Annotated in this window: 52 protein-coding genes and 2 pseudogenes; 42 read left to right on the plus strand and 12 right to left on the minus strand. The window is 71.2% G+C overall.

Going from position 1 to position 56,472, the window contains the following annotated elements:
* Positions 1-62: 62 nt before the first annotated feature.
* The 16 genes and pseudogenes from ACFWYW_RS50645 to ACFWYW_RS50720 all read left to right on the plus strand — a co-directional run bounded on the left by ACFWYW_RS50645 (position 63) and on the right by ACFWYW_RS50720 (position 17,159).
* Entirely contained in the window at positions 63-479 is a 417-nt protein-coding gene (locus tag ACFWYW_RS50645) for a MarR family winged helix-turn-helix transcriptional regulator (protein ID WP_379622470.1), read from the plus strand.
* A gap of 18 nt (positions 480-497) precedes the next feature.
* Positions 498-1,697: an MFS transporter gene (locus ACFWYW_RS50650; protein ID WP_379622472.1), complete on the plus strand. Its 1,200-nt coding sequence runs from the start codon at positions 498-500 to the stop codon at positions 1,695-1,697.
* Positions 1,698-1,702: 5 nt separating this feature from the next.
* Positions 1,703-2,497, plus strand: a complete 795-nt coding sequence (locus tag ACFWYW_RS50655; protein ID WP_379622474.1) for an endonuclease/exonuclease/phosphatase family protein — start codon at positions 1,703-1,705, stop codon at positions 2,495-2,497.
* Between the two features lie 30 nt (positions 2,498-2,527).
* Complete coding sequence (gene pdxT, locus ACFWYW_RS50660; RefSeq protein ID WP_379622505.1) at positions 2,528-3,139, plus strand: pyridoxal 5'-phosphate synthase glutaminase subunit PdxT; 612 nt, start codon at positions 2,528-2,530, stop codon at positions 3,137-3,139.
* A 3-nt stretch (positions 3,140-3,142) separates the two neighbouring features.
* Positions 3,143-3,895, plus strand: coding sequence for a YebC/PmpR family DNA-binding transcriptional regulator (locus ACFWYW_RS50665; RefSeq protein WP_184961861.1), 753 nt, complete (start codon positions 3,143-3,145; stop codon positions 3,893-3,895).
* Positions 3,896-3,937: 42 nt separating this feature from the next.
* A complete protein-coding gene (locus tag ACFWYW_RS50670) occupies positions 3,938-5,032 on the plus strand; it encodes an epoxide hydrolase family protein (RefSeq protein WP_379622477.1) in 1,095 nt (364 codons plus the stop codon).
* Between the two features lie 11 nt (positions 5,033-5,043).
* On the plus strand, positions 5,044-6,603 hold the full coding sequence (locus ACFWYW_RS50675; protein ID WP_379622479.1) for a hypothetical protein: 1,560 nt from the start codon (positions 5,044-5,046) through the stop codon (positions 6,601-6,603).
* A 9-nt stretch (positions 6,604-6,612) separates the two neighbouring features.
* Positions 6,613-7,764, plus strand: coding sequence for an enhanced intracellular survival protein Eis (gene eis, locus ACFWYW_RS50680; protein WP_379622481.1), 1,152 nt, complete (start codon positions 6,613-6,615; stop codon positions 7,762-7,764).
* A gap of 290 nt (positions 7,765-8,054) precedes the next feature.
* Positions 8,055-8,549 (plus strand): annotated as a pseudogene (gene ruvC, locus ACFWYW_RS50685) (crossover junction endodeoxyribonuclease RuvC); the annotation flags it as partial.
* A 599-nt stretch (positions 8,550-9,148) separates the two neighbouring features.
* Positions 9,149-9,769: a Holliday junction branch migration protein RuvA gene (gene ruvA / locus ACFWYW_RS50690; RefSeq protein ID WP_379622483.1), complete on the plus strand. Its 621-nt coding sequence runs from the start codon at positions 9,149-9,151 to the stop codon at positions 9,767-9,769.
* Complete coding sequence (gene ruvB, locus ACFWYW_RS50695; RefSeq protein ID WP_379622485.1) at positions 9,766-10,839, plus strand: Holliday junction branch migration DNA helicase RuvB; 1,074 nt, start codon at positions 9,766-9,768, stop codon at positions 10,837-10,839. Before ruvA ends, ruvB begins: the two co-directional genes overlap by 4 nt.
* Before the next feature lie 253 nt (positions 10,840-11,092).
* A complete protein-coding gene (gene yajC, locus ACFWYW_RS50700) occupies positions 11,093-11,455 on the plus strand; it encodes a preprotein translocase subunit YajC (RefSeq protein ID WP_379622487.1) in 363 nt (120 codons plus the stop codon).
* Positions 11,456-11,500: 45 nt separating this feature from the next.
* Positions 11,501-13,270 (plus strand): protein translocase subunit SecD, encoded by a 1,770-nt coding sequence (gene secD, locus ACFWYW_RS50705; RefSeq protein ID WP_379622489.1) that lies wholly within the window; start codon positions 11,501-11,503, stop codon positions 13,268-13,270.
* 1 nt (position 13,271) lies between these two features.
* Positions 13,272-14,273 carry a protein translocase subunit SecF gene (secF, locus tag ACFWYW_RS50710; protein WP_379622491.1) on the plus strand — a complete coding sequence of 334 codons (1,002 nt, stop codon included), beginning with the start codon at positions 13,272-13,274 and terminating at the stop codon, positions 14,271-14,273.
* Positions 14,274-14,344: 71 nt separating this feature from the next.
* Positions 14,345-14,842, plus strand: a complete 498-nt coding sequence (locus tag ACFWYW_RS50715; protein ID WP_379622493.1) for an adenine phosphoribosyltransferase — start codon at positions 14,345-14,347, stop codon at positions 14,840-14,842.
* Positions 14,843-14,966: 124 nt separating this feature from the next.
* Entirely contained in the window at positions 14,967-17,159 is a 2,193-nt protein-coding gene (locus ACFWYW_RS50720) for a RelA/SpoT family protein (protein ID WP_379622495.1), read from the plus strand.
* A 175-nt stretch (positions 17,160-17,334) separates the two neighbouring features.
* Here the strand turns inward: ACFWYW_RS50720 and dinB are convergent, their stop codons facing one another.
* The 5 genes from dinB to ACFWYW_RS50745 all read right to left on the minus strand — a co-directional run bounded on the left by dinB (position 17,335) and on the right by ACFWYW_RS50745 (position 22,656).
* A complete protein-coding gene (gene dinB, locus ACFWYW_RS50725) occupies positions 17,335-18,516 on the minus strand; it encodes a DNA polymerase IV (protein ID WP_379622497.1) in 1,182 nt (393 codons plus the stop codon).
* 33 nt (positions 18,517-18,549) lie between these two features.
* Positions 18,550-18,960, minus strand: coding sequence for a cupin domain-containing protein (locus ACFWYW_RS50730; protein ID WP_379622499.1), 411 nt, complete (start codon positions 18,958-18,960; stop codon positions 18,550-18,552).
* A 21-nt stretch (positions 18,961-18,981) separates the two neighbouring features.
* The gene (locus ACFWYW_RS50735; RefSeq protein WP_379641327.1) at positions 18,982-20,358 is read right to left on the minus strand and encodes a glycoside hydrolase family 28 protein; all 1,377 of its coding nucleotides are present in this window, start codon (positions 20,356-20,358) and stop codon (positions 18,982-18,984) included.
* 129 nt (positions 20,359-20,487) lie between these two features.
* The gene (locus ACFWYW_RS50740) at positions 20,488-21,717 is read right to left on the minus strand and encodes a DUF349 domain-containing protein (RefSeq protein ID WP_379624685.1); all 1,230 of its coding nucleotides are present in this window, start codon (positions 21,715-21,717) and stop codon (positions 20,488-20,490) included.
* A 60-nt stretch (positions 21,718-21,777) separates the two neighbouring features.
* A complete protein-coding gene (locus ACFWYW_RS50745) occupies positions 21,778-22,656 on the minus strand; it encodes a peptidylprolyl isomerase (RefSeq protein ID WP_379624687.1) in 879 nt (292 codons plus the stop codon).
* 139 nt (positions 22,657-22,795) lie between these two features.
* On the opposite strand from ACFWYW_RS50745, the gene ACFWYW_RS50750 reads away from it, so the two are divergent.
* From ACFWYW_RS50750 to ACFWYW_RS50765, 4 genes are read left to right on the plus strand one after another with little or no spacing between them, the layout of a single operon-like run.
* Positions 22,796-23,476, plus strand: coding sequence for an MBL fold metallo-hydrolase (locus ACFWYW_RS50750; RefSeq protein ID WP_379624689.1), 681 nt, complete (start codon positions 22,796-22,798; stop codon positions 23,474-23,476).
* The gene (hisS, locus tag ACFWYW_RS50755; protein WP_379624691.1) at positions 23,476-24,732 is read left to right on the plus strand and encodes a histidine--tRNA ligase; all 1,257 of its coding nucleotides are present in this window, start codon (positions 23,476-23,478) and stop codon (positions 24,730-24,732) included. Before ACFWYW_RS50750 ends, hisS begins: the two co-directional genes overlap by 1 nt.
* Positions 24,729-26,459: an aspartate--tRNA ligase gene (gene aspS / locus ACFWYW_RS50760; RefSeq protein WP_379624693.1), complete on the plus strand. Its 1,731-nt coding sequence runs from the start codon at positions 24,729-24,731 to the stop codon at positions 26,457-26,459. Before hisS ends, aspS begins: the two co-directional genes overlap by 4 nt.
* Before the next feature lie 19 nt (positions 26,460-26,478).
* A complete protein-coding gene (locus ACFWYW_RS50765; RefSeq protein ID WP_379624695.1) occupies positions 26,479-29,256 on the plus strand; it encodes a DEAD/DEAH box helicase family protein in 2,778 nt (925 codons plus the stop codon).
* 152 nt (positions 29,257-29,408) lie between these two features.
* Here ACFWYW_RS50765 and ACFWYW_RS50770 read toward each other — a convergent pair whose 3' ends face one another.
* From ACFWYW_RS50770 to ACFWYW_RS50780, 3 genes are all read right to left on the minus strand, one after another.
* Positions 29,409-30,605 (minus strand): cytochrome P450, encoded by a 1,197-nt coding sequence (locus ACFWYW_RS50770; RefSeq protein WP_379624697.1) that lies wholly within the window; start codon positions 30,603-30,605, stop codon positions 29,409-29,411.
* A gap of 10 nt (positions 30,606-30,615) precedes the next feature.
* On the minus strand, positions 30,616-31,812 hold the full coding sequence (locus ACFWYW_RS50775; protein WP_379624699.1) for a cytochrome P450: 1,197 nt from the start codon (positions 31,810-31,812) through the stop codon (positions 30,616-30,618).
* 77 nt (positions 31,813-31,889) lie between these two features.
* A complete protein-coding gene (locus tag ACFWYW_RS50780) occupies positions 31,890-32,789 on the minus strand; it encodes a peptidylprolyl isomerase (protein ID WP_379636420.1) in 900 nt (299 codons plus the stop codon).
* 146 nt (positions 32,790-32,935) lie between these two features.
* Between ACFWYW_RS50780 and ACFWYW_RS50785 the strand changes: the two genes are divergently transcribed.
* From ACFWYW_RS50785 to ACFWYW_RS50845, 13 genes are all read left to right on the plus strand, one after another.
* Positions 32,936-33,385, plus strand: coding sequence for a DUF2231 domain-containing protein (locus ACFWYW_RS50785; protein ID WP_379624703.1), 450 nt, complete (start codon positions 32,936-32,938; stop codon positions 33,383-33,385).
* 69 nt (positions 33,386-33,454) lie between these two features.
* Positions 33,455-34,696, plus strand: a complete 1,242-nt coding sequence (locus ACFWYW_RS50790) for a replication-associated recombination protein A (protein ID WP_379624747.1) — start codon at positions 33,455-33,457, stop codon at positions 34,694-34,696.
* Between the two features lie 5 nt (positions 34,697-34,701).
* Positions 34,702-35,088 (plus strand): VOC family protein, encoded by a 387-nt coding sequence (locus ACFWYW_RS50795; protein ID WP_379624705.1) that lies wholly within the window; start codon positions 34,702-34,704, stop codon positions 35,086-35,088.
* An 82-nt stretch (positions 35,089-35,170) separates the two neighbouring features.
* Complete coding sequence (locus ACFWYW_RS50800; RefSeq protein WP_379624708.1) at positions 35,171-36,046, plus strand: hypothetical protein; 876 nt, start codon at positions 35,171-35,173, stop codon at positions 36,044-36,046.
* On the plus strand, positions 36,043-37,260 hold the full coding sequence (locus tag ACFWYW_RS50805; RefSeq protein ID WP_379624710.1) for a methyltransferase family protein: 1,218 nt from the start codon (positions 36,043-36,045) through the stop codon (positions 37,258-37,260). The genes ACFWYW_RS50800 and ACFWYW_RS50805 overlap by 4 nt, the downstream gene beginning before the upstream one ends.
* Before the next feature lie 99 nt (positions 37,261-37,359).
* Positions 37,360-37,503, plus strand: coding sequence for a hypothetical protein (locus ACFWYW_RS50810; RefSeq protein ID WP_379624712.1), 144 nt, complete (start codon positions 37,360-37,362; stop codon positions 37,501-37,503).
* A gap of 62 nt (positions 37,504-37,565) precedes the next feature.
* Complete coding sequence (locus ACFWYW_RS50815) at positions 37,566-37,952, plus strand: DUF948 domain-containing protein (RefSeq protein WP_379624714.1); 387 nt, start codon at positions 37,566-37,568, stop codon at positions 37,950-37,952.
* A complete protein-coding gene (locus tag ACFWYW_RS50820; RefSeq protein WP_379636430.1) occupies positions 37,949-38,179 on the plus strand; it encodes a hypothetical protein in 231 nt (76 codons plus the stop codon). Before ACFWYW_RS50815 ends, ACFWYW_RS50820 begins: the two co-directional genes overlap by 4 nt.
* 18 nt (positions 38,180-38,197) lie before the next feature.
* A complete protein-coding gene (gene alaS, locus ACFWYW_RS50825) occupies positions 38,198-40,870 on the plus strand; it encodes an alanine--tRNA ligase (RefSeq protein WP_379624718.1) in 2,673 nt (890 codons plus the stop codon).
* Position 40,871: 1 nt separating this feature from the next.
* Complete coding sequence (ruvX, locus tag ACFWYW_RS50830; RefSeq protein ID WP_379624720.1) at positions 40,872-41,354, plus strand: Holliday junction resolvase RuvX; 483 nt, start codon at positions 40,872-40,874, stop codon at positions 41,352-41,354.
* Positions 41,355-41,551: 197 nt separating this feature from the next.
* Positions 41,552-42,850 carry an endolytic transglycosylase MltG gene (gene mltG, locus ACFWYW_RS50835; protein WP_379624722.1) on the plus strand — a complete coding sequence of 433 codons (1,299 nt, stop codon included), beginning with the start codon at positions 41,552-41,554 and terminating at the stop codon, positions 42,848-42,850.
* A 211-nt stretch (positions 42,851-43,061) separates the two neighbouring features.
* Positions 43,062-44,210 (plus strand): endolytic transglycosylase MltG, encoded by a 1,149-nt coding sequence (mltG, locus tag ACFWYW_RS50840; RefSeq protein ID WP_379624724.1) that lies wholly within the window; start codon positions 43,062-43,064, stop codon positions 44,208-44,210.
* A 323-nt stretch (positions 44,211-44,533) separates the two neighbouring features.
* A complete protein-coding gene (locus tag ACFWYW_RS50845; protein ID WP_379624726.1) occupies positions 44,534-45,367 on the plus strand; it encodes a shikimate dehydrogenase in 834 nt (277 codons plus the stop codon).
* Here the strand turns inward: ACFWYW_RS50845 and ACFWYW_RS50850 are convergent.
* Both ACFWYW_RS50850 and ACFWYW_RS50855 read right to left on the minus strand, forming a co-directional pair.
* On the minus strand, positions 45,342-45,695 hold the full coding sequence (locus ACFWYW_RS50850) for a type II toxin-antitoxin system VapC family toxin (protein ID WP_379624728.1): 354 nt from the start codon (positions 45,693-45,695) through the stop codon (positions 45,342-45,344). The genes ACFWYW_RS50845 and ACFWYW_RS50850 overlap by 26 nt on opposite strands.
* A gap of 58 nt (positions 45,696-45,753) precedes the next feature.
* Complete coding sequence (locus ACFWYW_RS50855) at positions 45,754-46,011, minus strand: type II toxin-antitoxin system Phd/YefM family antitoxin (RefSeq protein WP_184961806.1); 258 nt, start codon at positions 46,009-46,011, stop codon at positions 45,754-45,756.
* Between the two features lie 363 nt (positions 46,012-46,374).
* Here ACFWYW_RS50855 and infC point away from each other — a divergent pair.
* The 7 genes and pseudogenes from infC to ACFWYW_RS50890 form a co-directional block, all read left to right on the plus strand.
* Positions 46,375-46,887, plus strand: a pseudogene (gene infC, locus ACFWYW_RS50860) (translation initiation factor IF-3); the annotation flags it as partial.
* A gap of 243 nt (positions 46,888-47,130) precedes the next feature.
* Positions 47,131-47,325 carry a 50S ribosomal protein L35 gene (gene rpmI / locus ACFWYW_RS50865; protein ID WP_379624731.1) on the plus strand — a complete coding sequence of 65 codons (195 nt, stop codon included), beginning with the start codon at positions 47,131-47,133 and terminating at the stop codon, positions 47,323-47,325.
* Between the two features lie 24 nt (positions 47,326-47,349).
* Positions 47,350-47,733 (plus strand): 50S ribosomal protein L20, encoded by a 384-nt coding sequence (rplT, locus tag ACFWYW_RS50870; protein ID WP_184961802.1) that lies wholly within the window; start codon positions 47,350-47,352, stop codon positions 47,731-47,733.
* Between the two features lie 43 nt (positions 47,734-47,776).
* Positions 47,777-48,589, plus strand: coding sequence for a TrmH family RNA methyltransferase (locus ACFWYW_RS50875; RefSeq protein ID WP_379624733.1), 813 nt, complete (start codon positions 47,777-47,779; stop codon positions 48,587-48,589).
* Positions 48,590-48,638: 49 nt separating this feature from the next.
* Entirely contained in the window at positions 48,639-49,721 is a 1,083-nt protein-coding gene (locus ACFWYW_RS50880; RefSeq protein ID WP_379624735.1) for an ATP-binding protein, read from the plus strand.
* 123 nt (positions 49,722-49,844) lie between these two features.
* Positions 49,845-50,885 (plus strand): phenylalanine--tRNA ligase subunit alpha, encoded by a 1,041-nt coding sequence (gene pheS, locus ACFWYW_RS50885; RefSeq protein ID WP_379624749.1) that lies wholly within the window; start codon positions 49,845-49,847, stop codon positions 50,883-50,885.
* On the plus strand, positions 50,885-53,434 hold the full coding sequence (locus tag ACFWYW_RS50890; protein ID WP_379624737.1) for a phenylalanine--tRNA ligase subunit beta: 2,550 nt from the start codon (positions 50,885-50,887) through the stop codon (positions 53,432-53,434). Before pheS ends, ACFWYW_RS50890 begins: the two co-directional genes overlap by 1 nt.
* Positions 53,435-53,470: 36 nt before the next feature.
* Here ACFWYW_RS50890 and ACFWYW_RS50895 read toward each other — a convergent pair whose 3' ends face one another.
* Entirely contained in the window at positions 53,471-54,055 is a 585-nt protein-coding gene (locus ACFWYW_RS50895) for a Uma2 family endonuclease (RefSeq protein ID WP_379624751.1), read from the minus strand.
* A 61-nt stretch (positions 54,056-54,116) separates the two neighbouring features.
* Between ACFWYW_RS50895 and ACFWYW_RS50900 the strand changes: the two genes are divergently transcribed.
* Together ACFWYW_RS50900 and ACFWYW_RS50905 are read left to right on the plus strand one after the other, a co-directional pair.
* Positions 54,117-54,344, plus strand: a complete 228-nt coding sequence (locus tag ACFWYW_RS50900; protein ID WP_379624739.1) for a hypothetical protein — start codon at positions 54,117-54,119, stop codon at positions 54,342-54,344.
* Between the two features lie 18 nt (positions 54,345-54,362).
* Positions 54,363-55,103 (plus strand): metallophosphoesterase family protein, encoded by a 741-nt coding sequence (locus tag ACFWYW_RS50905; protein ID WP_379624741.1) that lies wholly within the window; start codon positions 54,363-54,365, stop codon positions 55,101-55,103.
* Between the two features lie 12 nt (positions 55,104-55,115).
* On the opposite strand, the gene ACFWYW_RS50910 is transcribed toward ACFWYW_RS50905, so the two are convergent.
* Entirely contained in the window at positions 55,116-56,393 is a 1,278-nt protein-coding gene (locus tag ACFWYW_RS50910) for an MFS transporter (RefSeq protein ID WP_379624743.1), read from the minus strand.
* Between the last annotated feature and the right edge of the window lie 79 nt (positions 56,394-56,472).

A 56,472-nucleotide genomic window follows, 5' to 3' on the forward strand; every position in this document is an offset into this window, starting at 1 on the left:
GACCGGGGCGGCCGGCCTCCTTCGGTTGGATACTTAGCTCAACTAAGTTAGTCTGGCTAAGCATGAGGGACGATCCTGACGCGCTGGCCGAGCAGATGTCCGTGGTGCTGCGCCACCTGGTTCTGCTGCTGCGCCGTACCGTCGCCGGCCAGCCCGTCACCAGCCAGCAGTACGCCGTCCTCGGCTCGCTCAAGCACGGGCCGCGCCGGATGACCGAGCTGGCCGAGGAGCACGCCGTCCAGCTGCCGACCATGACGGTCCAGATCAACCGGCTCGAAGAGGCGGGCCTGGTGGCCAGGGGCAGCGACCCGGCCGACGCCAGGGTCAGGACGGTCGAGCTGACCGGCGAGGGCCGTACGCGGCTGCTGGCCGTACAGCGTGCCAGGATCGCGCACCTCGCCCACGAACTGGCCGCGCTCACGCCGGACGAGCGCGCCGCCCTCGCGGCGGCGCTCCCGGTGCTGGCCAAGCTCGGCTGAGACGCACGAAGGAGTGCCATGTCATCCGGTGGCGGCATACTGCGCCAGCCGATGTCCGTCTGGGCCACCGCGTTCGCCGCGGTCGTCGCCTTCATGGGCATCGGGCTCGTCGATCCGATCCTGCCCTCCATCGCCCAGGGGCTGAACGCCGGCCCCAGCCAGGTGTCCCTGCTGTTCACCAGCTACTTCCTGGTCACCGCCGTGGCGATGCTGGTCACCGGCTGGGTCTCCAGCCGGATCGGCGGCAAGAAGACGCTGATGGCCGGCCTCGCGCTGGTCGTCGTGTTCGCCGCGCTGGCCGGGACGTCCGGCAGCGTGGGCGAGCTGATCGGCTTCCGCGCCGGATGGGGCCTGGGCAACGCGCTGTTCGTCGCCACCGCGCTCGCGGTCATCGTGGGCGCGGCCAGCGGCGGCGCCGAGGCCGCGATCATCCTCTACGAGGCGGCGCTCGGCCTCGGCATCTCGCTCGGCCCGCTGGCCGGCGCGCTGCTCGGCGACTGGAACTGGCGGGCGCCGTTCTTCGGCACCGCCACGCTGATGGCCGTGGGATTCGTGCTCATCGCCACGCTCCTGAAGAACACGCCCAGGCCCGAGGCCGGAACCCGGCTCAGCGCCCCCATCCGCGCCCTGGCCCACGGCGGGCTGTCCACCACGGCCTTCACCGCCCTGTTCTACAACTTCGCCTTCTTCACCGTGCTGGCGTTCACGCCGTTCATCCTGCACATGACGGCCTACGGCATCGGCGCCGTCTTCTTCGGCTGGGGCGTGTGCGTGGCGCTGGCCTCAGTGTTCGGGGCGCCGCCGCTGCAGCGCAGGCTCGGCTCGGTCAACGTGCTGCACCTGGCGCTGGCCCTGCTCGCGCTGTGCCAGATCGGCATCGCGCTGTCCGGCCACGCGGGCATCATCGTGTTCACGATCCTGTCGGGCATCCCGATCGGGCTCTGCAACACCGTCTTCACCGAGTCGGCCATGGAGGTCTCCGACGCGCCCCGGCCGGTCGCCTCCGCCGGCTACAACTTCGTGCGCTGGATGGGCGGCGCGCTGGCCCCGTTCCTGGCCACCAAGATGGGGGAGGAGCTCGGGATCGCGGTGCCGTACCTCGTCGGCGCGGCCTGCTGCGTCATCGCCATGGCCATCCTGTACGGCCGGCGCCACCACCTTCTCGCCCTGCGGCGCGTCGACACCGACCACGCCCTGGAGGACGCCGTGGTTGCATAGCAGGCATGATCGGACACGCCCTTGTGGCGGCGGGGCTGGCGGTCGGCCCCGCCGTCGCGTTACGCCCGGAAATATCGGTCATGACGTGGAACGTCTGCGCGGGCACGAACGCCTCCTGCTCCCTGTACCGCCGCACCGCCCCCGAGATCGCCCGCGCCGTCGGCACGCAGGCCGGGCGCGGCACCGACGTGCTGTTCCTGCAGGAGTTCTGCACGGGCGCGGACGCGGCCCTGGAAGGCTGGCTCGAGAACGCCACCGGCCGCGCCTGGACCGTGCGCTCGTGGGGACTGGTGTCGCAGCACGGCACGCCGTACGCCTGCCATCCCGACCTGCTCGGCCGCCCGCGCGGAACCCAGAGCGTCACCATCGCCGTCGCCGGCCGGGCCACCTTCGAGACCCACGCCCTGAGCTCGCCGCCCTGGTCGGTGAAACGGGCCGCGCTCTGCGCCGACCTGCCGCGGCAGCGGGTGCGAGCCTGCACCAGCCACCTGTCCGTGGGACTGCCCTACGACGATCGCGGGCCGGGCGCGCCGTACCGGACGAAACAGGTGCGCGAGTTCTTCGCGCTCACCGCGCCGGGCCGCACGCCCGTCTTCGGCGGCGACCTCAACCTGCGGCCGGGCAGCCGCGCGCTCGCCCCCGTCTACGCCCGCTACCAGGAGTGCGACCCGCGGCGGCGGCCGACCATGCGGGCCAAGAAGCTCGACTACCTGTTCACCACGCGGGTACTCGGCTGCCGCGTGGACACCCGCACCACCGTCTCCGACCACCAGCCGCTCCATCTCCGTGCCGCCCTGTAGGAAGACGGCGGGCCCTCGTGGTGTTGAATGATGCGAACTCCAGACCATGACGGAAGGACCAGCGTGCCCACGATCGGTGTACTCGCCCTCCAGGGAGACGTGCGCGAACACGTCGCGATGCTGGAGGCGGCCGGCGCCGGCGCGACCCCCGTGCGCCGCCCCGCGGAGCTTGAGGCGGTCGACGGGCTCGTGATCCCCGGCGGGGAGTCCACCACGATGTGGAAGCTGGCCGAGATCTTCGAGATGCTCGAACCCCTGCGCCTGCGGATCAAGGACGGCCTGCCCGCCTACGGCTCCTGCGCCGGCATGATCATGCTGGCCGACCGGATCGAGGACGGCGTCGACGGCCAGCAGACCATCGGCGGTCTCGACATGGTCGTGCGGCGCAACGCCTTCGGCCGCCAGGTCGACTCCTTCGAGGCCGACCTGACCTTCGCCGGCGGCCCCGTGCACGCCGTGTTCATCCGCGCGCCATGGGTGGAATCGGTGGGTTCGGAGGTCGAAGTGCTGGCTACCGCGCCGCCTGGGGATAGGATCGTCGCGGTCCGCCAAGGGCCTCTGCTCGCGACATCGTTCCATCCCGAGCTGACCGGGGACACTCGCGTGCACGAATACTTCGTAAACATGGTGAGGGAGCTCTAGGTAATGTCCGGCCACTCCAAATGGGCGACGACGAAGCACAAGAAGGCCGCGCTCGACGCCAAGCGCGGCAAGCTTTTCGCGAAGCTCATCAAGAACATCGAGGTGGCGGCACGGACCGGTGGCCCTGACCCGGACGCCAACCCCACCCTCTTCGACGCCATCTTCAAGGCGAAGAAGAACTCGGTGCCCAACGACAACATCGAGCGGGCCCGCAAGCGCGGCGGCGGCCTGGAGGCCGGGGGCGCCGACTGGCAGACCATCATGTACGAGGGCTACGCGCCCGGCGGCGTCGCGGTGCTCATCGAGTGCCTCACCGACAACCGCAACCGCGCCGCCTCCGAGGTACGCGTCGCGCTGACCCGCAACGGCGGCTCGCTGGCCGACCCCGGCTCGGTGTCGTACATGTTCAACCGCAAGGGCGTCGTGCTCGTCCCCAAGAACGGTCTCGACGAGGACGACGTGCTGACCGCGGTCCTGGACGCGGGCGCCGAGGAGGTCAACGACCTGGGCGAGTCCTTCGAGGTCGTCTCCGAGGCCGGCGACCTGGTCCCGGTGCGCAAGGCGCTGCAGGAGGCGGGCATCGACTACGACTCGGCCGAGTCCGGGTTCCTGCCGACCATGAGCGTGCAGCTCGACGAGGACGGCGCGCGCAAGGTCTTCCGCCTCATCGACGCGCTGGAGGACAGCGACGACGTGCAGAACGTCTTCGCCAACTTCGACGTCTCCGACGAGATCATGGAGAAGCTCGACGCCTAACGCGGAACGAACCTTTCCGCATTGCCTCGTAGCGTGGAAGGCATGATCAAGCCTTTCACCATCGACGTCCCGCAGGCCGACCTCGACGACCTCCGCGAGCGCCTGGCCCGCACCCGCTGGCCCGCTCGGCTCCCCGGAGCCGAGTGGAGCCGCGGCGTGCCCGTCGCCTACCTGCGTGAGCTCGCCGGCCACTGGGCCGACGGCTACGACTGGCGTGCGTGGGAGGCGAAGATGAACGCGTTCCCGCAGTTCACCACCGAGATCGACGGCCAGCCGATCCACTTCTTCCACGTGCGCTCCGCCGACCCCGGCGCGCTGCCGCTGATCCTCACCCACAGCTGGCCGAACTCCGTCGCCGAGTTCACCGAGCTGCTGGGGCCGCTGTCGGAGCACTTCCACGTGGTCGCGCCCTCGCTGCCCGGGTTCGGCTTCTCGCCGTTCCCCGAGCCCGCCGACGAGCGGCCGTGGAGCGTCGAGCGCGTGGCGCGTACCTGGGCCGAGCTGATGAGCCGCCTGGGGTACGAGCGCTACGGCGCCCACGGCAACGACGCGGGCGCGCTGGTCTCCCCGCAACTGGCCGCCCTCTTCCCCGAGCACGTCGTCGGCGTGCACATCACCGGCGGGCTCGGCCTGCCCACCGAGCCGGAGGACCAGGAGGGCGTGGACGCCTGGGTCCTCGACATGCTCAGCGGCGCCGCGGGCAGCGGGTACGCCCCCTACCTGGCCGCCCGGCCCCAGACGCTCTCCTACGGCTTCAGCGACTCGCCGGTCGCCCAGCTCGCGTACCTGGTCGAGCGCTTCAAGGAGTTCGACGGCTGGGACCAGGCGGGCTCCACCGACCCCGTCGAGCGCGACCTCATCCTCACCAACGCCAGCCTCTACTGGCTGACCGGCACCGGCGGCTCGTCGTCGTGGACGTACTACGAGGGCGCGGCCGGACTGCCGATCGACCAGGACGCCGTCCCCACCGGCGTCTCCCACGGCGGACCCGAGACCTTCCGCCGCATCGCCGAGCGCAAGAACACGATCGTCCACTGGAACGATCTCGACCACCCCAGCCACATGCTCGCCATGGCCGCGCCCGGCCCGCTGGCGGCCGACATCCGGGACTTCTTCGGAGGACTCGCCCCTCGCTAGGGTGGTGGGCCATGATCCCGGCCCCGCCCGCTCCACGCCCGCCCGCCGCGCTCGGCTGGTTGCTCCTGGCGCCCGCGGCGTTCGCGGCGCTCGCCTGCCTGGTCGTGCCCAGCGTGCACACCGCCGTGATGAGCACACGATCGGTGCGCCTGCTGGCGCGGCGGGACGAGCCCGTCGGCCTCGCCAACTACGCCACCGTGCTCGGGGACGAGGGGTTCTGGCGGGCGCTGGCGTTCTCGCTGCTCGTGACCCTGGTGCCGCTCCTGGTGGCCGTGGTCGTGGCGCCCCTGCTGGCGCTCGCGCTCGACCGCGGCGGCAGCGTGGCCCGGCGCGGTGGGAGGGTCGTGCTCTCGCTGGCGGTCATCACGTTCTCCCCGGTCGCGGTGGTCGCCGCCTGGACGCGCGGCCTGCGTCCCGACGCCACGGGCCTGGCCACGCTGGTCCGCGGGGTGGCGGGGGAGGGGGCCGCCGTGACGTTCCCGCTCGTCGTGGCGGCGATGACGTTCGGCGTGGTGTGCGCGCTGGCCACGCTGGCCTTCCTGCCCGCTTTGCGCGGCGGCACCGTGACGCCCGCGATGTTCGCCGTGGCCGCCCTGGTCGTGCTCACCCTGCTCGCCGTGGGGCTGCAGGCGTTCACCTTCAGCTCGGCGCTGTCACGGGGCGGGTCCAGGGGTACGCGGACGCTGGGCGCGTACATGCTGTTCGAGGGGCTGGCCGCGGGGCGGCTGGGCCCGGCAGCGGCGGCGGCGACGCTGACCGGCCTGCTGCTCGGCGGGCTCGGCATCGTCGCGGTGCTCCTGGTGGTGCTGGGCGGGATGCGCCTGCACCTGTCGCCACGGACGACCGGGAACGGGCAGCCCCTCATCGGCGTGCTCGCCCTGGTCGTGGTGAGCGCCGTCGGGCTGGTGCTCGCCTGGCCGTGGATCACCGCGCTGTTCGGCGCGGAGGAGACGCCGCCCGTGACGTTCGGCACCTATGTGCGGACGTGGCTGCCCGCCCTCGCCGGCGCGCTGGTGTCCGTGGCCGTCGCCTACGCGGCCGCGCTCGGCATCGGCGGACTGCGGCCGCTGGGGCGCCACAGCGAGTGGCTGCTGCTGCCGTTCGCGCCGTGGGCGCTGGCGGGGGCCGGTCCGTTCAGCCTGGCCACCTGGACCTACGTCCGCGACCTCGGCCTGATGGACACGATCATCGCCCTCGTGCCGCCCATGCTCGTCAGCGTGCCCGCCCTCGTCGTGCTCACGCTGCTCTGCCGCGGCCTGGCCGAACGCGCCCGTACCGGATTCCTGCGCGGCGTCGTGCTGCCCTCGCTGCCCATGGCCGGCATCCTCACCGGCGGCGTCACGCTCGTGAACGCCCAGGACGGCCTGTGGCCGCTCATGGTCTCCCAGCGGCCGTCCAGCGGCCCCGCCACGATGCTGCTGAGCCAGAGCCTCAACTCCTACCGCGGCGCCACCGTCGACGTCGGCGTGACGACGCCGCTGCCCGTCATGCTGCTCGCCCTCGCCGCCGTGGTCGCCGCTCAGCTCCTCTACCTCGACCGGCTGGCGATCACGATGGGGAGGACCGCGTAGGTTTGTCCGGTGGACACACGTGAGCTGACCCTGGACGACCTCGACGCCGTGCTCGACATCCGCAAACGCTCCTTCGGCGTACTGTCGCCCGGCGAGCGCGAGCAGTGGCTCAAGGCCATGCCGCCGGTCATGGCCGCGGGCCGCTATCTGGGCGTCTTCGACGGCGAACGCCTGTCGGCGGCAGGCCGCATCCGCTCCTTCACCCAGTGGTGGCACGGACGGCCGCAGCCGATGGCCGGCGTCGCCGGCGTCACCGTCAACCCCGAGGACCGGGGCCGCGGCGTGGGCACCCTCCTCATGACCGCGCTGATCTCCCGCGCCGCCGAGCTGGGCGAAGCCGTCTCCGCCCTGTACCCGGCCACCACCCCCATCTACCGCTCGCTCGGCTACGAGCACGCCGGCGCCCAGAACCTCATCACACTCCCCACCGAGTCGCTGCGCCGCATCCGCCACTCCGGCCAGGTGGAGCTGCGCCGCATGGGCCCCGGCGACGCCCCCGAACTCCTGTCCGTCATCGGCCGCGCCCACGCCGCCGCCCGCGCCAGCGGCCCCATCACCTGGGACGAACGCACCTGGCGCGTATGGCTGGCCGAGGAGGACGACTTCCTCTACCTCGCCGACGACGGCTACGCCATCTACCGCTGGTCGGACGGCGGCATCGAGGTCGACGCCGTGGTCGCCGGGTCCGCGGAGACCAGCAGGGCGCTGTGGTCCCTCATCGGCAGTTCCTCCTCCATCGCCGCCCACGTCACCGCTGCCGTCGCCCCCGACGACCCGGTGTTGTGGCTGGTGGGCGAGCGCGCCAAGGAGACGGTCAAGCAGGTCCGCTGGATGCACCGCCTCATCGACCTGCCTCTCGCCGTGTCCCGCCGCGGCTACCCGGCCGCGGTGTCCGCCTCCGCCGTCGTCGAGGTCACCGACGCCCAGCGCCCGGACAACGCGGGCGCGTGGCGCCTCGACGTCTCCTCAGGATCCGGTACGGCTACCGCCACCACCTCCGCCGCCGGCCCCCACCTGACGGCCAACGGCATGGCCGCCCTGTACGCCGGTGTGCCCACTGCCACTCTCCGCCGCTCCGGGCTGATGACCGGGCCGGACACCTCGGACGACGCCCTGGACGCGGTGTTCGCGGCTCGGCCGTACATGCTGGACTACTTCTAACCCCTCCCCAAGCACGACCCGCACCCCCGTGGTTCCCCACGCTCCCAGGCTTCTCCGCACTCTCCCCGGATCTCGGACCCGGATGCCGCCCAGGGTTCCCACGGGCCGGATGCGTGCCCCGGCGCCTACCTCCGAGACACCGCGTCACGTCCCTCCGGAGGCCCTGAGACGCCGGTACTTCCTGGGCCGGGTCCCCAGGGTGGAAGGGGGCGTGTTCGCGGTGCGCGGGCGGGGGAACACGGGTAGAGTTCCGTGCCGAACAGGTGTTCGGCGGTTGAGGGGGCGTGCGGGTGCGGGTGATGGGCGTCGATCCCGGGTTGACCAGATGCGGCCTCGGGGCCGTCGAGGGACGGCCGGGCACCGCGCTCTCCCTGGTGGCGGTGGGCGTGGTGCGCACCTCACCCGACGACGACCTGGGCACCCGCCTGGTGGGGATCGAGGAGGGCATCGAGCGGTGGCTCGACGACGTCCGCCCCGACGCCGTGGCCGTGGAGCGCGTCTTCAGCCAGCACAACGTCCGCACCGTGATGGGCACCGCCCAGGCGGCGGGCATCGCCGTCCTGTGCGCCGCCCGCCGTGGCCTGCCGGTGGCGCTGCACACTCCGTCCGAGGTCAAGGCCGCCATCACCGGCAGCGGCACCGCCGACAAGAAGCAGATCGGCGCGATGGTCACCCGCCTGCTGCGGCTGTCCGAGATGCCCAAGCCCGCCGACGCCGCCGACGCCCTCGCCCTGGCCATCTGCCACGTCTGGCGCGGCGGCAACCAGCAGCGCCTCGCCCAGGCCGTCGCCCGAGCCCAATCCCAACGCCGTACCCCCCACCCCCGCACCTCCATCCCCCGGCAACCCAACCGCACCCCCTCCCCCCAACCCCTTCCCAGCCCACCCAACCCTCCTGCCCCACCCACCGACACCCGCTCCGCCCCGCCTGCCCCGCCCACCGGGGCACCCGCCACCTCGGCCGGTTCGGCAGCCGCCTCCCGCAGGTCACGTGACACCGCCGCCGGTCCCTCGCGCAGTTCCGCCGGAACGCCTGGTCCCCCCGATGGGCCCAGCGGCTCCACCGGGACACCCGCCACCTCGGGTGCCGTCGACAGCGGGACGCCCGCAAACTCGGGTGCCGCCGGCAGCGGGAGCCCCACAAGCTCGGCCGCCGTGCCCGCCGCTGCCGGTGCCCTCGGCCGGACTTCGCGCGGCACGGCAGCGCCCCGGCGACCTGGCCAGGCTCTAGGCTCGGCTTCCGGACAGCCGCCACACCCGGGCACCGGTCAGGGCCTGGGCTCCGAGGCGGGGTCCGGCGCTGGATCGGGCTCCGGTGCGAGTGGCGGTCCCCGAGCAGACGAGGCCGGTGCTGCCGGCCGTACCACCGGAAAGGGTGTGGGGTTGTGATCGCGTCCGTGGCGGGGAAGGTGGCGGCGCTCGCCCCAGACGGCGCTGTCGTCGAGGTCGGCGGGGTGGGGATTCTGGTGCACTGCACTCCCGGCACCCTGGCAGGGCTGCGGGTCGGGGAGGCGGCCAGGCTGGCGACCTCGCTGGTGGTGCGGGAGGAGTCGCTGACCCTGTTCGGGTTCGGGAGCGAGGACGAGCGGACCGTGTTCGAGATGCTCCAGACGGCCAGCGGCGTCGGGCCGAAGCTGGCGCTGGCGATGCTGGCCGTGCACACGCCCAACGCGCTGCGCGTGGCGGTCGCGAGCGCGGACCTCAAGGCGCTGACCCAGGTGCCGGGCATCGGGCAGAAGGGCGCCCAGCGCATCGTGCTGGAGCTCAAGGACCGCCTCGGCACCCCCGAGGAGGCCGTCAACGCCGCGATCGGCGGCAACGCGGGCAGGCCCGCCTGGCGTGAGCAGGTCCACTCCGGCCTGGTCGGGCTCGGCTACTCCAGCAAGGACGCCGATGAGGCGATCGCCGTCGTGGCGCCCGAGGCCGACGTCGCGCTGGCCGAGGGACGGCAGCCGCAGGTGGCCGCGCTGCTCAAGGCGGCGCTGAGGGCGTTGAGCGTGCGATGAGCGACTGGGACGACCTGGGCGACCTGGGCGATCTGGAGCGCGAGCTGGTCGCGCCGGAGGCCGGCGGTGACGAGCAGCAGATCGAGGCGGCGCTGCGGCCCAAGCGGCTGGCCGAGTTCATCGGCCAGGGGCGGGTGCGCGAGCAGCTCTCGCTGGTGCTCGAAAGCGCGCTCAGACGGCAACGCCCGCCGGACCACGTGCTGATGAGCGGCTCGCCGGGCCTCGGCAAGACCACGCTGGCGATGATCATCGCAGCGGAGCTGGGCGCGCCGCTGCGCATCACCTCAGGCCCCGCGCTCGAACGCGCCGGCGACCTCGCGGCGATCCTGTCGACGCTGGCCGAGGGCGAGGTGCTGTTCATCGACGAGATCCACCGGATGGCCCGCCCCGCCGAGGAGATGCTCTACCTCGCGATGGAGGACTTCCGGGTCGACATCGTCGTCGGCAAGGGCCCGGGGGCGACCGCGATCCCGCTGGACATCGCGACGTTCACGCTGGTCGGCGCCACGACCAGGGCCGGACTGCTGCCCGCGCCGCTGCGCGACCGCTTCGGCTTCACCGCCCACATGGACTTCTACGAGGTCGCCGAGCTCGAACAGGTGCTGGCCCGCTCCTCCCGCCTGCTCGGCGTGCACCTGCCGGACGACGCCGCGCACGAGATCGCCCGCCGTTCGCGCGGCACGCCCCGCATCGCCAACCGGCTGCTGCGCCGGGTGCGCGACTTCGCCGAGGTGCGCGCCGACGGCGTCGTCACCCGCGACCTGGCCGCCGCCGCGCTCAACCTCTACGAGGTCGACGCGTGGGGGCTCGACCGGCTCGACCGGGCGGTGCTCGGGGTACTGCTGCGCAAGTTCGGCGGCGGCCCGGTCGGGCTGTCCACGCTGGCCGTGGCGGTGGGGGAGGAACCGGAGACGGTCGAGGTGGTGGCGGAGCCGTTCCTGGTGCGCCAGGGTCTGCTGGCCCGCACCCCGCGCGGCCGCGTCGCGACCGCCGCGGCCTGGACCCATCTGGGCCTGACCCCGCCGCCGGACGCGTTCGGCGCCCCGCTGTTCGGCCCCGCGGACCTATGACACGGAACGGCACGCGCCCCGCCAAACCCACGGGGTCACAGAACGGTTGCAACCATTGCAAATTGGGAACTTCCCCGCGCGCCGAATCGCTGCCTCGTTGCCGCGTTTCGCAACAACCGCCTACACTCCGTGGCTTGGCTGGCTGTGTAGGCTGACGGGCTGAGCGGCGCGGCCCGAACGCAACGCACGGAATTTCCGGCGCGAGGCCGGTGTCAACTTCTTGTACGACAATGGAAGGTCGCCCCTTATGGACATGGGATCACTCGGAAGCATCCTGCCGCTGGTACTTCTGGTGGTGGTGTTCTATTTCCTGCTCATCCGCCCGCAGCGCAAGCGGCAGCAGGAAGCCGTCAAAATGCAGAACTCGCTCACCCCCGGTACGCGAGTGATGACCACGACGGGGCTGTTCGCCACCGTGGTGACGGTCGACAATGAGGACGTGATCCTTGAGGTGGCGCCCGGAATCGAGACCCGTTGGGTCAAGGCGGCCATCGGCCGCGTCGTGACCCCGGGTGACGCCCCCGTCGAGGACGAGCCCGTCGCCGACGACGAGGTCAAGACCGAGGACGTCAAGGACGAAACGAAGAACGGCGACTCGAGCACGAAGCAGTCCTGACTAGGCTGCGACAGACTCCTCTACTCCGAAAGAAACTGACGACCCGTGGCCCGACCGACCAGCCGCCACAGCAATCCGGGGCGCACGCTCCTGATTCTCCTGGCGCTCATCCTCGCCCTGGGCGGGACGATGCTCCTGCAGAAGGCGTTCACGCCCAAGCTGGGCCTCGACCTCGCCGGCGGAACGACGGTGACCCTGTCACCCGTCACGCTCAGCGGCGCGGCTCCCTCCCAGGAGTCGCTCGACCGTGCCGTCAGCATCATCCGTGACCGGGTGAACGGCACAGGCATCTCCGACGCGGAGGTCGCCAAGTCCGGCGACAACATCATCATCTCCGTTCCCGGCAAGGGCCAGGAGGAGGTCATCAAGCTGGTCGGCACCACGGCGGAGCTGCGCTTCCGCCAGGTGCTCGCGGTCGAGGCCGCCGCCCCGGAGCAGCTCAGCACCGAGGCGCCCAAGCCGAGCACCAGCCCGAGCGGCACCGCGAAGCCGAGTGGCTCGCCGTCGGCCAAGGAGCCGAGCGCGAAGCCGTCGGCCAACGCCCCGCAGGAGACCCCCAAGGCCTCGCCGACCGGCAAGGCCCTGTCCTCGGCGCTGACCTCGCCCACGACGCCGACCCCCTCGGCCAAGGACGACAAGAAGAAGGACCAGAAGGCCACCCCGACCCCGTCGGGCTCGCCCTCCGCCCAGCCTTCGCAGCCGCAGCAGGAACAGCAGCCGCAGATCGACACGAGCGGCGTCGACCCGGCCGTGCTGAAGCAGTACCAGGCGCTCAACTGCACCGACCCCAAGACCCGCGGCCAGGGCGTGCAGGACGACCCGAAGAAGCAGTTCGCGGCCTGCTCCGACGACGGCTCCGCCAAGTACATCCTGGACGTGGCCAAGGTCGTCGGCACCGACATCGACACCGCGTCCTCGGGCGTGCGGCCGGGCAGCACCGACTGGGTCGTCCAGCTCGACTTCAAGAGCGCCGGAGCCACGGAGTGGAGCAAGCTCACCTCCGTCGCGTTCAACTCGCAGGCCCCGCGCAACCAGGTGGCGGTCGTCCTCGACGGCCTGGTCATCACCGCGCCGGTCATCCAGGGCCCGATCCCCGGCGGCCGCGCCGAGATCACCGGCGGCTTCAACCAGAAGACCTCGACCGACCTGGCCGACCAGCTCAAGTACGGCGCGCTGCCGCTGAAGTTCAACCGCAGCTCGGTGGAGACGATCTCCTCGACGCTCGGCTCCGACCAGCTCAGGGGCGGTCTGATCGCCGGTGGCATCGGCCTGGCCCTCGTGGTCCTCTACTGCCTGTTCTACTACCGGGGCCTCGGTCTGGTCGCGGTGCTGAGCCTGGTGATCGCCACGGTGCTGACGTACGAGTCGGTGGTGGTCCTCGGCGCCAACGGAGGCTTCGCCCTCTCGCTGCCGCACATCATCGGCTTGGTGGTATCAATCGGTATTACCGCCGACTCCTTCATCGTGTACTTCGAACGTATTCGTGATGAGATGAAGGAAGGTCGGCGGACGCTTCGCGCGGCCGTCGAGGTGGCCTGGGTCCGTGCCCGGCGCACGATCCTGATCGCCGACGCCGTGATGTTCATCGCCGCGGTCGTGCTGTACTTCCTGGCCGTGGGCGGTGTGGCCGGGTTCGCCTTCGCGATGGGCCTGACCACACTCATCGACGTCGTCGTGGTGTTCCTGTTCACGAAGCCGTTCATCGCCCTGCTGGCGAAGCTGAAGTTCTTCTCCAAGGGGCACCCGCTGTCCGGTCTCGATGCCGAGCGCATGGCTTCCGAGCCCGCCCGCACCAACACCCCGCAGGAGGCCTGACATGGGACTCGGGCGTCGCCTCTACCGTGGCGAGATCGATGTCGACTTCGTCGGCAAGCAGAAGCTCTGGTACTCGCTGTCGGGCCTTCTGCTGGTGTTCTCGATCGCCGGTCTGATCTTCAGCGCGGTGAACACGGGCAGCCCCCTCAACCTGGGCGTTGAGTTCAAGGGCGGGTCGGTCTTCTCCTTCAAGGCCCCCGCGGCCAGCATCGACGAGGTCCGCTCGACCTTCACCGACGAGGGCGTGCACCAGGCGATCGTGCAGACGGCCGGCGACCGGTGGCGCGTGACCACCGAGACGCTGCCCGAAACCAAGGTGACCCAGGTGCAGAACGCCGTCGTCGCCGACTACAAGATCCCGGTCTCGCAGGTGGACATCCAGTCCATCGGCGCCTCCTGGGGCGGCGAGGTGTCGCAGAAGGCCCTGATCGGCCTGGGCGTCTTCATGCTGGCGATCATCCTTTATCTCAGCATGGCGTTCGAGCCGAAGATGGCGCTGGCCGCCATCGTGGCGCTGGTGCACGACCTGGTCATCACCGCGGGCGTCTACGCCTGGTCGGGCTTCGAGGTCACGCCGGCGACCGTCCTGGGCTTCCTGACGATCCTCGGATATTCGCTGTACGACGCGGTCGTCGTCTTCGACATGATCAAGGAAGTCACGGCCAAGCTGGGCACCACGTCGAAGAAGACCTACACCCAGGCGGCCAACGACGCGCTGAACCACACGCTGATCCGATCGCTGAACACCTCACTGGTGGCCATCCTCCCGGTGGCGGCGATCCTGTTCATCGGCACCACGCTGCTCGGCGCCGGCACGCTGAAGGACCTGGCGCTGGCCCTGTTCGTCGGCATGGTCGTCGGCACGTACTCCTCGCTGTGCGTCGCCACACCGCTGCTGGTGACGCTCAAGGAGCGCGAGCCGAAGTACCAGGCGATCGCCAGGAGGCTGGCCTCCACCGGCGGCGGCAAGGGCGCCAAGAAGGCGGCCGCGGCCAAGGGCTGACGGATTTCCGGCATGGCCCCCGCTCCGCTTCGACGGGGCGGGGGCTTCGCTTGTCCCACAGGAGGGGATTCATGAACGAGCTGATCAGGGACGTGCCCGACTATCCCAAGCCGGGTGTGCTGTTCAAGGACATCACGCCGCTGCTGGGCGACGCCGACGGGTTCGCGGCCATGGTGGACGAGATCGCCGGGCTGTTCGAGGCCGACAAGATCGTCGGCATCGAGGCGCGGGGCTTCATTCTGGCGGCGCCGGTGGCGTACAAAGCTCATGCCGGGTTCGTGCCAGTCAGAAAGAAGGGCAAACTGCCCGCCGAAACCCTGGAAGAGTCCTACGATCTGGAGTACGGCTCGGCCACCATCGAGGTGCACCGGGACGCCTTCGCGCCGGGTGACCGGGTGCTGATCGTGGACGACGTGCTGGCCACGGGCGGCACCGCCGCGGCCACGGTGGAGCTGGTGCGGCGCGCCGGGGCCGACGTCGTGGGCGTGGCCGTACTGATGGAGCTTGCCTTTCTCGAGGGGCGTGCGCGCCTGCCGGGAGTAGAGGTACGCGCCCTGCTGACCGTCTGAGTTCGCCACCTGGATACACTGGGGGGCCTGGACTCACACGTAAGGAGTCTGTGTGCCCCGTGATGTGGTCGTGCCCGACGTAACCGAGTCTTCGACGCGTCGGCGGCGGTTTGGGGGTGGGGCCATGAACCCGGTGCTGGAACCCTTGTTCCGGACGGTCAGGGCTACCCATCCCAAGGCTGACCTGCGCCTGATCGAGCGTGCCTACGACGTGGCCGCGTACCATCACCGCGATCAGAAGCGAAAGAGCGGCGACCCCTACATCACGCACCCGCTCGCCGTGGCCACGATCCTGGCCGAGCTCGGCACCGACGACGAGACCCTGTGCGCCGCGCTCCTCCACGACACCGTCGAGGACACCGCCTACGGCCTGGAGGAGTTGCGCGGCGACTTCGGCGACACGATCGGCTCGCTGGTCGACGGCGTCACCAAGCTGGACAAGGTCAAGTTCGGGGACGCCGCGCAGGCCGAGACCGTGCGCAAGATGGTCGTGGCCATGTCGCGCGACATCCGCGTGCTGATCATCAAGCTGGCCGACCGCCTCCACAACATGCGCACGATGCGCTACCTGCCCGAGCACAAGCGGCAGCAGAAGTCCCGCGAGACGCTGGAGATCTTCGCGCCGCTCGCCCACCGCCTGGGCATGAACACGATCAAGTGGGAGCTGGAAGACCTCGCCTTCGCGATGCTCTACCCCAAGCGCTACGACGAGATCGCGCGCATGGTGTCGGAGCGCGCGCCGCGCCGCGACCTGTTCCTGCAGGAGGTCATCGAGAAGGTCTCCGGCGACCTGCGCGAGGCCAAGATCCGCGCGGTGGTCAAGGGCCGGCCCAAGCACTACTACTCCGTCTACCAGAAGATGATCGCCAGGGATGTCGCCTTCGACGACATCTACGACCTGGTGGGCATCCGCGTGCTCGTCGACAGCGTGCGCGACTGCTATGCGGCCCTCGGAACGATCCACGCGCGATGGAACCCGGTGCCCGGCCGGTTCAAGGACTACATCGCGATGCCCAAGTTCAACATGTACCAGTCGCTGCACACCACGGTGATCGGTCCCGAGGGCAAGCCCGTCGAGCTGCAGATCCGCACCCACGCCATGCACCATCGCGCCGAGTACGGCGTGGCCGCCCACTGGAAGTACAAGGAGGAGGTCGGCGCCGCCGCCCCGCCCGGCAAGGTCAAGCCGGGCAGCGACATGGCCTGGCTGCGCCAGCTCCTCGACTGGCAGAAGGAGACCTCCGACCCGGGCGAGTTCCTGGAGTCGCTCCGCTTCGACCTGTCGGTCTCCGAGGTCTACGTCTTCACTCCGCGCGGTCAGGTCGTGGCGCTGCCCGAGGGCGCGACGCCGGTCGACTTCGCCTACGCCGTCCACACCGAGGTCGGCCACCGATGTATCGGCGCCCGAGTCAACGGCCGCCTCGTGCCGCTGGAGTCGCGGCTGGGCAACGGCGACACCGTCGAGATCTTCACCTCGAAGTCGCCCGACGCCGGCCCATCGCGCGACTGGCTGAAGTTCGTCAAGTCCGGCCGTGCCCGCAACAAGATCCGGCAGTGGTTCTCCAAGGAGCGCCGCGAGACCGCGATCGAGGCCGGCAAGGAGGCCATCGGCCGTGCCATGCGCAAGCAGGGCCTGCCGCTGCAGCGCCTGATGTCCGGCGAGGCGCTGCTGGCGCTGTCGCGCGACCTGCGCTACCCCGACGTCTCCGCCCTCTACGCCGCCGTCGGCGAGGGCCACATCGCCGCCCAGTCGGTCGTGCAGAAGCTCGTGGCCTCCATCGGCGGCGTCGAGAGCGCCGAGGAGGACATCGCCGAGACCTCGCTGCCCACCCGCCTCAAGGGCCGCCCGCGCGGCGGCGGTGGGGCCGGTGTGGTCGTGGCGGGCGACGCCGACGTGTGGGTACGCCTGTCCAAATGCTGCACCCCCGTGCCGGGAGACGAGATCGTCGGCTTCGTCACCCGCGGCCACGGCGTCTCGGTGCACCGGGCCGACTGCACCAACGTCCAGCAGCTGAAGGAGCAGCCGGACCGGCTCGTCGAGGTCAGCTGGTCGCCCAGCGAGGACTCGGTCTTCCTGGTGGCCATCCAGGTGGAGGCGCTCGATCGGCCCCGCCTGCTGTCCGACGTCACCCGCACCCTGTCCGACCAGCACGTCAACATCCTGTCCGCGTCCGTGACCACGTCGCGCGACCGGGTGGCGATCAGCAAGTTCACCTTCGAGATGGGCGACCCCAAACACCTGGGGCACGTGCTGAAGGCGGTCCGCAGCATCCAGGGCGTCTTCGACGTCTACCGCGTCAGCGGCGCCGGCAGCTGACCTCTCTTCTGGTACGGCTACCGCACGTGTGATCCCGAGGCACCGTCACCCACGCACGCTTCGGTGGAGCGGCGCCTGAGCCCTTGGGCAGGGCTCGGCGCGCCTGCGGGTTTCCATGGCCGTTCTGGGGATGTTCAGGCCGCTTCGGTGGGCAAGGGGAGCGGGGCCGTACCTCCTAGTCGGGCAGGAGGGGGACGGCGGGGTCGTCGTCGCGGCCGAGGAGGACGGCGCGCGTCACGGCGGCGGAGCCGAAGCGCAGGCGGAGCGAGTCGACCGTCGTGTCCAGGGCGCGCGGCTCGTCGAAGGGCAGGGCGAGCTGCAGGGCGGCGGAGTCGCTGAGGTTGGTGAGCGCGAAGCCCACCAGCGTGGTGCCGCGCTCGTCGATCAGGGGCGCGGCGGCGGCCAGGAGGCGGCGGGCGGTCGCCAGCAGGGGCGCGGTCTCGTCGGTGGCCTGCGGGACGGTGTGGGAGCGGGTGACCCGGGTGAAGTCCTCGAAGCGCAGCCGCAGGACCACCGTGCGGGCGCTGCGGCCCGCGGCGCGCAGGCGGCGCGCGACGCGGTCGATCAGGCCGACGGTGATGGCGTCGAGCTCGCCGCGGGTACGCCGGGTGTGGCCCAGGGCGCGCTGGGCGCCGATGGAGCGCCGCCGGCGGCCCGTCCGCACGGGGCGCGGGTCGTGGTTGAGCGCGAGGGCGAGCAGGTGGCGTCCGGCGGCGGGGCCGAGGCGGGCGGTCAGCGTGGACTCGCGCAGGGCGGCCACCTCGCCCACGGTGGTGATGCCCAGGGCGTGGAGCTTGCGGGCGGTGACGGGGCCCACGCCCCACAGGCGCTCGACCGGCAGCGGGTGGAGGAAGTCCAGCTCTCCGTCCGGCGGGACGACGAGCAGGCCGTCGGGTTTGGCGACGCCGCTGGCCACCTTGGCCAGGAACTTGGTGCGGGCCACCCCGACGGTGATGGGCAGGCCCACCTGCTCGCGTACGTCGCGGCGGAGCTTGGCGGCGATGCGGTCCGGCGGCCCGGAGATCTCGCGCAGGCCGCCGACGTCGAGGAAGGCCTCGTCGATGGACAGGCCCTCGACCAGGGGCGTGGTGCGCTCGAAGACGTCGAAGACGGCCTTGCTGGCCGCGGAGTAGGCGGACATGCGGGGCTCGACCACGATCGCGCCCGGGCACAGGCGGCGGGCCTGGCCGCCGCTCATCGCGGTGCGGACCCCGCAGGCCTTGGCCTCGTAGCTGGCCGCCAGGACCACGCCGCCGCCGACGATGACCGGCCGGCCACGCAGGCGCGGGTCGTCACGCTGCTCGACCGAGGCGTAGAAGGCGTCGAGGTCGGCGTGGAGGATCGTCGCTTCGCTCACGAACACATGTTCGCATGGAAGGTAAGATCAGGGCTACCGCAGGCCGGGCAGGTTGACGACGATGGCCTCCTGGGTGCTGCGGGCGATGACCACCACGGCCTCCCGCGAGGGGTCGGGGTTCTCCTCGCGGTGCGGCACGAACGGCGGCACGTAGATGTAGTCACCGGCCTTGGCCTCGATGCGCACCTCCTCCCCGCCGTCGGGGTCGAGGAAGACGAAGCACGGGGTGCCGCTGACGACGTAGATGGCGGTCTCGGACTCGCCGTGGTGGTGGTCGGCCGAGGCCGTGGACGGGGCGACGTGCGTCTGCCCCATCCACAGGCGGCTGGAGCCCACGGAGGCGCCGCTGACGGCGGCCAGGCGGCGCATGCCCCCGCTCTGCGCGGTGTCGGCCGTCAGCAGGCCGGGGACGATGTGGTGGAGCTTGCGGTGGAAGGCGTCCATGGCGGCCACCTTCTCACGCGCTCAGACCTCGACACCGTTGACGAAGACCTTGCGCAGCCGCAGGCCGTCGGTGAACGCGATCTTGTCGGGCCCGGTGATCCCGGTGAAGCGGCACCTGTCCAGGCGCACGTCCGTGAGGTGGTCGGTTTCGAGGCCGACGAGGTTGAGCACGGCGTCGGCGCCGTCGATGCGGGTGTCGCGCATGGTGATGTTCCGCACCGACACCGGCAGGGTTCCCTGATCGGTGCTCGCGTAGTTCATGTTGACGAAGATGATCTCCCGGTCCACCCCGGAGCCGGTGAAGCCGCGGACGTGGACGCCGTCGACGTACGCGCCGCGCTTCTTGCTGGCCTTGATGTAGACGGGGTACTTGACCGGGTGGTTGCCGGGGAAGGCGGGGGAGTTGACGACACAGCGCTCGGCGAAGACGTGGCGCACGCCGCCGGACATCTCGCTGCCGACGGTGATGCCGCCCCAGCGTCCGGAGAACAGGCAGTCCTGGACGACGATGTTCTCGCTGGGCACGCCGACCCGGCGGCCGTCGGCGTCGCGGCCGGACTTGACGGCCACGCAGTCGTCGTTGGTGTTGAAGCGGCAGTCGTGGATGTGCACGTAGGAGGAGGCTTCGGGGTCGCAGCCGTCGGTGTTGTAGAGCGTGCTGACGACGGTGATGCGGCGGATGGTGATATTTCGTGAAAGGACCGGGTTCACCGTCCACATCGCCGGCTCCAGGATCGTCACATCCGAGACCAGGATGTTCTCGCACTGGACGAACTGGATCATCGCCGGGCGTAAGTAGTGCCCGGCGCCGAAGACCCGTTGCTCCACCGGCACGCCGTCGTCGCCCATCTTCCGCAGGGCGCGCTGGTCCGCGCCCTGCGGGCCGCCGCCGGCGTACCAGCTCTCCCAGGGGCCCTGGCGGGCCTGGCCGTCCAGGGTGCCCTTGCCCGTGATGGCGACGTCGCGCTGGCCGCGGGCGTAGATGAAGGGGGAGTAGTTGTAGCACTCGGTCCCCTCCCAGCGGGTGAAGACCACCGGCAGGTAGGCGTTCGGATCGGTGCTGAAGGCGATCGTGGCGCCCTCCGAGACGTGCAGCTCGACGCCGCTGCGCAGGTGGACGGCCCCGGTCAGGAACCGTCCCGGGGGTACGAGCACGCGCCCGCCGCCCGCGCGGTGGCACGCGGCGATGGCCCGGCGGAAGGCGGCGGTGCAGTCGGTGACGCCGTCGCCGGCGGCGCCGAAGGCGGTGATGTCCCACTTCCTGGCGGGGAAGCGGGGTGGTCTGATCCTGCGGAGAATGTGAGGTACTCGGTGCCATGGGTCCGATGAATCGGCATGTGCCGTACCCGGAATCATGCTGACAGCGCCGAGAAGCAAGACGGAACGTCGTGAAGGCATCAGTCCTCCACCAGAAGGGGTCGGATGTCTGGAGCCTAAATCACATTCGCTTCGCGAGGAAGTTAATTCGGCGGGAGCGCACGAGAACGCCGGCCGGAAGTGACCGGCCGACGTTCGTCGTGCCGACGCTCAGCTGAACTCGGCGAGCGTGCGCTCGGCCTCCTCCAGCCAGGAACGGCGGGCCGTCAGGGCCTCCTCGGCCTCCTTGACGTCCTTGGCCCGGCCGGCGGCCTCGGCCTTGGCCAGGCGCTTCTCCAACTGCTCGATGGAGGTGCGGAGCTGGTCGACGGTGCTCTGGGCACGGGCGCGGGCCTCGGGGTTGGAGCGCTTCCACTCCGCGTCCTCGGCTTTACGCACGGCCTCGTCGATCTTGCGCAGCCCGCCCTCCAGCCGGTCGCGCTGCTCGCGCGGCACGGGACCGACGGCCTCCCAGCGCTCCAGCATGTGGCGCAGCGCGCCCCGGGCGGCCCGCGCGTCGGTGACCGGGAGGATCTTCTCGGCCTCGACGAGCAGCACCTCCTTGGCCTCCGCGTTGGCCGCGAGCGACGCGTCCCGCTCGGCGAAGACGGCGGAGCGGGCCTGGAAGAACACGTCCTGCGCGGCCTTGAAGCGGGCCCACAGCTCGTCCTCGGCGTCGCGGGAGGCCCGTCCGGCCGACTTCCAGCGCTGCATCAGCTCGCGGTAGACCGAGGCGGTGGGGCCCCAGTCGGTGGACTCCGCCAGTGCCTCCGCCTCGGCGACGATGCGCTCCTTCTCGGCGCGCACGCCTTCGCGCTGCTCGTCGAGCCCGGCGAAGTAGGTCTTGCGGCGCTTGGCGAAGGCCGTGCGGGCGGCGGACAGCCGCTTCCACAGGCCGGCCTCGGTGGCGCGGTCGATGCGGTCGGCGGCCTTCCACTCCTCGACGAGCTGGCGAAGCCGCTCGCCGCCGGACTTCCAGTGGGTGGTCTCCTCGGCGATGCGCTCGGCCTCGGCGACGATGCGCTCCTTGACCGCCTTGGCCTCGACGCGCGCGTGCTCACGGGCGGCCTTGACCTCCTCGCGGCGGTGCGCGACCAGCTCCGACAGCCCGTCGAGGCGGGCGGTCAGCGCGGCCAGGTCGCCGATGGCGTGGGCGTCGGCGACGGCCTCGCGCAGCTTGACGATGCTGGCCTCGGCCTGGGCCGGCGCCAGGTCGGTGCCCTTGAGCCGCTGCTCCAGCAGCTGCACCTGCCCGGCCAGCTCGTCGTACTTGCGATGGAAGTAGGCCAGCGCTTCCTCGGGTTCACCGGCCTGCCAGGAGCCGACGGCCCGCTCTCCCTCAGCCGTACGCACGTAGACGGTGCCGTCGTCGTCTACCCGGCCCCACGGGTCGGTGCTCACCGTGTCCTCCCGCACTTTCCATCAGACCCTTCGGGACTACCCGTCCCTAGTTGTATTACGTCAGCTCTTGCCAGAGATTGTCACGTCTTTGAGTTGGAGGGTTTCCTTGGGCGCTCCCGTTCCGTCCGGACCCGGCGTGATAACGCCCGCCTTGTTCACCTTGTCGAGAATGTCGAGCCCCTTGGTGATCGTACCGACTGGCGTGTAATCCGGGGTGAGTCCGATGTCGCCGTATACCAGGAAGAACTGGCTTCCGGTGGACCCGGGCGCGCTCGTCTTGGCCATGGCCATCACACCGCGCTTGTAGGCGGCGCCCTTGAGGTTCTCCTCGGCCATCACGTAGCCGGGGCCGCCCATGCCGTCGGTCTGGCTCTTGCCGTCGGCCTTGGCCGTCGGGTCGCCGCACTGCAACATCGGGAACTTCTCGTTGCCCAGCCGGTGGCACTTGCTGCCGTCGTAGTAGTTCTTCTTCGCCAGGAACTCCAGCGAGTTGACGGTGCACGGCGCGGCGGCGTTGTTCAGCTCCACCTGGATGTCGCCCTGGTTCGTGGCGAACGTCAGTGTCTTGGTCGCAGGCTTCACGCTCGCCTTGGCCGGAGGCATGCCGACATCCTTCACGTTCCCATTCTTGTCGACCACATAGCCGCACTTGCCGGTCTTCGGGTCGAACGGCGCGGCCGCCGCGACCTGACTCGGCGAGGTGCTCGGCTGGGCCGAGTCCGAAGCCGCCGGCGTGGGCGAGGCCGCCGCCTCCGTGCCTGGCTCCCCGTTGAACAGGGCCACGGCGGCGACGATGCCGCCGACCACTACGACGACGCCTATGCTGGAGCCGATGATCGCAGTGCGCTTGTTACGCTGCTCGCGCTCGATGCGGCGCTGCATCTGCCGCTCGTAGTGCTCACGAGCCAGCTGCTTCTGCCGGTCCTTCCCCGTGGCCACCGCTTTGCCTCCCATAGTCAATCAACTGAGGTGGGCGAATCGTATCGGCCAATGGGTAATGGTTCGCAGCCCGGCGACCCGCACCGGTACCCTTCGGTTACATTCCCATTGGCTTTTTCAACGAGATCAGCTGAGGCAGATGCTCATCGCAGGGTTCCCCGCAGGGGCCTTCCAGACCAACTGTTACGTCGTCGCGCCCGCCGCCGGCGAGGAATGTGTGATCGTCGACCCTGGTCAGGACGCCGTGGAGGGCGTAGACGAGTTGCTGCGCGAGCACCGGCTGAAGCCGGTCGCGGTCGTGCTGACCCACGGGCACCTCGACCACGTCTGGTCCGTGGCCCCGGTGTGCGGCGCGCGTGACATTCCCGCGTGGATCCACCCGGAAGACCGCGATCTGCTGAGCGATCCCGCCAAGGGCTGGTCCGAGACCTCCGCGCAGTTGTTCGGCGGCATCACGCTGAGCGAGCCGGACGACGTGAAGGAGCTGTCCGACGGCGCCGTGCTGAAGCTGGCCGGACTGGAGCTCGTCGTGGACCACACCCCCGGCCATACCAGGGGGTCGGTGAGCTTCCGGCTGCCCGAGGACGAGATCATGTTCTCCGGTGACCTGCTGTTCGCCGGCTCCATCGGCCGCACCGACCTGCCGGGCGGCGACTATCCGACGATCCTGCGCAGCCTGGCCGCCAAGTGCCTGCCGCTGCCTGATGAGACGATCGTCCTGCCGGGCCACGGACCACAGACCACGATCGGCCGCGAGCGCGCCACCAATCCTTACCTCAAGGAAGCAGCGCCGCACGCCGGTCCCACCCGAGGGATCTAATGAGCTTCCAAGCACCAAAGGGCGTCAAGGAGTACGTTCCTCCGCAGGCCTCGACCTTCTACGCCATCCGCCAGGCGTTCGCCGAGACCGCCAGGCGCGCCGGCTACTCCTACCTGGAGACCGCGGTCTTCGAGGACACTCAACTGTTCGCCCGCGGCGTCGGCGAGTCCACCGACGTCGTCAGCAAGGAGATGTACACCTTCACCGACCGCGGCGGCCGCTCGCTCACGCTGCGCCCCGAGTTCACCGCCGGAGTGCTGCGCGCGGTCCTGGAGTACGGCCTGCACCGCGGGCAACTTCCGGTCAAGGTCTGGACCGGCGGCCCGGTCTTCCGCGCCGAGGCGCCGCAGGAGGGCCGCTACCGGCAGTTCTACCAGCTCGACCTGGAGGCCGTCGGCAGCGAGGACCCGGCCGTCGACGCCGAGACCATCGCGCTGGCCTGGCAGTGGTACACCGCGCTCGGCCTGACCCAGGTGCGCCTGCTGCTCAACTCGCTGGGCTGCGCCGAGTGCCGTCCGCTCTACCGCACCCGTCTGCAGGACTTCCTGCGCGGCCTCGACCTCGACGAGGCCACCCGCGCCCGGATCGAGATCAACCCGCTGCGCGTGCTCGACGACAAGCGGCCCGAGGTGCGCGAGCAGCTTGAGGACGCGCCGCTCATCGGCGACCACCTGTGCGCCGGCTGCAAGGCCTACCACGACCGCGTCAAGCAGCACCTGGCCGACCTGGACATCCCGTGGCAGGACGACCCCAGGATGGTGCGCGGCCTCGACTACTACACCCGCACCACCTTCGAGTTCGAGCACCCGCTGCTGGGCGCGCAGTCCGGCATCGGCGGCGGCGGCCGCTACGACGGCCTGTCGGAGGCCATCGGCGGGCCGCGGCTGCCCGGCATCGGCTTCGGGCTCGGCCTGGACCGCACCGTCATCGCCCTCGGCCGCGAGGGCATCGAGCTCGCCACCCCGCCGCGCTGCGAGGTGTACGGTGTGGCGCTGGGTGACGAGGCCGCCCGGACCATGTTCAAGCTCCTCGGCGACCTGCGCGCGGCGGGCGTCGCCGCCGACATGTCCTTCGGCGGCAAGGGGCTCAAGGGTGCGATGAAGGGCGCGGACCGCTCCGGCGCCCGCTTCGCGCTGATCCTGGGCGAGCGTGACCTGGCGGCGCGAGCCGTACAACTGAAAGACCTGACCACCGCTGAGCAGACCGAGGTGCCGCTGGCCCAGGTCGTGGACGTTCTGAAGGGGAAAGTGCAGTGATCCGCACGCATAAGGCCGGGGAGCTCCGCAAGGAGCACGCCGGGCAGCAGGTGACGCTCGCAGGATGGGTGGCCCGGCGCCGCGACCACGGCGGCGTGGTCTTCATCGACCTGCGCGACGCCTCCGGCTCGGCCCAGGTGGTCTTCCGCGAGGAGGACCACGCCCACGACCTGCGCGCCGAGTACTGCGTGAAGGTGGTCGGCGAGGTACGCGTGCGGCCCGAGGGCAACGCCAACCCCGAGCTGCCCACCGGCGACATCGAGGTCGTCGCCACCCAGGTCGAGGTGCTCAGCGAGTCGGCGCCGCTGCCCTTCCCCATCGAGGGCAACACCGGGGTGTCGGAGGAGGCGCGGCTGAAGTACCGCTACCTCGACATCCGCCGCCAGCAGGTCGGCAACGCCATGCGGGTGCGCTCCAAGGCCACCTTCCTGGCCAACCAGGTCATGGACGAGCTCGGCTTCGTCTACGTCGAGACGCCCACGCTCACCCGCTCCACCCCCGAGGGCGCCCGCGACTTCCTGGTGCCGGTGCGCCTGCAGCCGTCCAACTGGTACGCGCTCCCGCAGTCGCCCCAGCTGTTCAAGCAGCTCCTGCAGGTGGCCGGCCTCGAGCGCTACTACCAGCTGGCCAAGTGCTACCGCGACGAGGACCTGCGGGCCGACCGGCAGCCGGAGTTCACCCAGATCGACATCGAGATGTCCTTCGTCGACCAGGAGGACGTCATCGCCGTCGGCGAGGCGCTGATCGGCCGCGTGTGGAAGGAGATCCTCGGCTACGAGATCCCCGCCCCGCTGCCGCGGATGACCTACGCCGACGCGATGGCCCGCTACGGCTCCGACAAGCCCGACCTGCGCTTCGGCCAGGAGCTGGTCGACGTCACCGCGTACTTCGCCGACACCACGTTCCGCGTCTTCCAGGCCGACTACGTGGGCGCGGTCGTCATGCCGGGCGGCGCCTCCCAGACCCGCAAGGAGCTCGACGGCTGGCAGGACTGGGCCAAGTCGCGCGGCGCCAGGGGCCTGGCCTACGTGCTGGTCCAGGAGGACGGCACGCTCGGCGGCCCGGTGGCCAAGAACCTCTCGCAGCAGGAGCAGGACGGGCTCGCGGCCTTCGTCAAGGCGGCCCCCGGCGACGCGATCTTCTTCGCCGCCGGAGCCCGCAACTCCTCGCGCGACCTGCTCGGCGCCGCCCGCCTGGAGATCGGCCGCCGCTGCGACCTCATCGACCAGTCGCAGTGGGCCTTCCTCTGGGTCGTCGACGCCCCCATGTTCGAGGAGGACGGCGAGGGCGGCTGGACCGCGGTCCACCACCCCTTCACCGGCCCCAAGCCGGAGTACGCCGCCGACTTCCAGGACAAGCCGGGCGAAGCCCTGGCCTACGCCTACGACATGGTCTGCAACGGCATGGAGATCGGCGGCGGCTCGATCCGTATCCACCGGGCCGAGATGCAGCAGCGCGTCTTCGACGTGCTCGGCATCTCCAAGGAGGAGGCCGAGAGCAAGTTCGGCTTCCTGCTCGACGCCTTCCAGTACGGCCCGCCCCCGCACGGCGGCATCGCCTACGGCTGGGACCGCATCTGCATGCTGCTGTCCGGCGCCGAGTCGATCCGCGACGTGATCGCCTTCCCCAAGACGGCCTCCGGCTTCGACCCGCTCACCGGCGCCCCGACCGCCATCACGGCCGAGCAGCGCAAGGAAGCCGGCGTCGACGCCAAGCCCAAGGAGTAGCCGCGAGCGTGAGGTCCGCGTGAGATATGCCGATCTCGCCGCACCCAAGCCGCTGCGCCGCCACCAGCGACAGGCCCTGAACGAGCTGGAGGCGGCGTTCGCGGCCGGGCGGCGCCGGGCCTGGGTCGTGTTACCGCCCGGCACCGGCAAGACGCTCACGGGCCTGGAGGCGGCCAGAAGGCTGGGCGACCCGATCGTCGCCTTCGGCCCCAACACCGCCATCCAGGGCCAGTGGCTGGCCGAGTGGCGCGCCTTCGGCGAGAAGGCCCGCGCCGGCACCTCGCGCCTGCTCGGCGAGGACGTCACCGTCCTGACCTATCAGGCGCTGGCCAGTTTCGACCCCGACGCCGAGATCGACGAGGAGGGCGGCAGCCGGCCCTCCCACCTCGACCGGCTGCGCCCGGCGGGCCGCGAGCTGGTGGACCGCCTGGCCGCGCTCGGCCGGGTGACGCTGCTGCTCGACGAGTGCCACCACCTGCTGGACACCTGGGGCGAGCTGCTGGCCGAGGTCCTGCGGCGGCTGCCGGAGGCCGCCGTGATCGGGCTGACCGCGACCCCGCCCGACCGGCTCACGCCGGCGCAGGCCGAGCTGGTCGAGGAGCTGTTCGGGCCGGTGGTGCGCGGTCCGTCGATCCCGGCCGTGGTCCGCGAGGGCCACCTGGCCCCGTACGCGGAGCTGGCGTGGCTGACCTGCCCGACCGCGCACGAGCAGGCGTGGCTGGCCGCCGAGGCCGAGCGCTTCGCCGAGCTCACCACCGACCTGTTCGACCCCGGCTTCGCCACCGTGGGCTTCCTGCAGTGGCTCGACACCCGCCTCGTCCACCGCGGCGACGACGCGATGACCTGGCAGCGGCTCGAACGCCGCGAGCCCGCGCTGGCCGCCGCCGCGCTGCGCCTGCACCACGCCGGGCTGCTGCCCCTGCCGGAAGGCGCCCGCGTCCGTGAGGAACACCGCCACCGGCCCACGGCCGACGACTGGGTCTGCCTGCTCGACGACTACGTGCGCCGCTGCCTGCGGCGGAGCGGCGAGCCCGCGGACGCGGCGGCCGTCGAGGCGATCCGGCTGGCGCTGCCGTCGATCGGCTACCAGCTGACCGCGCGTGGCGTGCGGGCCGGCCGTACCCCGGTCGACCGGGTGGTGGCGCGCAGCGAGGCCAAGACGGTGGCGGTGGCGGAGATCCTGGCCGCCGAGCACGCCGCGCTGGGGGAGCGGATCCGCGCTCTGGTGCTGTGCGACCACGAGCGGGCCACCGCCACGCTGCCCGCGCGCCTGTCGGGCGTGCTGGACGAGCAGGCCGGGTCGGCCAGGCTGGTGCTGGAGACGCTGGCCGGCGACCCGCGTACCGCGCGGCTGCACCCCATGCTCGTCACCGGCCGCACGGTCGCCGCCCCGGCCGCGACGGCCGCGGCCTTCGCCGCGTTCTGCGCGGGTACGGCCCGCCTGGACCCGATCCCGCCCGGCGCGCAGGGCGTGGTCGAGGTGACCGGTTCCTGGAACAGCCGCGCCTGGGTCGCCCTCGCCACCCGCTTCCTGGAGTCCGGCGGCTGCTCGATCCTGGTCGGCACCCGGGCGATGCTCGGCGAGGGCTGGGACGCCAAGGGCGTCAACACGGTCGTCGACCTCACCGAGGCCACGACGGCCGGCGCGGTCGTGCAGATGCGCGGGCGCGGGCTGCGCGCCGACCCGTCGTGGCCGGAGAAGGTGGCCAACACCTGGTCCGTGGTGTGCGTCAGCGCCGAGCACCCCAAGGGGTCGGCCGACTGGGAGCGGTTCGTCCGCAAGCACGAGGGCTACTTCGGGCTGACCGACTCCGGGACGATCGCCGCCGGGGTCGCGCACGTGCATCCCGAGCTGTCGCCCTACGCGCCGCCTCCGGTGTCCGGCTTCGACCGGTTCAACGTGTCGATGCTGGAGCGGGCGGCCGACCGGGCCAGGGTGCGGGAGCTGTGGCGGGTCGGCTCGCCGTACGAGGACCTGCCGGTGCACAGCCTGCGCGTCGAGCCCGCCCGCGCCGCCGCCCGCCCGGCGGTGAGCCGTCCCGAGCCGCCGCGCGCGGTGCCCGCCGAACGCGGCATCAGCCCCCGCCCCCGTCTCGATCGCCGCCCGCACCTGCTCGCGGGCGCCGCCGGGTGGGTGGCGGGCACCGCCGCCTGGCTCGCCGCGGGGTTGGCCGAGGTGCCAGCCGTCATGGTCGCCGACGCGCTCCCGCTGGCGCTACCCGGCGGGCTGCCGCTCGGCGCCGCCACTTTCCTCCTGGTACGCCGCGCCCGCCGCGCCACCGCGGGACAGGCGGCGTTGCGCGAGGTGGCGGGGCAGTTCGACCTGCCCGCGATCGCCTGTGCCGTGGCCGACGCCCTGCACGCGGCCGGGCAGCTGCCCGAGGGCGCGCGGGGGGTGCACGTGGAACCGGACGGCGCCGGCGCCTACTGGATCGAGCTGCGCGGTGTCCCGGAGGACGCCTCGCGGCGCTTCAGCCTCGCGCTGGACGAGGTGCTGACCGCGCCGGTCGCGCCGCGCTACCTGGTGCCCCGGTACCTGGTCGAGCCGGGACGCCGGCAGGGGCGGGCGCTCATGGCGGGCCGCCCGGAGCCGAACGCGGTCGTCCACCACGCGGTGCCCGAGGTCCTCGGCGAACGCAGGAAGGACGCGCAGGCGTTCGCGAAGGCGTGGAACCGCTGGGTCAGCCTCGGCGAGCCGGTCTACACCCGCTCACCGGAAGGGGCGGGACTCCTGGCCGCGCAGGCGGGCGGCTCGCCGCTGGACGTCGCCACCGCCCTGCGCGTCACCTGGCGCTGAGCACGGTCTCCTGGGCACAGCCCGGCGATGGGCACGATCCGGCGCTGGGCACTGTCCGGCGGAGAGCACTGCCCGGCGCTGGGCACGATCCGGCGGTGAGCACGGCCCCGCCCGCCGCGGTTCCGATCGGCGGGCGGTAGCCGTACCGGCGATCAGAAGCGGACGGGAAGGCGTGACAGGCCCCGCACCACCGAGCCAGGCGGCCGCCACGCCAGCTCCTCCTGCGCGCAGTCCAGCGCGAGGCCGGGCAGGCGGGCCAGCAGCGTGCCGATGGCGATCCGCCCCTCCAGGCGGGCCAGCGGCGCGCCCAGGCAGAAGTGGATGCCGTGGCCGAAGGCGAGGTGGCGGTTGTCGCGGCGGGTGATGTCGAGCTCCCGCGGCGCGGAGACGGCGGCGGGGTCGCGGCCCGCGGCGCCCAGCGAGATGTGCACCATCGCGCCGCGCGGCACCGCCACCCCGGCGATCTCCATGTCCTCGGCGGCGAAGCGGGGAGTGGAGCGCTCGACCGGCCCGTCGAAGCGCAGGAACTCCTCGATCGCGTCCGGCAGCAGCTCGGGCTCGCCGCGCAGCAGCGCGAGCTGGTCGGGGTTGCGCAGCAGGGCCAGCATGCCGTTGCCGATGAGGTTGACCGTCGTCTCGTGCCCGGCGATCAGCAGCAGCGTGAGCGTGGACAGCAGCTCGCGCTCGTCCAGGTCGCCGCCGTTGGCCAGGGCGCTGACCAGGTCCTCGCGCGGATCGGCGCGCCGCTCGGCGACCAGGCGCGCGAAGTAGGCGTGCGTGTCGCGGGCCGCCTGCTGCCGCACCTTGGTGCCCTCGGGGTCGAAGCTGGGGTTGACCAGCCGCCCCGACCACTCGCGAAACAGCTCGCGGTCCTCGGCGGGCACGCCGAGCAGCTCGCAGATGACGATGATCGGCAGCGGGAAGGCGAACTCGCCGATCAGCTCCGCGCTGCCGTTCATCTCCATGGCGTCGATGAGCTCGTCGGTGATCTCCTGTACGCGCGGGCGCAGGGCCTCGACCCGCCGCGGCGTGAAGTCCTTGGCGACCACGCGGCGCAGGCGGGTGTGCTCGGGCGGGTCGACCTGGAGCATGTTCGACTGGAACAGCAGGTCGTTGGTGTCGGCGAGCTTGCGGAAGTAGTCGCCGAAGACCGTGATGTCCTTCGACAGTCTGGGGTCGTTGAGCGCGGCGCGCCCGACTTCGTGGTCGATGATCAGGAAGGCGTCCATCCCGGGCGGGAAGTCGATCGGATGGACGGGACCTCCGGCGCGCAGGCCGTCGTAGGCGGTGTAGGGGTCGCGGCTGAAGTCGGGAGCGAAAAGGAACTCGAACGGTAGTTTCTCCGGCACGGAGATCACCCTAGAACGCCACGGGCAGCGCGGAAAGCGAGCGCAGGATCGAGCCGCTCAGCCGCCACGAGAGCTCGTCCTCGCGGCAGCCGAGCCGCAGGTCCGGCAGGCGCTCCAGCAGCATGGCGAAGGCGACCTGTGCCTCCAGGCGCGCCAGCGGCGCGCCCAGGCAGAAGTGGATGCCGTGGCCGAAGGAGACGTGCCGGGTGTCCTGGCGGGCCACGTCGAGCCCGTCGGGGTGCGCGTTGGCGTGCGGGTCGCGGCCGGCGGCGCCGATGGAGACGTGGACGAAGGCGCCCTTGCCGACCGGCGTTCCGGCGATCTCCAGGTCTTCGAGGGCGATTCTGAACGTGCCGCGTTCCACTGGCGCGTCGAAGCGCAGGAACTCCTCGACGGCGTTCGGCACCAGCTCGGGACGGCTCTTGAGCAGCGCGAACTGCTCCGGGTCGAGCAGCAGGGCCAGGGTGCCGTTGCCGATGAGGTTGACGGTCGTCTCGTGCCCGGCGATCAACAGGAGCGCCAGCGTGGACAGCAGCTCCTTGTCGTCGAGCTCGGGGCTGGTCACCAGCACGCTGACCAGGTCGTCGCCGGGGTCGGCGCGGCGCGCGGCGATCAGGTCGGCGAAGTAGGCGCGCAGCGACTCGGTGGCCCGCGCCCGCCTGGCCTGCTGCTCCTCGTCGATCGCGGGATCGACCAGCGCGCCCGACCATTCGCGGAACAGCTCGCGGTCCTCGACCGGCACGCCCATCAGCTCGCAGATGACGACGATCGGCAACGGGAAGGCGAAGTCGGAGATGAGCTCGGCCCGGCCCCGTCCCTCGATCCCGTCGAGGAGCTCGCCGGTGATCTGCTCGATCCTGGGCCGCAGCAGCTCGATGCGGCGCGGGGTGAAGGCCCGCTGAACGACCTTGCGCAGCCGCGTGTGGTCGGGAGGGTCCGACATGAGCATGTTGTCGGCGAGGATCGGATCGCTGACGCGGACCGCGTCGCGAAACCACTCGGGGCCGCTGTCGATGTCCTTGGACAGCCGCGGGTCGGCCAGCGCCGCCCGGCCGTGCTCGTAGTCGACCACCACGTACGCCTCGGCGCCCGGCGGGAAGTCGACCCGGTGGATCGGGCCCTTGGCGCGCAGCTCCGCGTACATCGGGTACGGGTTCGCGCTGAACTCGGGCGAGAAGAAGAACTCGAAAGGCAGGTTTTCCGGCATGCGGCCACTCCTTTGGGTCCAGATCCACTCTGGCTCCGCGGAAGCGGCCGATCAGCCGCTTGTGACGGGAATCACCATCACTTGGTGGACATCTTGACATCCTTGATGATGAAGGGGTTCTTCGGTGCCGTTGAGCCGCCGTCACCCGTGATGTCGTCCGGGTTGACGATGAAGCCCTCCTTGGACGCCTGGTCGATGATCTCGAGGCCGCTGGTCACCGTGCCCAGGATCGAGTAGGCCGGGTCGAGCTGCGTGTTCTCGTCCGACATCGAGATGGCGAACTGGCTGGAGTTCTGCCCCTGGGCGTCGGTGGGCTGGGTCAGGAAGACCACGCCGCGGGTGTACGGCATGGCCCCGGCGGCCTCGTCACCGTAGACGTAGCCCGCGGTGCCCTGGCCGTCGGTGGGGTTCTTGCCGTCGGCCTTGGCCAGCGCGTCACCGCACTGCAGCAGGAACAGGCCCGAGTTCTCCGGCACCACCAGGCGGTGGCACTTGGTGTCGTCGTAGAAGTTCTTCTTGGCCAGGAACGCCATGGAGTTGACCGTGCACGGGGTGAACTTCGGGTCCACCTGGATCACGATGTCGCCGCGGTTCGTGACCACGGTCATCGTCTTGATCTTCAGGGAGTCGCCCGGCTTCTTGGGCGGGAACCCGACGAACTTCTTCGGGACGTCCTGCGTGTCCTTGGTGTACGTGCAGCTGATCGGGCCGGTCTTCGGCGTCATCGACGGCTCGGGCTCCGAGGAGGCGCTGGACGAAGGGGACGGCGAGGACGTCGCCGCGACCTTCTTGGCGTCGTCATCGCCGCCGCCGAGGAGGGTGGTGGCGGCGATGACGCCGCCGGCGACCAGGACCAGGGCCACACCGCCGCCGATGAGGGTGTTACGCCTGCCCTTGGCGTTTTCCCCAGCAGCACGCCGCGCCTGCCGCTCCTTGTGCTCTCGCGCCAGCTCGCTCTGGCGGTCGTCGCCGCTCACGGATATGTCCTCCATCTTTGCCGACACATGACCAAACAACTTCGCGAATGCTACCGGCCTCCCTTATGTGGTGTACGTAAGTGGCGGAAGGGACGGGAACCAGGTCCTTGTCTCATACGTAGTTGAAATGAGAACGGAGTGCTGCCATGTTCAACGAGATCCTCGGGCTCCCCGCCCACCCCCTGATCATCCATTTCGCCGTGGTGCTGACACCGCTGCTCGTGGCCGTTTCCGTGGTCTACGTCGCGGTCTCGCGCTGGCGGCCCCAGCTGGCCTGGGCGGTGGTGGCCCTGTCGGTGCTGGCGCCCGGCGCGGCCTTCGCGGCCAGGCAGAGCGGCTTGGCGCTGAAGGAGGCCCGGTTCGCCACCGCCGACGGCGAGCTGGGTCAGCGCATCGCCACCCACGAGAGCTTCGCCACCCCGCTGCTGCTGTCCACGCTGGCCCTCGGCGCCCTGTCGTTGCTGCTGGTCTTCGCCGCCCGCAACAAGACCGTGGGGCTGGTCCTTTCCGCGCTCACGGTCGTGGCGGCGCTCGTGGCCGCGTACTACGTGTTCCGCGCCGGTGACTCGGGAGCGAGAGCGGTGTGGACCCTGTAGTCTCGATTTGTGGATAGCCTGTTCGATTCGGCGGCTGAGGAGGCCACTCCGCAGCCGCTCGCCGTGCGGATGCGACCCCGCGCCCTCGACGAGGTGATCGGCCAGCGGCACCTGCTCGGCCCCGGCACGCCGCTGCGGCGGCTGGTGGAGAGCGAAGCGCCGATGTCGCTGTTCCTCTGGGGGCCGCCCGGCACGGGTAAGACCACGCTGGCGTACGTGGTCTCCAACGTCACCAAGCGCCGCTTCGTCGAGATCTCCGCCGTCTCGGCGGGCGTCAAGGACGTGCGCGCCGCCATCGACAACGCCCGGCGCGAGCTCGGCATGACCGGCCGCCAGACCGTGCTGTTCGTCGACGAGGTCCACCGCTTCAACAAGGCCCAGCAGGACGCCCTGCTGCCCGCCGTCGAGAACCGCTGGGTCACCTTCATCGGCGCCACCACCGAGAACCCGTATTTCTCCGTCATCTCCCCGCTGCTGTCGCGCTCGCTGCTGCTGACCCTGGAGTCGCTGTCCGACGACGACGTCCGCGCCGTCCTGGAGCGCGCCGTCGCCGAGGAGCGCGGCCTGGGCGGCCGCGCGAGCCTGGACCCGCAGGCCCTCGACCATCTCGTACGGCTGGCGGGCGGCGACGCCCGGCGCTCCCTGACCTATCTGGAGGCGGCCGCGCTCCTGGCCGACGACATCACCGTCGAGGTGGTCGAGAAGGCCGTCGACAAGGCGGCCGTCCGCTACGACCGCCAGGGCGACCAGCACTACGACGTCATCAGCGCCTTCATCAAGTCGATGCGCGGCTCCGACGCCGACGCCGCGCTCCACTACCTGGCCCGCATGATCGAGGCCGGTGAGGACCCCCGCTTCATCGCCCGGCGCATCGTCATCTTCGCCTCCGAGGACGTCGGCATGGCCGACCCCACCTGCCTGCAGACCGCGGTGGCCGTGGCCCAGGCCGTCCAGCTCATCGGCCTGCCGGAGGGCCAGATCAACCTGGCGCACGCGGTCATCCACTGCGCCATGGCCCCCAAGTCCAACGCCGTGGTGAAGGCCATCGGCGCCGCGGCGACCGACGTGCGCAAGGGCCTCATCGGCCAGGTGCCCGGCCACCTGCGCGACGCCCACTACCAGGGCGCGGCCAAGCTCGGCCACGGCGACGGCTACAAGTACCCGCACGACTTCGACCACGGCGTCGTCCGCCAGGACTACGCGCCGGAGCAGGTGCGCGAGCGGCGCTACTACGAGCCGACCAGGCACGGCGCGGAAGCGCCGGTCGCCGAGCGGTGGGCCAAGATCCGCGCCTTCCTCCGGGGCGAGTGAGCGCCGTGCACGGCACGCTGCACCACGTCGAGCTGTGGGTCGACTCCCTGGCCGAGGTCCTGCCCGGCTTCACCTGGCTGTTCGAGCGGCTGGGCTATGCGCCGTTCCAGAGCTGGGAGGGCGGGCGGTCCTGGCTGCTCGGCGCCACGTACGTGGTGCTGGAGGAGTCGCCGGCCCGCGTACCCGGCCGCCACGACCGGCTGCGCGCCGGGCTCAACCATCTCGCCTTCCACGTGGACGACCCCGACGCCATGGCCGAGGAGGCGCGCGAGCACGGCTGGACGCTCCTGTTCGCCGACCGCCATCCGTACGCGGGCGGGCCCGCCCACCACGCGGCCTACCTGGAGAACGCCGCGGGCTTCGAGATCGAACTGGTGCGCGCCACCGGCTGAGGGCGACCCCGGTCTTCTGCCGGGCCGAGCTCTGTCGTATGGTTTGAGCGTTCGATTAAAGCATTCGGTTAAGGGGTTCGCGATGGAGCGGAATGCCGCCCGCATGACCTTGGCGGGCGTGGTGAGCGCGCTGTTCGCGGCGATGGCGGCCTACAAGCTGCTGCACGCCGGAGGACTGGAGCAGACGGCGGTGTTCTACGTGGGCGTGCCCGCGGTCATCGCGATCACCGTGGTGCTGGTCGCCAAGCCGCGCTCGGCCATCGGGCTGGTGATGGCGGTCATCACCGTCGCGCTCGCGCTCGCCGGCCCGCTGCTGGGCGAGGGAATCGTCTGCCTGGTGTTCGCCGCGCCGCTGTTCTACCTGGTGGGGGCGCTGTTCGGGGCGTTCGCCGACTATCTGCGCGCCAAGGGGCCCAAGGGCCCGCAGATGCTCGCCGCGCCGCTGCTCCTGCTCGTCATGCTCGAAGGGGCGGGCGAGGCCACGTCGATGCCGCGCGAGGAGGTGGTCAGCGCGTCCGTCACCGCCCCGGGGGACGTGGCCGCCGCGCTGGCCGCGCCGCCCCGCTTCGCGCCCTACACCTCGGTCCTGCTCAAGCTCGGCTTCCCGCGGGCGCTGTCGGCGCGCGGCACCGGGCTCGGGACCGGTGCGACGCGCGAGATCGTCTTCAGCCCGCGCCGCTCCCTGGGCATCGGCGCCCGGCCCGAGCCGCGCTCGATGACGCTGCGGGTGAAGGAGAGCGCCCCTGGCCGGGTGGTGTTCGAGGTGGCCCGCGACACCACGCTGGCCCGCTGGCTGGAGCTGCGCGAAGCCGCGTTCACCTGGAACGGCGGCCGCCTCACCGTCGCGCTGAGCTACCGCAGGACCTTCGACCCCTCCTGGTACTTCGGCCCGATCCAGCGCCACGCCGCCACCGAGGCCGCCGGCTACCTGGCCCGGACGTTCGCCGGTGCGCGGTGAGCGCGGTCCTGATCAGGGGGCTCGGCCTGATGCTGCCGCTGGCCGCCGTCCTCGTGGCGGCCCTGCTCGCCGCGCGCGCCGGCCGCCTCGATCCGTCGCGCGCCGCCGCCGCCATCCTGGCCACCGGCTGGAACGCCATGGTGCTCATGGCCGTCAACCAGGGCGGCTGGTGGACCTTCCACGCCGAGGGCGGCACGCTGGCCGGGGTGCCACTCGACCTGCTGCTCGGCTGGGCGCTGCTGTGGGGCGCGCTGCCCGCGCTGGCCTTCCCCGAGGCGCCCGTGGCGCTCGGCGCCGCCGGGCTGGCCTGGTTCGACCTGGCGGTGATGCCGCTGGCCGAGCCCGTGGTGGTGCTCGGTCCCGACTGGCTGTACGGCGAGGCGGTGGCGGTCGGGCTCGCGCTCGTGCCCGGCCTGCTGCTGGCCCGCTGGACCGTGCGGGGGAGGCTGCCGATGGCCCGCGCCGGATTCCAGGTGGTGCTGGCCGCGGGGCTCGGGGTCGTCGCGCCCGTGCTGCTGCTCGGGGCGTGGCGGCAGCCCGCGTGGGTGCTGGCGCTCATGGCGCAGGCGCTGGCGGTGCCGTTCGTGATGGGGGCCTCGGCGGTGCGGGAGTTCGCGAGGACGGGCGGGGGCACGCCCTTTCCCTACGACCCTCCCCGGCGGCTGGTGACCGGCGGGCCTTACGCCTATGTGCGCAATCCCATGCAGGTGGCGATGACCGCCGGGTATGTGCTGCTGGCCGTACTCGACGTGCGCTTTCTCGCCGCGGCGGCGATCAGCCTCGCCTACGGCGCCGGGCTGGCCGCCTGGCACGAGGGCGAACAGCTCACGCGGCGCTTCGGCGCCGACTGGGCCGCCTACCGGGCCGCCGTGCGGGCATGGCTGCCGCGCTGGCGGCCCGCCGCGGTGCCCGCGACCGTGTACGTGGCGGCCACATGCGGGCAGTGCTCCCAGGTCGGCGCCTGGATCGAGCGGCGCGGCCCGGTCGCGCTGCGGGTCGTCGCCGCGGAGACCCACCCGGCCGGCTTGCGCCGCATCACCTACGAGCGCGCCGACGGCCTGCGGGCGCAGGGCGTCGCGGCCGTCGCGCACGTGCTCACCCACGTCCACCTGGGCTGGGCGCTGGCGGGCTGGCTGCTCCAGCTACCCTGCCTGAACGGCTTCGCCCAGCTCTGCGTGGACGCGCTGGGCGGCGGCCCACGCGAACTGGCCTGACCGGCCCCAGCACCTCGCCCGCCGCTCCGGCGTTCCACCCGGGCCCGGCACCTGCCACCGCGCCTCGCCCGGCACCTGCCGCATCGCCTCGCCCGGCGCTTGCCGCATCGGCATGTCCGCGCCGGTGGGCTGGCCGGGGTCGGCGCCCGTGTCGGTGAGCACGCCTGGGACGTCGCGCCGTGGCAGGTGGCGGCGGTGGCACGTGCGCCGATGGGCGCGCTGGGCCCCGCTGCCGCCCTTTGATGCCCTCTTCTGTCGGGCGGACGCGATAGGGTCTTGGCGTTCCGGCCCAGCGTAAGAGGGAGATGAGCGGAGTGCTTACCGCTGGAGAGGTCGCCGGGCTGATCGCCGCCACGGGCTGGATAGTCCTGGTCTGCGTGCTGGCCATGGTGCTCGTCAAGCTCGCCCGGCTGCTCACCGAGACCACCAAGATGGTCTCCGACCTGAGCGAGCGGGTGGTGCCGTTGCTCGAAGACGTCAGCGTCACGGTCAACGAGGCCAACCGGCAGCTCGTCGCGGTCGAGGCGATCACGAAGGACGTCAAGCAGGTCAGCTCGCACGCGGCCAAGCTCAGCGGGGTGACGCAGACCATCTTCACCGGCCCGCTGATCAAGGTCTCGGCGCTCAGCTACGGTGTGCGCAGGGCGATCCAGGCCCGCCGTCCGCGCCGCCGGGTGAGGCGGCACCGATGATCCGCCGCCTGTTCTACCTGTCGCTCGGCGCGTTCACCGCCGTCTGGGTGATGCGCAGGCTGCAGGCCATGCGTCCCGAGCATGTCGCCCGCCGTACCGTGGACAACGCGGCAGGGCTCCTGGAGCAGGTGAGAGACTTTACCTCGGACGCGCTCGGCGAGGCCGCCGAGCGCGAAACCACGTTGCGCGCCCGCTTCGGGCTCGACAACGGTGACAACCACCACTGATTGCAAAGGATGGCTGACATGGAGTCGGCAGAAATCGCTCGCCGCTTCCTGCGCTTCTTCGAGGAGCGTGGGCACAAAGTAGTGCCCTCGGCCAGCCTGATCGCCGAAGACCCCACGTTGCTGCTGGTGCCCGCGGGCATGGTCCCGTTCAAGCCGTACTTCCTGGGGCAGCGCAAGCCTCCGGCGGCCCGGCTGGCCAGTGTGCAGAAGTGCGTGCGCACGCCCGACATCGAAGAGGTCGGCAAGACCACGCGGCACGCGACGTTCTTCCAGATGCTCGGCAACTTCTCCTTCGGCGACTACTTCAAGGAGCAGGCGATCCCCTTCGCCTGGGAGCTGCTGACCAACGCCGAGTCCGACGGCGGCTTCGGCTTCCCGGAGGAGAAGCTCTGGGTGACGGTCTTCCTCGACGACGACGAGGCGATCGACATCTGGCACAACAAGGTCGGCGTGCCCATGGAGCGCATCCAGCGCCGCGGCCTGGAGGACAACTACTGGCACATGGGCGTGCCCGGCCCCGGCGGCCCCTGCTCGGAGATCTACTACGACCGCGGCCAGGAATACGGCAGGGACGGCGGCCCGGTGGCCGACGAGGACCGCTACCTCGAGGTCTGGAACAACGTCTTCATGCAGTACCAGCTCAGCGCGGTGCGCTCGAAGACCGACTTCGACGTCGCGGGCGAGCTGCCCGCCAAGAACATCGACACCGGCATGGGCCTGGAGCGCATGGCGACGATCCTGCAGGGTGTCGACAACCTCTACGAGATCGACACCACCTACAAGATCCTCGACAAGGCCGCCGAGCTCACCAAGACCCGCTACGGCCGCGACCCGCGCGCCGACATCAGCCTGCGAGTGATCGCCGACCACGTCCGCACCGGCACCATGCTGGTCGCCGACGGCGTCGCGCCCAGCAACGAGGGCCGCGGCTACGTGCTGCGCCGCATCCTGCGCCGCTCGATCCGCAACCTGCGCCTGCTGGGCTCGGGCGAAGAGCGCTACATGCACGAGCTCACCGACGTCACCATCGACGCGATGGGCGAGACCTACCCCGAGCTCAAGGCCGACGCCCCGCAGATCCACGCGGTCGTGGACGCCGAGGAGGCCTCCTTCCTCGGCACGCTGCGCACCGGCACCGCGATCTTCGACGTCGCCGTCGAGGAGACCAAGCGCAAGTCCGGCGGCACGCTCTCCGGCGACCAGGCCTTCCAGCTCCACGACACCTACGGCTTCCCCATCGACCTCACCCTGGAGATGGCGGCCGAGCAGGGCCTGAAGGTCGACGAGGACGGCTTCCGCCGCCTCATGAAGGAGCAGCGCGAGCGCGCCAAGGCCGACGCGAAGGCCAAGAAGACCGGCAACGCCGACATCTCCGTCTTCGGCACGCTGCTGGAGAAGGCGGGCAAGGTCGAGTTCCTCGGCTACGACGCCACCGAGGCCGACTCCACCGTCCTCGGCATCCTCGTCGACGGCGCCTCCGTGCCCGTCGCCGGCAAGGGCGCCACGGTCGAGATCGTGCTGGGCCGTACCCCCTTCTACGCCGAGGGCGGCGGCCAGCTCGCCGACCAGGGCGTCATCCGCACCGGCAGTGGCGAGGCCGAGATCCTCGACGTGCAGTCGCCCATCGGCGGCCTGGTCGTCCACCGCGGGCGCGTGCGCGAGGGCGAGATCAGAGCCGGCGACGAGGCGCACGCCGAGATCGACATCGAGCGCCGCCGCGCGATCTCGCGCAGCCACAGCGCCACCCACCTCGTCCACCGCGGCTTCAAGAACGCGCTCGGCGAGACCGCGGCGCAGGCCGGCTCGGAGAACTCGCCCGGCCGCTTCCGCTTCGACTTCACCGCCGCGGGCGCCGTCCCGCAGAGCGTGCTGCGCGATGTCGAGGACGAGGTCAACGCCGTCCTCATCAACGACCTCCAGGTCAACGCCTTCTACACCACGCAGGCCGAGGCGCGCGCCATGGGCGCCCTGGCCATGTTCGGCGAGAAGTACGGCGACGAGGTCCGCGTCGTCGAGATCGGCGACTACTCCCGCGAGTTGTGCGGCGGCACCCACGTCCACAGCTCCGGGCAGCTCGGCCTGGTCAAGGTGCTCGGCGAGCAGTCCGTCGGCGCCGGCGTGCGCCGCGTCGAGGCGCTGGTCGGCATCGACGCCTTCCGCTTCCTGGCCCGCGAGAGCCTGCTCGTCGCCCAGCTCACCGAGCAGCTCAAGGCTCGCCGCGAGGAGCTGCCCGAGCGGGTCGAGGGCATCGTCTCCCGGCTGCGCACCGCCGAGAAGGACCTGGAGAAGCTGCGCTCCGCCCAGGTGCTCCAGATCGCCGGCGAACTCGCCTCTCAGGCTCGTGACCTGCACGGAGTCTCCTTCGTCGCGCACCGCGCGCCTGATGGAACCGGTGCCGATGACCTGCGTAAGCTCGCGCTTGATGTGCGCGGCAGGTTCCCGGCCGACCGCCCGGCGGTCGTCGTGATCGCCGGGGCCCCCACCGAACGGCCCGTGGTGGTTGCCGCGGTCAACGAGGCGGGACGCGAGCGTGGTCTCAAGGCCGGGCGACTGGTCGGCGTCGCCGCCAAGGCACTTGGGGGTGGCGGTGGCGGCAAGGACGATGTCGCGCAGGGCGGTGGCACCGACGCGGGCGCCGTCGCCGACGCGCTGCAGGCTGTCGAGCGGTCCGTCGGTGAGCAGCTCACCTGACATGAGGTTCGGCACAAGGCTCGGCGTCGACGTCGGGTCCGTACGCATCGGCGTGGCCCGCAGCGACCCCTCGGGACTGCTGGCCACCCCGGTCGAAACGGTCAGGCGCGGCAAGGGCGACCAGACCAGGATCGCGGCGATCGCCGCCGAGCACGAGGCGATCGAGGTGATCGTGGGCCTGCCCACGTCGCTGTCCGGCCGCGAGGGGCAGGCCGCCGAGCTGGCCCGCGCCTTCGCCCGTTCGCTGGCGGTACGGCTGGCGCCCATCCCGGTCCGGCTCTACGACGAGCGGCTGACCACGGTCGCCGCCCAGCAGGGGCTGCGGGCCAGCGGGGTCAAGGCCAAGAAGCAGCGCGGGGTCGTCGACCAGGCGGCGGCCGTGGTGCTGCTGCAGGACGCGCTCGACCGGGAACGCGCCACAGGCGAGCCACCGGGCAGACCCGTCGATCCGCCCGCCGGGGCGGACGACGGGACTGCCCGGTGAGCGGACACGAGCACCCGGCCGGAGGCCCAGCCCAGGATCCCCGGCCTGACGAGCCACCGTCCGAGGACTCACCGTCCGCGGGGCCTTCCGCCGCGGGTGATTCGCTCGCGGATGAGTCGTCCGCAGGTGAGTCGTCCGCGGGTGAGCGGTCTGCGGGTGAGCGGTCTGCGGGTGAGCGGTCCGGGCGCGGGGCCTTCGTGCCCGAGCAGGGGTCGCCCGGAGGCGGGTCGCCCGGAAACGGGTCGCCCGGAAACGGGTCGCCCGGAGCAGGGTCGCCCGGAGGCGAGGCGGCCAGGGCTGGGCAGGATCGGGCCCGGGACGCGGCCGGGCTGGCCGCCGCCGTTCCGCCCCAGGGCGGTGCCAAGGACGACTCCGGCTCGCTGGCCGCGGAACTGCTGGCCGGCGGGGAGATCGACGTGGCCGAGGAGGTCGGGGCGGAGACCGTGCCGCTGCCCGCCCAGCGCGGCCTTACCCGGCGGACCAAGGGGCTGCTGGTGGCCGGGTTCGCCGCGTCGGTGGTGGCGGTGGGTGTCGGTGGCTACGTGGTGGCGAAGCCGTACCTGCTGCCCGATGACTTCGACGGGCAGGGGAGCGGCGCGGTCACGGTGCGCATCCAACCCGGCTCCAGCGCGGGAGAGGTGGGCGCGGCGCTGACGGCGGCGGGGGTGGTGGCGAGCGCGCGCTCGTTCATCAACGCCACCGAGCAGAAGGCGGTCGCCGACCGGCTGCGGCCGGGGCACTACCGGATGCGCAAGGGCATGGCGGCGGGGGCGGCCGTGGACATGCTGCTGCATCCCGGGTCGCGGGTCGTGAAGAAGGTGTCGGTGCCGGAGGGCATGCGGGCCGAGGAGGTGTTCCGGCGGGTGGCGGCCCAGGGCGGGCTGCCGCTGAACGAGCTGCGCTCGATCGACACCGACCTGCTCGGGCTGCCGGAGTACGCACGAGGCGTGGAGGGGTTCCTGTTCCCGGCGACGTACGAGATCGAGCCGGACTCCTCGGCCACGGACGTGGTCGCGGCGATGGTGGAGCGGTTCACGACGGCGGCCGGAGAGGTGAAGCTGGCCCAGCGGGCTCCCGAGGTGAACCTGACGCCGCTGGAGGTCGTGACGGTGGCCAGCATCGTGCAGGCCGAGGGCGGCAGGGACTCCGACTATCCGAAGATCGCCAGGGTGATCTACAACCGGATGGAGCAGGGGATGCCGCTGCAGATGGACAGCACGGTGACGTACGCCCAGAGCCGCCGGACGTTGAAGGTGTCGGTGAAGGACACGCGGGTGCGCTCGCCGTACAACACCTACCTGCGCGCGGGGCTGCCGCCGGGGCCGATCTCCAGCCCTGGAGAGAAGGCGCTGATGGCGGCTTTGAAGCCTGCAGAGGGTGATTGGTACTGGTTTGTCACCACCGATCCGGAGCATAGAATCACGAAATTCACCGATAAAGAGAGTGAGTTTGTGAGATACCGGGAAGAGCTGAACGAATACCTCGGGACCAACTGATGCTCGTCGGGACACCCCCCGTCCCGCAGGGACTCTCCCTGCGCCGCCCCGCGGAAGGGGCGCACGCACTCTCCGTGTCCCCTAGCATGGCTACTCAGAGTGATCATCGCTGGTCATCCGCATGTGACCGGCGGTTCCCCCCGTTCCGCTCGGTAACCCTCGCCGGTCTTGACGCCAGGCCGGTCATACCGGGAGATTGGCCATCGCAGCTATGAACGATCTCGACATGGACCTGCTCCTCGGCTCCGAGGACGACAACGGACGCTCGCGCCGCCAGAAGGGCAACGGCCGGCGCGGGCGCCGCCGTCGCCGCCGCCGCAATCGCGGCGGCTTCCTGGCGCCGCTGCTCGCGCTCATCGTCTTGCTCGGCATCGTCGGCGGCGGTGGCTACTACGGCTACCTGTGGGTGAGCGACCGCCTCGTGCCCGGCGACTTCTCCGGCCCCGGCAGCGGCTCGGTCGCCCTGGAGATCAGGCAGGGCCAGAGCGCCACCGACGTCGCGGAGGAACTCGAGCGCCTCGGCGTCATCAAGGACTCCAGGGCCTTCATCAACGCCGTCACCAACTCCGGCAAGAGCGCCTCGCTCGTTCCTGGCCACTACACGCTGCGCAAGCAGATGCGCGCCGCGGACGCCGTCAGCGAACTCGACGCGAACAACCGGCAGTACACCCAGGTGACGCTGCCGGAGGGCCTGCGCCTCAGCGACACGTTCACACAGCTCGCCGGAAAGACGAAGATCCCGGCCAAGGACTTCGCCGCCGCCGCCAAGAAGGCCGGCGACCTCGGCCTGCCCGGCTACGCCAAGGGCCGCCTGGAGGGCTACGCGTTCCCCGCGACCTACCAGTTCCCGCCGAAGTCGAGCGCGAGCGCGGTCCTCACCAAGATGGTCGACCGCTTCAAGGAGACCGCCGACCGGGCGGGTCTGGAGGCGGGCGCCAAGGACCTCGGCCGCACACCGCACGAGATCATGATCATCGCGAGCATCATCCAGGCGGAGGCCGGGCGCCAGGAGGACATGGGCAAGATCTCCCGCGTCGTCTACAACCGGCTCGCCCACAAGCCGGAGATGCACCTGAAGATGGACAGCACGGTCATGTACGCACTCGGCAAGTACAAGACGGCCGCCACCTTCGCCGAGACGAAGACGCCGTCGAAGTACAACACGTACCTGCACCTGGGCCTGCCACCCGGCCCCATCGCCAACCCGGGCGACCACGCGATCGAGGCCGCGCTCAACCCGACGCCGGGCACATGGCTGTATTTCGTCGCCACCGACCCGAAGAGCCAGGTCACCAAGTTCGCCACCACGGACGCGGAGTTCCAGGTGCTGCTCAACGAGTACAAGAAGAACGGCGGCTGAGCGGGCGGCGGTCCATCGCGGCAGGCCTTTTCGTTGCGGCGGGCCCCTTTCAAGGGCCCCCGCCTTGTGGCGGGCCCTCTTCAAGGGGGGCCCTCCGTTGTGGCGGCGCTCTTCAAGGGCGCCTTTCCGTTACGGCAAGCCACCAAGACGCCACCCGCCGTCGCGGGCGGGCGCAGGTCGGGGGGATCGCTTCTCACGTCGGACGCACTCCCCGCCGCAACGGCCCGCCTTGGCCAGCCAAGTGGTTGGTGTTCCCAGGCCGCTGATTTCGGCCGGATCGGTGGCCAGGGGTAGGGTCCTGTGGCTGGATAGGGAGGGGTTTCATGCGGGCAGCGGTTCTCGGTTCGCCGATCGCGCATTCGCTCTCGCCGTACCTGCACAGGGCGGCCTACCGGGCGATGGGCCTGAACGACTGGACCTACGACGCCTTCGAGTGCGACGAGGCGGCGCTGCCCGCGCGGATGGCGGGCCTGCGCGGTGAGGCCGGGCAGTGGGCGGGGCTGTCGCTGACGATGCCGCTCAAGCGGGCCGTGCTGCCCCTGCTGGATTCCGTCTCCGAGCTGGCCGTCGAGGTCGGCGGGGCCAACACGGTGGTCTTCCGTGATGGGTCCGCCCGCGGTGAGAACACCGATGTTTACGGGATCGAGCGGGCGCTGGCCGAGGCGGGTGTGCCGCGGCCCGGTTCGGCGCTGGTGCTGGGTGGGGGAGCGACCGCCGGTTCCGCGCTGGCGGCCCTGCGGAACCTGGGGCTGGAGCGGGTGACGCTGGCCGTACGGGATGCCGGGCGGGCGGCCGGGACGGCCGCGGTGGCCGGGCGGCTGGGGGTGGCGCTGCGCGTGGCGCCACTGGACGAGCTCGACGACCTGCTCGGGGTCGACCTGGTGATCTCCACGCTGCCGGGCGGCGCCGCCGACGGTTACGCGGGGGCGCTGGCGGGTGTGCCGGCGTTGTTCGACGTGGTCTACGCGCCGTGGCCCACGAAGGCGGCGGCGAGCGTGCTGGAGGCGGGCGGGCGCGTGGTGGGCGGGTTCGCCATGCTGCTGCACCAGGCGGTGCGGCAGGTGGAGCTGATGACCGGCCGCGCGGACGTGCCGGTGGAGGCCATGCGCGCGGCCGGCGAGGCGGAGATCCTCAGACGGGCCAGTCAAACGGGTTGATGATCCGCAGGTCGAGCCCGTTGAAGTCCTTGACGTTCCGGGTGACGAGGGTCCAGTTGCGGGTACGCGCGGTGGCGGCCATGAGCCCGTCGACGACGGGAATGGGGCGGATGGCGTTGAACCGGCCCCACTCCTCGGCCACTTCGGTGGTGACGGGCAGGATCCGCGTGGCGAACTCGGCCTGGAGCCTGGTGAGCCAGGCCTCGTGCGCGGCGGCCTGTACCGGGTCGTGGCGCCTGGAGAGCTCGATGCCCTTGCGTATCTCACCCATGACCAGGACGCTCAGGTAGAGGGTCGGCCCGTTGATCGTCTCCAGCCAGGCGGCCACCCCCGGATCCCGGTGGCGCTGGTCATCTCCGAGACGACGTTGGTGTCCAGCAGGTAGGTCACCAGTCGGTTCCCAGGTCAACCTCGCGGGGCAGATCTCGGGACCGGGTGAGGTCGAGGTCGCTGAGATCGGGTCCGGACATGAGGAACTCCTTGAAGTCGGGTTCGCCTCCCTTGAGTCGCCGGTACTCGGCCATGTCGATGATCACGGCCACGTCCTCGCCGTGCCGGGTGACGATCTGGGGTCCTTCGTCGTGTGCCCGCCGCACCACCTCGCTGAAGCGCTGCTTGGCCTCCTGGAGCTGCCATGAGGACATGGACCCACCTCCTGTCTAGTCTGTCTAGATTAGCAAGTTGGCCCGGTAACACACAGTGATAGCAAGCCGACGCTCCTGAGGCGGGATGATTCGAAGAACTCGGTGTGTTGTGGTAACGTAACTCCCTGATCGGTCCGGCATGCCTTGCTGGACGCGCAAGCGGAGGTCTCCCTCCCACCTGAGTCGCCGCCCGGCGGCCGGGTCCAGGATCACGCCGGACTACTCCGGGGAGCTTACGGCCACGAAGCCGACGAGCTCAGTGGCCCCGCATGCGCGACGTGCGGGGCTTTTCGCGTGTACAGACACGTACGTGCGAAGCTCTCGGCACGACGAGCACGTAGGGACGCAAACCTAGGAGGCCCCATCAGCACTGAGCCCCGCATCAACGAGCGTATCCGAGTTCCCGAGGTTCGCCTCGTGGGCCCGAACGGCGAGCAGGTCGGCATCGTCTCCATTCACGACGCCCTCAAGCTCGCCCAGGAGGCCGACCTCGACCTCGTCGAGGTCGCGGCCACGGCTCGACCGCCCGTGTGCAAGCTCATGGACTACGGAAAATTCAAGTACGAGTCCGCGATGAAGGCGCGCGAGGCGCGCAAGAATCAGGCGCACACGATCATCAAGGAGATCAAGCTCCGGCCGAAGATCGACCCGCACGACTACGAGACCAAGAAGGGTCACGTGGTGCGGTTCCTCAAGGCGGGAGACAAGGTCAAAGTCACGATCATGTTCCGCGGACGTGAGCAGTCGCGTCCCGAGCTGGGCTTCCGGCTCCTGCAGAAGCTGGCGGAGGACGTCACGGAGCTCGGCTTCGTCGAGTCCCAGCCCAAGCAGGACGGCCGAAACATGATCATGGTGATCGGTCCGCACAAGAAGAAGGCCGAGGCCAAGGCCGAAAAGGCCGCAGCCAAGGCACAGCGTGGCGGCGAGGAGCCTTCTCCGGGCGAGGAAGCTTCCGTACCAGGTGAGGAAGTTTCCGCACAGGAAGCGTGACCCGCGGTTCGGGTTAGCCTTACACGGCAACCCCCGAACGACGCCACTGCCGTAACGAAGACGCCGCGACCGGGTCGGCCTGCACCGACCCGGCCACCGGCACGGACGAATTGAGGGAGAGACGGCGAGATGCCGAAGATGAAGACGCACAGCGGTGCGAAGAAGCGGTTCCGGCTCACCGGCACCGGCAAGGTCAAGCGCCGTCGTGCCGCTCGCGCGCACTACAACGAGTGGAAGTCCTCCACGCTGACGCGCCGTCTCAAGGGCGAAGTGATTGTCTCCGACAATGACGTCAAGAAGATCAAGAAGCTGCTCGCTAAGTAGCGCGAACCCCCGGGGAGATACAACATGGCACGCGTGAAGCGGGCGCTCAACGCCAAGAAGAAGCGCAAGGTCGTCCTCGAACGGGCAGCGGGCTACCGCGGCCAGCGGTCGCGGCTCTACCGCAAGGCCAAGGAGCAGATGCTCCACTCGATGACGTACGCCTACCGGGACCGTAAGGACCGTAAGGGTGCGTTCCGCCGTCTGTGGATCCAGCGGATCAACGCCGCGGCCCGCCAGAACGGCATGACCTACAACCGCCTGATCCAGGGACTGCGTCTGGCCCACATCGAGGTCGACCGCAAGATCCTCGCCGACCTCGCGGTGAACGACAGCCAGACCTTCGCCACGCTCGTCGAGGCCGCCAAGAAGGCGCTGCCGGCGAACGTGAACGCGCCGGCCGCGAGCTGAGGTTTTACGGTCAAGGGGCCCACCTCCGGTGGGCCCTTTTTGCATGGCACTGGGGGACAACGTGGAGCTGACCAACATCAGGGCGCCGCGGGTGAAGGCGGCCAGGCGCCTGGCCAAGCGCTCCTTCCGCGACCAGGACCGCAGGTTCGTGGCCGAGGGCCCGCAGGCGGTGCGCGAGGCGCTCAAGCTCGACGGCGTGACGCTGGAGCTGTTCGCCACGGCGGAGGCCGAGCTGCGCCACCCCGATCTGGTCGGCGAGGCGCTCTCGCGTGACCTGCCGGTGCACCGCGCCAGCGGCGAGGTGATGGCCGAGCTCTCGCAGACGGTCACCCCGCAGGGGTTGCTGGCCATCTGCCGCTTCGTGCACGTCCCGCTGGAGGAGGCGCTCGGCGGCGACCCCCGCCTGGTGGCGGTGCTCGCGCACGTGCGCGATCCGGGCAACGCCGGCACCGTGATGCGGGCGGCCGACGCGGCGGGGGCCGATTCCGTGGTCTTCACCGACGCTTCCGTGGACCCCTACAACGGCAAGTGCGTACGCGCCAGCGCCGGCAGCCTGTTCCACCTGCCGGTGGTGATCGGCAGCCCGGTGGCGGGAGCCGTACGGGCGCTCAAGGACAAGGGACTGCGGGTGCTGGCCGCGGACGGCGCGGGCGAGCGCACCCTCGACGACGTGGCCCTGTCGGGGCCGACGGCGTGGATCTTCGGCAACGAGGCGTGGGGGCTGCCCGAGGAAGTACGCGCGCTGGCCGACGACGTGGTGCGGGTGCCCATCTACGGGCAGGCGGAGAGCCTCAACCTGGCGACCGCGGCAGCAGTGTGTCTCTACGCGTCCGCACGGGCTCAGCGGGTGCCCTAGGGGCGCGGAAACCCGCTATTGTCGGCCATGTAGTCGAGGAGGCGGGGTCGTGCACGGCGAAGACAGCGAAGGTCGGGTGGTGGCCTCCGTGTGCACGATCGGCATCGACGACCTTCCCGACGGGGTCATCGTCACCGACAGGTTCGGCAGGGTGCTGGCGCTCAACAAGGCGGCCGAGAGGCTGACGGGCGTGCCCGTCGAACGGGCCGTCGGACGGCACATGAACGACGTCTTCCCGCTGCGCGACCACGACGGCCGCGAGTGGTGGAAGGCGCTCGACCCGGAGGGTGGGCTGCGCACCCGCACCCGCGTCCCGGAACGCCCGCTGCATCTGCCCGGCGGCCAGGAGCTCCACGTGACCGCCCGGCTGGTGCGCGATCCCGAGCGCCGCGGCGACGTCGAACGGGTGACGATCGTGCTGCGCGACGGCGGCGCCCGCGCCCGGCTGGAACGCAGCCGCGCCGACCTGGTCTCGACCGTCGCCCACGAGCTGCGCTCGCCGCTGACCAGCGTCAAGGGCTTCACCGCGACGCTGCTGGCCAAGTGGAGCCGTTTCACCGACGAGCAGAAGCGCGTCATGCTCGACACCATCAACACCGACGCCGACCGCGTCACGCGGCTGATCACCGAGCTGCTCGACGTCTCGCGCATCGAGTCGGGCCGCATGGAGGTGCACCGCCAGGTCGTCGACGTGCCCGCGCGGGTGCGCCGGGTCATCGCCGGGCGCGTGGCCGCGGGCGAGCCAGAGGACCGTTTCCGGCTCGCCGTCGCCGGCCACCTGCCCGAGACCTGGCTCGACCAGGACAAGATCGACCAGATTCTCGGTAACCTGGTGGAAAACGCTTTGCGGCACGGACGCGGAACCGTGAGCATTGACGTTCAAGCCGTCGACTATGGAGTAGCCGTGTCTGTGCGCGACCAGGGTGAGGGCATCCGCCCCGAGCTGGCCACGCGCGTCTTCCGGCAGTTCTGGCGCGGCAACAGTCGCCGGCGCGGCGGCACCGGGCTTGGCCTGTTCATCGTCAAGGGCCTGGTCGAGGCGCACGGCGGGACGATCACCGTGCAGCGTGCTCCCGAGGGCGGGGCCGAGTTCCGATTTATGTTGCCCACCGGCACGCCTGACTTCGCGTAGGTCATCGGCTCCGGTGGGCCAGCACTAGACTCAGTCTCGCTCAAGCCCTGGATACGGAGCTCTCTCTTGTCTGACTACGACCCTGTCGAGGTCACGCCCCTGCATGCCGACGAGCTGTCGCGCATGGAGGCGGACGCCGTAACGGCGATCAAGGCGGCCGGCAGCCTCGACGAACTCAAGCAGGTACGCCTGGCCCACGCCGGCGACCGTTCGCCCATCGCGCTGGCCAACCGCGAGATCGGCGCGCTGCCCCCGGCCGCGCGCGCCGAGGCGGGCAAGCGCATCGGCGCCGCCCGCAAGGCCGTGGGCGAGGCGCTGGCCGCCCGCCAGGCCGAGCTGGAGACCGAGCGCGACGCCCGCGTCCTCGTCGAGGAGACCGTCGACGTCACCCTCCCGTGGGACCGCCGGCCGCAGGGGGCCCGTCACCCCCTGACCACGATGCAGGAACGCATCGCCGACACCTTCGTCGCCATGGGCTACGAGGTCGCCGAGGGCCCCGAGCTCGAAGGCGAGTGGTTCAACTTCGACGCGCTCAACATCTCCAAGGACCACCCGGCCCGCTCCGACCACGACACCTTCTTCGTGGAGTCGGCCGACTCGGGCATGGTGCTGCGCACGCAGACCTCACCGGTGCAGATCCGCGCGCTGCTGCAGCGCGGCGTACCGTGTTACGTGGTCTCGCCGGGCAAGACCTTCCGCACCGACGAGCTCGACGCCACCCACACCCCGGTCTTCCACCAGGTCGAGGGCCTGGCGGTCGACGAGGGCCTGACGATGGCGCACCTGAAGGGCACGCTCGACCGCTTCGCGGAGGTCATGTTCGGCGAGGGCATCACCACGCGCTTCCGGCCGCACTACTTCCCCTTCACCGAGCCGTCGGCCGAGATGGACCTGAAGTGCTTCGTCTGCCGCGGCACCAGTGCCGTGCCGGGCAACCCGCCGTGCCGTACCTGCAAGAGCGAGGGCTGGATCGAGTGGGGCGGCTGCGGCATGGTCAACCCGCGGGTGCTCGTCGCGGGCGGCGTCGACCCGGCCCGCTACAGCGGCTTCGCCTTCGGCATGGGCATCGAGCGCACGCTGATGTTCCGCCACAACGCCGAGGACATGCGCGACATGGTCGAGGGTGACGTCCGCTTCTCGCTCCCGTTCGGAATGGAGATCTGATGAAGGCCCCGCTTTCCTGGCTGCGGGAGTACGTCGATCTGCCGCCGGTCACCGCCCACGAGGTCGCCGAGCGGCTGACCGCGGCCGGGCTCAAGCTGGAGCGGATCATCTCCCACGGCCACGACGTCAAGAACGTCGTCGTCGGCGAGGTCCTCGAGATCGAGGAGCTCACCGGCTTCAAGAAGCCGATCCGCCACTGCAAGGTCGAGGTCGGCGAGGCGACGCCGCGCGAGATCGTCTGCGGCGCCAGCAACTTCGTGGCCGGCGACCGCGTCCCGGTCGTGCTGCCCGGCGGCGTGCTGCCCGGCGGTTTCGAGGTCGGCGCGCGCAAGACCTACGGCCGGCTGTCCGAGGGCATGATCTGCTCCGAGCGTGAGCTCGGGCTCGGCGACGACCACGACGGCATCATGGTCCTGCCGCCCGAGACGCCCATCGGCACCGACGTGGTCGAGCTGCTCGGCCTGCGCGACGACGTCATCGAGATGGAGATCACCCCCGACATCAGCTACGCGATGTCGATGCGCGGCGTGGCCCGTGAGGCGGCCATCGCCTTCGGCGTGCCCTTCCACGACCCCGCCGACCTCCAGCCGCCCGCCGCCGCCGAGGAGGCGTGGCCGGCGTGGATCGCCGACGCCACCGCCTGCGACCGGTTCGTGCTGCGCGAGGTGCGCGGCTTCGACCCGGCCGCGAAGAGCCCCCTCTGGATGCGGGTACGGCTGACGCGCGCCGGCATGCGGCCGGTCTCGCTGGCCGTCGACATCACCAACTACGTGATGCTGGAGATGGGCCAGCCCCTGCACGCGTTCGACCGGGCCAAGCTCACCGGCGAGATCGTCGTACGCCGCGCCGAGCCCGGCGAGCGCCTGGAGACCCTCGACCACGTGGTGCGCGAGCTCCACCCCGAGGACATCCTCATCACCGACCAGTCGGGGCCGATCTCGATGGCCGGCACCATGGGCGGCCTGGCCACCGAGATCTCCGAGACGACCACCGACGTGGTCATCGAGGCGGCGCACTTCTCCGCGCCCGGCATCTCGCGCGAGTCGCGCGCCCACAACCTGGTCTCGGAGTCGTCCAAGCGCTTCGAGCGCGGCGTCGACCGGGAGCTGCCGGTGGTCGCCACCTGGCGGGCGGTCACCATGCTGGCCGAGCTGGGCGGCGCCGCCATCCAGCCGGGGCTCACCCACGCCGAGGTCGAGGTGGAGCCGGCGCGCATCGCCATCCCGGCCGCCTACCCGGGTCAGGTGGGCGGCGTGCCGTACCCGAAGGAGACCGTGGTGCGGCGCCTGGAGCAGGTCGGCTGCACGGTCGCCGACGGCGACGACCCGGCGATCCGCCGGGGCGGCGTCGCGCCCACCGCGGTGGTCACCGGCGGCGAGATCGCGGCCAGGCTGGCCGTCACCGGCCCCGACATGATCACGGTGACGCCGCCGTCGTGGCGCACCGACCTGACCGACCCGGCCGACCTGGCCGAGGAGGTCATCCGGCTCGAAGGGTACGACGGGCTGCCGTCGGTGCTGCCCAAGGCGCCCGCCGGCGCCGGCCTCACCGAGACGCAGCGGCTGCGCCGGCGTGTCGGGCGGGTGCTGGCCGACCACGGTTACGTCGAGGTGCTGTCCTACCCGTTCATCGGGCAGGCCGACCTCGACAACCTGCAGCTTCCCGCGGACGACGATCGCAGGCGGGCCACCCGGCTGACGAACCCGATCTCCGACGACGAGCCGTACATGCGCACCACGCTGCTGCCCGGCCTGCTCAAGACGCTGGTACGCAACGTGGGCCGGGGCTTCGCCGACATCTCGCTGTTCGAGTCCGGCCTGGTCTACCGCGCCAAGCCCGGCGCCACGGCGACCGCCCCGGTCTTCGGCGTGGAGCGCGCCCCCGCAGGGGAGGAGCTCGCCGCGCTGGAGGCCGCGCTGCCCGCCCAGCCGGAACGGCTGGCCGTCGTGCTGGCCGGTGAGTTCGAACGCTCCGGCTGGTGGGGCAAGGGCCGCCAGGCCACCTGGGCCGACGCCGTCGAGGCGGCCAGGATGGCGGCCGCGCAGGCAGGGGTGGAGCTGCGGGTCGCCGCCGACCAGCACGAGCCGTGGCACCCGGGCCGCTGCGCCGCCCTCTACGCCGGCGACACGCTGGTGGGTCACGCGGGCGAGCTGCACCCGCGCGTCATCGAGGCCTACGGCCTGCCGCCGCGCACCTGCGCGATGGAGATGGAGCTGACCCGCCTGGACCTGCGGGGCCCGGTGAACGCGCCGGCCGTGTCCGCCTACCCGGTGGCCACCCAGGACGTGGCCCTGATCGTCGCCGCCGGCACCCCGGAGGCCTCGGTGGCCGCCGCGCTGCGCGAGGGGGCGGGCGATCTGCTGGAGTCGATCCGGCTGTTCGACGTCTACACCGGGGCACAGGTGGGCGAGGGGAACAAGTCCCTGGCCTACACGCTGCGCTTCCGCGCACCGGAGCGGACGCTGACGGTGGAGGAGACGACGGCGGCCCGTGACGCGGCGGTGGCGCTGGCCGCCGACCGCGTGGGCGCATCGCTACGCGGAGCCTGACGGGAGGCGGGCACGGCGTTCGGCCGTGTCCGCCTTTCAGAGCTGGTCGATCTCGGTGAGGTCGATGTCGATGGCGAACGGCACGGGCACCTTGAGCCGGTCGTGGAAGATGCCGGTGACGGCGTAGCTCCCGGTAGACGGCTCCAGCGCGTAGACGTGGACCATCAACTGGCCCTCTGCGTTCTCGACGCGCCAGAAGTAGGGGATGCCCGCCCGCGCGTAGAGCACGGGCTTGCGCTCCCTGTCACGCACCCTGGAGTCCGGGGAGACGACCTCAACGGCCAGCAGGACGTCGTCGGCGTCGTAGAAGGTCGCGTCGGGCTGGATGCGGGCTCCCGGGCCGAGGATGATCAGATCTGGCTCGGGGCGCTGGGTCGCGGACAGCCGTACGCTCATCTCACGCCGCACCCGGTGATCGCTCGGCACCGAACCGCGAAGCGCCTTCTCCAGAAGGTAGAGCGCGGAAGTGTGGAAGTCTCGCTGGGGGCTCACGAAGACCAAGCTTCCGTCAATCAACTCCGTGTGCGCAGGCAAATCCGGAATGCGATCGAGGTCCTCCGCGACGAAGCCTTCCGGGGGCGGGAAGACCCAGTCGGGAAGCGATGGTGGCTTCTCAGGCATATCTATGCTCACCGCTTCGGCCGTCATGGTTCTACGGTAGCAATCTATGAAGGACGGGGCTGTGCGAAACCTGCTGGTGTTCGGTGAGCGGGATGACGCCGAGGCGGTGGCCGAGGTGCTGGGGGAGTGGCTGGGCGAGGTGCCCCGGGTGGTGCGGGAGACCCTGGCGGGCGAGGACGACGCCGAGGACGCGCAGTGGGTCGTGGTCGTCGAGGACCTGCCCGCGGAGCTGGCCGGCAAGGTCGAGGCGCTGGCCGAGGAGTATGACGGGTGGCGGGAGAGTCTCTAGCCGATGCGGGGTGAACGGATGCGGGTCGCGGTCTTGTCCGATGTGCACGGGGTGCTGCCCGCGCTGGAGGCGGTGCTGGGTGAGGCGGATGTGCGGGGTGCGGACCTGCTGGTGCTGACCGGCGACGTGGCCGCGGGGCCGATGCCGGTCGAGACGATCGATCTGCTGGTCTCGCTGGGGGAGCGGGCGCTCTGGGTCGGCGGCAACGCCGACCGGGAACTGGTGGAGGCGGCTCGGGGGCAGGCGCCGGAGTTCGCGATCTCGCGGTGGGCGGGGGAGCGGCTGCGGGATGATCAGGTTGACGTGCTCGCCGCTCTGCCCGCCCGGCAGGAGCTGGAGCTCGGCCGGCTGGGGCGGACGTTGTTCGTGCACGGGACACCGCGCAGTGACGACGAGGTCGTGCTCGTCGACAGCTCGCTGGAGCGGTGGCGCGAGGTGCTGGACGGGGAGCCGGCCGACACGGTGGTGCTGGGGAACACGCACATGCCGTTCGCGCGGCTGGCCGATCGGCGGCTGATCGTGAACCCGGGGTCCGTCGGCATGCCGTACGGGATGGACGGGGCTCATTGGGCGCTGCTCGACTCCGTCAGCGGGGCGGTGACGTTGCGGCGGACCCCCCTCGACGCCGCGGACGTGGCGGCCCGGCTGGTGGCGGGGTCGGGATTCGGCGGGATCGAGGAGTGGGTCGCGGAGTATGTGCGGGAGGTCTACTCCGACGCGGTGGCGCTGACGGCGTTCGCGCGGCGCGAGGGCCGGTGAAGCCGCACCCGGTCAGGGTGCGGCCATTTCGCGGCGGGCCTTCTCGGCCAGGGCGTGTTCGTCGGTGCGGGCGTCGTAGCGGCGGAATTTCGGCAGCGCTCCGGCCAAGGCGACCACCGCGCCCACGCACAGCAGGCCGCCCGCGCCCAGCGCGAAGCGGGCGCCGCCGAAGGCGGCCATCGCTCCGGCGCGGGCGTTGCCCAGCATGGGGCCGCTGGCGTACGACAGCAGTTCGATGCCGGCCAGGCGGCCGCGCAGCTCGTTCGGGATGGTCTGGTTCCACATGGTCGAGCGGAAGATGCCGCTGATCATGTCGGCGGCGCCCGCCAGCGCGAGACAGAAGAAGACCGCGAACATGTTCGGCACCACCGCGGCCAGCGCCACGGCCACGCCCCACAGCCCGGCGGCCACGATCACGCCCAGGCCGTGCCGGTGCACCCGTGCCGTCCAGCCGCCGGTGAGGGAGGCGATCAGGGCGCCCACCGCGCTCGCCGAGTAGAGCAGCCCGACCGCCTCCGGCGCCCCCAGCTGCTTGGCCAGGAACGGGAACAGCGCCGTCGACATGGCGAAGACCATCGCCGCGATGTCGACCAGGTAGGTGCCCATGAGGTCGCTGCGGCGCCAGGCGTAGCGGACGCCCTCGGCGAGCGTCTTCAGCGAGGCGGGCCGCGCCTCCTCGTGCGGCGGCACCGCGCGGATCCGCCACAGCAGCACCAGCGACAGCGCGAACGACACCGTGTCCAGCCCGTAGGCCAGGGCGCTGCCGTAGGTGACCACGAGCAGGCCGCCCAGGGCGGGCGCGGCGATGGCGCCGATGTTCCAGCGCAGGCTGGCCAGCACCGCCGCCGCAGCCAGCTGGTCGTGCCGGACGACCTGTGGGATGAGCGCCTCAAGGCTGGGCCGCTGCAGGCAGGTCAGCCCCATCGCGATCGCGCCGACCACGTACAGCACCCACACCTGCGGGCGCGGCAGCAGCGCGTTGACGGTCAGCAGGCCCGAGGTGACCAGCAGGCCCACCTCACTGAACAGCACGATCTTGCGCCGGTCGAGCGCGTCGGCGATCGCCCCGCCCCACAGCCCGCACACGACCATCGGCACGAACTCGGCCAGGCTCATCAGTCCCACGGCGACGTAGTCGCCGGTCAGCTCCATCATCTGGAACGGCAGCGCCACCATGGTGACGAACGTGCCGAACATCGTGATCACCCCGGAGACCATCAGCAGCCGGTAGTCACGCGAGTCGCGCAACGGGCCCAGGTCGGGTGCGATGCGTTTGATGAGGGAGAACACGAGGTGACATTGTCCGTCGTGCCCGCGCGCGAGCTCAAACGGTTTTCTCCCTGACGCGGGGAAGGGCCCTCCCGGCGAC

The organism is Nonomuraea sp. NPDC059023, from assembly GCF_042740095.1.
GTDB lineage: Bacteria > Actinomycetota > Actinomycetes > Streptosporangiales > Streptosporangiaceae > Nonomuraea.

Excerpts from the sequence above, each read along its gene's own strand:
- ACFWYW_RS50645 (WP_379622470.1), top strand. The coding sequence starts at position 63 with ATGAGGGACGATCCTGACGCGCTGGCCGAGCAGATGTCCGTGGTGCTG.
- ACFWYW_RS50650 (WP_379622472.1), top strand. The coding sequence starts at position 498 with ATGTCATCCGGTGGCGGCATACTGCGCCAGCCGATGTCCGTCTGGGCC.
- ACFWYW_RS50655 (WP_379622474.1), top strand. The coding sequence starts at position 1,703 with ATGATCGGACACGCCCTTGTGGCGGCGGGGCTGGCGGTCGGCCCCGCC.
- pdxT (WP_379622505.1), top strand. The coding sequence starts at position 2,528 with ATGCGAACTCCAGACCATGACGGAAGGACCAGCGTGCCCACGATCGGT.
- ACFWYW_RS50665 (WP_184961861.1), top strand. The coding sequence starts at position 3,143 with ATGTCCGGCCACTCCAAATGGGCGACGACGAAGCACAAGAAGGCCGCG.
- ACFWYW_RS50670 (WP_379622477.1), top strand. The coding sequence starts at position 3,938 with ATGATCAAGCCTTTCACCATCGACGTCCCGCAGGCCGACCTCGACGAC.
- ACFWYW_RS50675 (WP_379622479.1), top strand. The coding sequence starts at position 5,044 with ATGATCCCGGCCCCGCCCGCTCCACGCCCGCCCGCCGCGCTCGGCTGG.
- ruvB (WP_379622485.1), top strand. The coding sequence starts at position 9,766 with ATGAGCGACTGGGACGACCTGGGCGACCTGGGCGATCTGGAGCGCGAG.
- yajC (WP_379622487.1), top strand. The coding sequence starts at position 11,093 with ATGGGATCACTCGGAAGCATCCTGCCGCTGGTACTTCTGGTGGTGGTG.
- secF (WP_379622491.1), top strand. The coding sequence starts at position 13,272 with ATGGGACTCGGGCGTCGCCTCTACCGTGGCGAGATCGATGTCGACTTC.
- ACFWYW_RS50715 (WP_379622493.1), top strand. The coding sequence starts at position 14,345 with ATGAACGAGCTGATCAGGGACGTGCCCGACTATCCCAAGCCGGGTGTG.
- ACFWYW_RS50720 (WP_379622495.1), top strand. The coding sequence starts at position 14,967 with ATGAACCCGGTGCTGGAACCCTTGTTCCGGACGGTCAGGGCTACCCAT.
- ACFWYW_RS50730 (WP_379622499.1), bottom strand. The coding sequence starts at position 18,960 with ATGGACGCCTTCCACCGCAAGCTCCACCACATCGTCCCCGGCCTGCTG.
- ACFWYW_RS50735 (WP_379641327.1), bottom strand. The coding sequence starts at position 20,358 with ATGCCTTCACGACGTTCCGTCTTGCTTCTCGGCGCTGTCAGCATGATT.
- ACFWYW_RS50750 (WP_379624689.1), top strand. The coding sequence starts at position 22,796 with ATGCTCATCGCAGGGTTCCCCGCAGGGGCCTTCCAGACCAACTGTTAC.
- hisS (WP_379624691.1), top strand. The coding sequence starts at position 23,476 with ATGAGCTTCCAAGCACCAAAGGGCGTCAAGGAGTACGTTCCTCCGCAG.
- ACFWYW_RS50775 (WP_379624699.1), bottom strand. The coding sequence starts at position 31,812 with ATGCCGGAAAACCTGCCTTTCGAGTTCTTCTTCTCGCCCGAGTTCAGC.
- ACFWYW_RS50785 (WP_379624703.1), top strand. The coding sequence starts at position 32,936 with ATGTTCAACGAGATCCTCGGGCTCCCCGCCCACCCCCTGATCATCCAT.
- ACFWYW_RS50790 (WP_379624747.1), top strand. The coding sequence starts at position 33,455 with ATGCGACCCCGCGCCCTCGACGAGGTGATCGGCCAGCGGCACCTGCTC.
- ACFWYW_RS50800 (WP_379624708.1), top strand. The coding sequence starts at position 35,171 with ATGGAGCGGAATGCCGCCCGCATGACCTTGGCGGGCGTGGTGAGCGCG.
- ACFWYW_RS50815 (WP_379624714.1), top strand. The coding sequence starts at position 37,566 with ATGAGCGGAGTGCTTACCGCTGGAGAGGTCGCCGGGCTGATCGCCGCC.
- ACFWYW_RS50820 (WP_379636430.1), top strand. The coding sequence starts at position 37,949 with ATGATCCGCCGCCTGTTCTACCTGTCGCTCGGCGCGTTCACCGCCGTC.
- alaS (WP_379624718.1), top strand. The coding sequence starts at position 38,198 with ATGGAGTCGGCAGAAATCGCTCGCCGCTTCCTGCGCTTCTTCGAGGAG.
- ruvX (WP_379624720.1), top strand. The coding sequence starts at position 40,872 with ATGAGGTTCGGCACAAGGCTCGGCGTCGACGTCGGGTCCGTACGCATC.
- mltG (WP_379624724.1), top strand. The coding sequence starts at position 43,062 with ATGAACGATCTCGACATGGACCTGCTCCTCGGCTCCGAGGACGACAAC.
- ACFWYW_RS50845 (WP_379624726.1), top strand. The coding sequence starts at position 44,534 with ATGCGGGCAGCGGTTCTCGGTTCGCCGATCGCGCATTCGCTCTCGCCG.
- ACFWYW_RS50855 (WP_184961806.1), bottom strand. The coding sequence starts at position 46,011 with ATGTCCTCATGGCAGCTCCAGGAGGCCAAGCAGCGCTTCAGCGAGGTG.
- rpmI (WP_379624731.1), top strand. The coding sequence starts at position 47,131 with ATGCCGAAGATGAAGACGCACAGCGGTGCGAAGAAGCGGTTCCGGCTC.
- rplT (WP_184961802.1), top strand. The coding sequence starts at position 47,350 with ATGGCACGCGTGAAGCGGGCGCTCAACGCCAAGAAGAAGCGCAAGGTC.
- ACFWYW_RS50875 (WP_379624733.1), top strand. The coding sequence starts at position 47,777 with ATGGCACTGGGGGACAACGTGGAGCTGACCAACATCAGGGCGCCGCGG.
- pheS (WP_379624749.1), top strand. The coding sequence starts at position 49,845 with ATGGAGGCGGACGCCGTAACGGCGATCAAGGCGGCCGGCAGCCTCGAC.
- ACFWYW_RS50890 (WP_379624737.1), top strand. The coding sequence starts at position 50,885 with ATGAAGGCCCCGCTTTCCTGGCTGCGGGAGTACGTCGATCTGCCGCCG.
- ACFWYW_RS50895 (WP_379624751.1), bottom strand. The coding sequence starts at position 54,055 with ATGCCTGAGAAGCCACCATCGCTTCCCGACTGGGTCTTCCCGCCCCCG.
- ACFWYW_RS50905 (WP_379624741.1), top strand. The coding sequence starts at position 54,363 with ATGCGGGTCGCGGTCTTGTCCGATGTGCACGGGGTGCTGCCCGCGCTG.